50 protein-coding genes (1 of these 50 running past the window's edge) are annotated in these 57671 nt (G+C 62.9%); 38 read left to right on the top strand and 12 right to left on the bottom strand.

What is annotated here, in order from left to right; translation table 11 throughout:
* From eccCa to glmM, 8 genes are all read left to right on the top strand, one after another.
* Positions 1-3387, top strand: the 3' portion of a protein-coding gene (eccCa, locus tag BJD99_RS17430) for a type VII secretion protein EccCa (protein ID WP_084348458.1). Its footprint begins 612 nt before the window's first position; 3387 of the gene's 3999 nt are visible here — the last part of the coding sequence; its start codon lies off the left edge, out of view; it ends in the stop codon at positions 3385-3387.
* On the top strand, positions 3384-4964 hold the full coding sequence (locus tag BJD99_RS17425) for a type VII secretion-associated protein (RefSeq protein WP_143542215.1): 1581 nt from the start codon (positions 3384-3386) through the stop codon (positions 4962-4964). Before eccCa ends, BJD99_RS17425 begins: the two co-directional genes overlap by 4 nt.
* 165 nt (positions 4965-5129) lie before the next feature.
* A complete protein-coding gene (locus tag BJD99_RS17420; RefSeq protein WP_084348456.1) occupies positions 5130-5438 on the top strand; it encodes a WXG100 family type VII secretion target in 309 nt (102 codons plus the stop codon).
* Positions 5439-5529: 91 nt separating this feature from the next.
* Positions 5530-5820, top strand: a complete 291-nt coding sequence (locus BJD99_RS17415) for a WXG100 family type VII secretion target (RefSeq protein ID WP_084348455.1) — start codon at positions 5530-5532, stop codon at positions 5818-5820.
* A gap of 136 nt (positions 5821-5956) precedes the next feature.
* Positions 5957-6304: a TraR/DksA C4-type zinc finger protein gene (locus BJD99_RS17410; RefSeq protein ID WP_256895899.1), complete on the top strand. Its 348-nt coding sequence runs from the start codon at positions 5957-5959 to the stop codon at positions 6302-6304.
* Between the two features lie 164 nt (positions 6305-6468).
* On the top strand, positions 6469-6912 hold the full coding sequence (gene rplM / locus BJD99_RS17405; protein WP_084348504.1) for a 50S ribosomal protein L13: 444 nt from the start codon (positions 6469-6471) through the stop codon (positions 6910-6912).
* Complete coding sequence (gene rpsI, locus BJD99_RS17400) at positions 6909-7445, top strand: 30S ribosomal protein S9 (protein WP_084348454.1); 537 nt, start codon at positions 6909-6911, stop codon at positions 7443-7445. The genes rplM and rpsI overlap by 4 nt, the downstream gene beginning before the upstream one ends.
* A 108-nt stretch (positions 7446-7553) precedes the next feature.
* The gene (glmM, locus tag BJD99_RS17395; protein ID WP_084348503.1) at positions 7554-8891 is read left to right on the top strand and encodes a phosphoglucosamine mutase; all 1338 of its coding nucleotides are present in this window, start codon (positions 7554-7556) and stop codon (positions 8889-8891) included.
* A 37-nt stretch (positions 8892-8928) separates the two neighbouring features.
* On the opposite strand, the gene BJD99_RS17390 is transcribed toward glmM, so the two are convergent.
* On the bottom strand, positions 8929-9969 hold the full coding sequence (locus BJD99_RS17390) for an LLM class F420-dependent oxidoreductase (RefSeq protein WP_084348453.1): 1041 nt from the start codon (positions 9967-9969) through the stop codon (positions 8929-8931).
* A 149-nt stretch (positions 9970-10118) separates the two neighbouring features.
* Here BJD99_RS17390 and BJD99_RS17385 point away from each other — a divergent pair, with 149 nt between their 5' ends.
* The 3 genes from BJD99_RS17385 to BJD99_RS17375 are packed head-to-tail and all read left to right on the top strand — an operon-like array spanning position 10119 to position 12705.
* Positions 10119-10439, top strand: a complete 321-nt coding sequence (locus BJD99_RS17385) for a hypothetical protein (RefSeq protein WP_143542214.1) — start codon at positions 10119-10121, stop codon at positions 10437-10439.
* Positions 10436-12391 carry a hypothetical protein gene (locus BJD99_RS17380; RefSeq protein ID WP_084348451.1) on the top strand — a complete coding sequence of 652 codons (1956 nt, stop codon included), beginning with the start codon at positions 10436-10438 and terminating at the stop codon, positions 12389-12391. Before BJD99_RS17385 ends, BJD99_RS17380 begins: the two co-directional genes overlap by 4 nt.
* 38 nt (positions 12392-12429) lie before the next feature.
* Complete coding sequence (locus BJD99_RS17375; RefSeq protein WP_143542213.1) at positions 12430-12705, top strand: hypothetical protein; 276 nt, start codon at positions 12430-12432, stop codon at positions 12703-12705.
* Between the two features lie 6 nt (positions 12706-12711).
* Here the strand turns inward: BJD99_RS17375 and BJD99_RS17370 are convergent, their stop codons facing one another.
* A complete protein-coding gene (locus BJD99_RS17370; RefSeq protein WP_084348449.1) occupies positions 12712-13566 on the bottom strand; it encodes a dienelactone hydrolase family protein in 855 nt (284 codons plus the stop codon).
* 111 nt (positions 13567-13677) lie between these two features.
* Between BJD99_RS17370 and glmS the strand changes: the two genes are divergently transcribed.
* The 8 genes from glmS (at position 13678) to tsaD (ending at position 22114) form a co-directional block, all read left to right on the top strand.
* Positions 13678-15540, top strand: coding sequence for a glutamine--fructose-6-phosphate transaminase (isomerizing) (gene glmS, locus BJD99_RS17365; protein ID WP_084348448.1), 1863 nt, complete (start codon positions 13678-13680; stop codon positions 15538-15540).
* A gap of 36 nt (positions 15541-15576) precedes the next feature.
* Complete coding sequence (locus BJD99_RS17360) at positions 15577-17010, top strand: NAD(P)H-hydrate dehydratase (protein ID WP_084348447.1); 1434 nt, start codon at positions 15577-15579, stop codon at positions 17008-17010.
* Positions 17011-17152: 142 nt separating this feature from the next.
* Entirely contained in the window at positions 17153-18349 is a 1197-nt protein-coding gene (alr, locus tag BJD99_RS17355; RefSeq protein ID WP_256895904.1) for an alanine racemase, read from the top strand.
* Positions 18346-19386, top strand: coding sequence for an alpha/beta fold hydrolase (locus BJD99_RS17350; protein ID WP_084348445.1), 1041 nt, complete (start codon positions 18346-18348; stop codon positions 19384-19386). Before alr ends, BJD99_RS17350 begins: the two co-directional genes overlap by 4 nt.
* Positions 19379-19891 (top strand): tRNA (adenosine(37)-N6)-threonylcarbamoyltransferase complex ATPase subunit type 1 TsaE, encoded by a 513-nt coding sequence (tsaE, locus tag BJD99_RS17345; protein ID WP_084348444.1) that lies wholly within the window; start codon positions 19379-19381, stop codon positions 19889-19891. The genes BJD99_RS17350 and tsaE overlap by 8 nt, the downstream gene beginning before the upstream one ends.
* A gap of 47 nt (positions 19892-19938) precedes the next feature.
* A complete protein-coding gene (gene tsaB / locus BJD99_RS17340; RefSeq protein WP_084348443.1) occupies positions 19939-20601 on the top strand; it encodes a tRNA (adenosine(37)-N6)-threonylcarbamoyltransferase complex dimerization subunit type 1 TsaB in 663 nt (220 codons plus the stop codon).
* Entirely contained in the window at positions 20598-21074 is a 477-nt protein-coding gene (rimI, locus tag BJD99_RS17335) for a ribosomal protein S18-alanine N-acetyltransferase (RefSeq protein WP_084348442.1), read from the top strand. The genes tsaB and rimI overlap by 4 nt, the downstream gene beginning before the upstream one ends.
* A complete protein-coding gene (tsaD, locus tag BJD99_RS17330) occupies positions 21071-22114 on the top strand; it encodes a tRNA (adenosine(37)-N6)-threonylcarbamoyltransferase complex transferase subunit TsaD (protein ID WP_084348441.1) in 1044 nt (347 codons plus the stop codon). The genes rimI and tsaD overlap by 4 nt, the downstream gene beginning before the upstream one ends.
* On the opposite strand, the gene BJD99_RS17325 is transcribed toward tsaD, so the two are convergent.
* Complete coding sequence (locus BJD99_RS17325) at positions 22111-23853, bottom strand: Hsp70 family protein (protein ID WP_084348440.1); 1743 nt, start codon at positions 23851-23853, stop codon at positions 22111-22113. The genes tsaD and BJD99_RS17325 overlap by 4 nt on opposite strands.
* Before the next feature lie 219 nt (positions 23854-24072).
* Here BJD99_RS17325 and BJD99_RS17320 point away from each other — a divergent pair, with 219 nt between their 5' ends.
* From BJD99_RS17320 to groL, 3 genes are all read left to right on the top strand, one after another.
* Positions 24073-24612, top strand: coding sequence for a potassium channel family protein (locus BJD99_RS17320; protein WP_084348439.1), 540 nt, complete (start codon positions 24073-24075; stop codon positions 24610-24612).
* A gap of 219 nt (positions 24613-24831) precedes the next feature.
* On the top strand, positions 24832-25131 hold the full coding sequence (groES, locus tag BJD99_RS17315) for a co-chaperone GroES (protein WP_008718149.1): 300 nt from the start codon (positions 24832-24834) through the stop codon (positions 25129-25131).
* Positions 25132-25227: 96 nt separating this feature from the next.
* The gene (gene groL / locus BJD99_RS17310; protein ID WP_084348438.1) at positions 25228-26841 is read left to right on the top strand and encodes a chaperonin GroEL; all 1614 of its coding nucleotides are present in this window, start codon (positions 25228-25230) and stop codon (positions 26839-26841) included.
* Between the two features lie 79 nt (positions 26842-26920).
* On the opposite strand, the gene BJD99_RS17305 is transcribed toward groL, so the two are convergent.
* Positions 26921-27214, bottom strand: a complete 294-nt coding sequence (locus BJD99_RS17305) for a WhiB family transcriptional regulator (protein WP_084348437.1) — start codon at positions 27212-27214, stop codon at positions 26921-26923.
* An 816-nt stretch (positions 27215-28030) separates the two neighbouring features.
* On the opposite strand from BJD99_RS17305, the gene BJD99_RS17300 reads away from it, so the two are divergent.
* From BJD99_RS17300 to BJD99_RS17290, 3 genes are all read left to right on the top strand, one after another.
* The gene (locus BJD99_RS17300; RefSeq protein ID WP_084348436.1) at positions 28031-28870 is read left to right on the top strand and encodes a hypothetical protein; all 840 of its coding nucleotides are present in this window, start codon (positions 28031-28033) and stop codon (positions 28868-28870) included.
* Positions 28871-28993: 123 nt separating this feature from the next.
* Positions 28994-29572 (top strand): sigma-70 family RNA polymerase sigma factor, encoded by a 579-nt coding sequence (locus tag BJD99_RS17295; RefSeq protein WP_084348435.1) that lies wholly within the window; start codon positions 28994-28996, stop codon positions 29570-29572.
* Positions 29565-30578 carry an anti-sigma-D factor RsdA gene (locus BJD99_RS17290; RefSeq protein ID WP_084348434.1) on the top strand — a complete coding sequence of 338 codons (1014 nt, stop codon included), beginning with the start codon at positions 29565-29567 and terminating at the stop codon, positions 30576-30578. Before BJD99_RS17295 ends, BJD99_RS17290 begins: the two co-directional genes overlap by 8 nt.
* Before the next feature lie 116 nt (positions 30579-30694).
* On the opposite strand, the gene BJD99_RS17285 is transcribed toward BJD99_RS17290, so the two are convergent.
* On the bottom strand, positions 30695-31099 hold the full coding sequence (locus BJD99_RS17285) for a DUF5319 domain-containing protein (protein WP_084348502.1): 405 nt from the start codon (positions 31097-31099) through the stop codon (positions 30695-30697).
* Positions 31100-31399: 300 nt separating this feature from the next.
* On the opposite strand from BJD99_RS17285, the gene guaB reads away from it, so the two are divergent.
* The 4 genes from guaB (at position 31400) to guaA (ending at position 37762) form a co-directional block, all read left to right on the top strand.
* A complete protein-coding gene (gene guaB / locus BJD99_RS17280; RefSeq protein WP_179142392.1) occupies positions 31400-32923 on the top strand; it encodes an IMP dehydrogenase in 1524 nt (507 codons plus the stop codon).
* 63 nt (positions 32924-32986) lie between these two features.
* On the top strand, positions 32987-34126 hold the full coding sequence (locus tag BJD99_RS17275; protein WP_084348433.1) for a GuaB3 family IMP dehydrogenase-related protein: 1140 nt from the start codon (positions 32987-32989) through the stop codon (positions 34124-34126).
* Positions 34127-34374: 248 nt separating this feature from the next.
* Positions 34375-36105 carry a GMC oxidoreductase gene (locus BJD99_RS17270; RefSeq protein ID WP_084348432.1) on the top strand — a complete coding sequence of 577 codons (1731 nt, stop codon included), beginning with the start codon at positions 34375-34377 and terminating at the stop codon, positions 36103-36105.
* 67 nt (positions 36106-36172) lie between these two features.
* A complete protein-coding gene (gene guaA / locus BJD99_RS17265; RefSeq protein WP_084348431.1) occupies positions 36173-37762 on the top strand; it encodes a glutamine-hydrolyzing GMP synthase in 1590 nt (529 codons plus the stop codon).
* Positions 37763-37770: 8 nt separating this feature from the next.
* On the opposite strand, the gene BJD99_RS17260 is transcribed toward guaA, so the two are convergent.
* Together BJD99_RS17260 and BJD99_RS17255 are read right to left on the bottom strand one after the other, a co-directional pair.
* Entirely contained in the window at positions 37771-38019 is a 249-nt protein-coding gene (locus tag BJD99_RS17260) for a hypothetical protein (RefSeq protein ID WP_084348430.1), read from the bottom strand.
* Positions 38012-39379 (bottom strand): PspC domain-containing protein, encoded by a 1368-nt coding sequence (locus BJD99_RS17255; protein WP_084348500.1) that lies wholly within the window; start codon positions 39377-39379, stop codon positions 38012-38014. The genes BJD99_RS17260 and BJD99_RS17255 overlap by 8 nt, the downstream gene beginning before the upstream one ends.
* Before the next feature lie 98 nt (positions 39380-39477).
* On the opposite strand from BJD99_RS17255, the gene BJD99_RS17250 reads away from it, so the two are divergent.
* From BJD99_RS17250 to BJD99_RS17240, 3 genes are read left to right on the top strand one after another with little or no spacing between them, the layout of a single operon-like run.
* Positions 39478-40194 (top strand): NADPH-dependent F420 reductase, encoded by a 717-nt coding sequence (locus BJD99_RS17250; protein ID WP_084348429.1) that lies wholly within the window; start codon positions 39478-39480, stop codon positions 40192-40194.
* Between the two features lie 18 nt (positions 40195-40212).
* A complete protein-coding gene (locus BJD99_RS17245) occupies positions 40213-41547 on the top strand; it encodes an ATP-binding protein (RefSeq protein ID WP_256895898.1) in 1335 nt (444 codons plus the stop codon).
* Complete coding sequence (locus tag BJD99_RS17240; RefSeq protein WP_084348428.1) at positions 41544-42191, top strand: response regulator transcription factor; 648 nt, start codon at positions 41544-41546, stop codon at positions 42189-42191. Before BJD99_RS17245 ends, BJD99_RS17240 begins: the two co-directional genes overlap by 4 nt.
* 8 nt (positions 42192-42199) lie before the next feature.
* On the opposite strand, the gene BJD99_RS17235 is transcribed toward BJD99_RS17240, so the two are convergent.
* Positions 42200-43417 carry a serine/threonine-protein kinase gene (locus BJD99_RS17235; RefSeq protein WP_256895897.1) on the bottom strand — a complete coding sequence of 406 codons (1218 nt, stop codon included), beginning with the start codon at positions 43415-43417 and terminating at the stop codon, positions 42200-42202.
* Positions 43418-43657: 240 nt separating this feature from the next.
* On the opposite strand from BJD99_RS17235, the gene BJD99_RS17230 reads away from it, so the two are divergent.
* From BJD99_RS17230 to BJD99_RS17215, 4 genes are read left to right on the top strand one after another with little or no spacing between them, the layout of a single operon-like run.
* Complete coding sequence (locus tag BJD99_RS17230) at positions 43658-44515, top strand: hypothetical protein (RefSeq protein ID WP_256895896.1); 858 nt, start codon at positions 43658-43660, stop codon at positions 44513-44515.
* On the top strand, positions 44512-46065 hold the full coding sequence (locus BJD99_RS17225) for a DNA polymerase Y family protein (protein WP_084348426.1): 1554 nt from the start codon (positions 44512-44514) through the stop codon (positions 46063-46065). Before BJD99_RS17230 ends, BJD99_RS17225 begins: the two co-directional genes overlap by 4 nt.
* A gap of 31 nt (positions 46066-46096) precedes the next feature.
* On the top strand, positions 46097-46855 hold the full coding sequence (locus tag BJD99_RS17220) for an alpha/beta fold hydrolase (protein WP_256895895.1): 759 nt from the start codon (positions 46097-46099) through the stop codon (positions 46853-46855).
* Positions 46856-46878: 23 nt separating this feature from the next.
* On the top strand, positions 46879-47400 hold the full coding sequence (locus BJD99_RS17215; RefSeq protein WP_084348424.1) for a hypothetical protein: 522 nt from the start codon (positions 46879-46881) through the stop codon (positions 47398-47400).
* Here the strand turns inward: BJD99_RS17215 and BJD99_RS17210 are convergent.
* Both BJD99_RS17210 and BJD99_RS17205 read right to left on the bottom strand, forming a co-directional pair.
* Positions 47391-49388: an SDR family oxidoreductase gene (locus tag BJD99_RS17210; RefSeq protein WP_084348423.1), complete on the bottom strand. Its 1998-nt coding sequence runs from the start codon at positions 49386-49388 to the stop codon at positions 47391-47393. The genes BJD99_RS17215 and BJD99_RS17210 overlap by 10 nt on opposite strands.
* A 70-nt stretch (positions 49389-49458) precedes the next feature.
* Positions 49459-51588: an MMPL family transporter gene (locus BJD99_RS17205; protein WP_179142391.1), complete on the bottom strand. Its 2130-nt coding sequence runs from the start codon at positions 51586-51588 to the stop codon at positions 49459-49461.
* A 127-nt stretch (positions 51589-51715) separates the two neighbouring features.
* Between BJD99_RS17205 and BJD99_RS17200 the strand changes: the two genes are divergently transcribed.
* Entirely contained in the window at positions 51716-55003 is a 3288-nt protein-coding gene (locus BJD99_RS17200; RefSeq protein WP_084348422.1) for an error-prone DNA polymerase, read from the top strand.
* Between the two features lie 51 nt (positions 55004-55054).
* Positions 55055-55573: a metallophosphoesterase gene (locus tag BJD99_RS17195; RefSeq protein WP_084348421.1), complete on the top strand. Its 519-nt coding sequence runs from the start codon at positions 55055-55057 to the stop codon at positions 55571-55573.
* On the opposite strand, the gene BJD99_RS17190 is transcribed toward BJD99_RS17195, so the two are convergent.
* Entirely contained in the window at positions 55559-56485 is a 927-nt protein-coding gene (locus BJD99_RS17190) for a HAMP domain-containing protein (RefSeq protein ID WP_084348420.1), read from the bottom strand. The genes BJD99_RS17195 and BJD99_RS17190 overlap by 15 nt on opposite strands.
* 115 nt (positions 56486-56600) lie before the next feature.
* The coding region (locus BJD99_RS17185; RefSeq protein WP_179142390.1) for a cbb3-type cytochrome c oxidase subunit I at positions 56601-57671 on the bottom strand (1071 nt) is incomplete at its 5' end.

Raw genomic sequence — 57671 nt, 5'->3', positions numbered from 1 at the left:
CCCACCGCGGTGTCGCTTCGCGGATTCGCTGCAATTTCCGTGTCCGGCGATCGTGATTCCTCGCGGGCCATGGTGCGTTCGATGGTGGCGGCGCTCTGTATGTTCCACGATCCCGACCAGTTGCGGCTCGCAGTGGTCTGCGGGCCCGACACGGTTGCGTTCTGGGACTGGACCAAATGGCTTCCCCACACTCAGCACGAAGTTTCCAGGGACGGTGTCGGCACTGCGCGAATGATCTATGGATCGTTTCTCGAACTCGAATCCTCGCTCGGCGAACACCTCTCACTGAGAAACAGATTCGCCCGTGGTGGCTCGCCGGCCGCGGGAGTCCCGCAACTGGTGATCATCGTCGACGGTGGCTTACTCGACAACAGTGGGACCGATCTTTCGCGAACAGGGCTCGATTCGGTGACGATCGTCGATCTGTCCGACTTCTGCACCGGGCTTGCTGCCAGCCGAGGCATTCGTCTGTTCTCCGAGAACGGTTCGATCGGCGCTGTCAGCGGCTCACGCGTCGAGGTATTCGGCGTCTCGGACGCGATGAGCGTCGCACAGGCGGAAACCGTGGCTCGAAGGCTGTCTCCGTATCGAACCGCAGTCGATGTCGGTATCGACTCCGGGGGAGAGGACGCAGAGTCGATCTCGAGCTGGAACTTTCTTGTCGGAATCGCCGACGTCGGTCTCCTCGACCCGAGTCGCGCGTGGGTAACCCGTCGTGGCCGTGATCGCCTTCGTGTACCCATCGGAATTGCACCCGACGGAAGCTCGGTGGAGATCGACCTGAAGGAGTCGGCCGAGAATGGTATGGGCCCGCACGGATTGTGCATCGGCGCAACCGGTTCGGGAAAGTCGGAGTTTCTCAGAACACTCGTCCTGGGTCTCATTGCCACACACGACCCGGACCAGCTCAATCTGGTACTCGTCGATTTCAAAGGTGGTGCGACGTTCGCCGGGCTCGAAGGAGCGCCACACGTTGCTGCGGTGATCACCAACCTCTCCGAAGACCTGTCGCTGGTCGATCGGATGAAGGACGCCATTGCGGGCGAGATGAATCGCCGTCAGGAGTTACTCCGGGATTCGGGCAACTACGCCAATGTGTCCGACTACGAGAAGGCAAGGGCTGCCGGTGCCGCGCTCGCGCCCTTGCCTGCGTTGTTCATCGTCGTCGACGAGTTCTCGGAGTTGCTGAGCCAACAGCCCGAGTTCGCAGACCTCTTCGTCGCCGTCGGGCGGTTGGGGCGGTCACTGCACATGCACCTCTTACTGGCGAGTCAGCGTCTGGAGGAAGGGAAGCTGCGCGGTTTGGACAGCCACCTGTCGTATCGGATCGGCTTGAAAACCTTCTCCGCCAACGAGTCTCGCTCGGTTCTCGGAGTTCCGGATGCGTATCATCTACCGGCACAACCCGGCGCCGGGTATCTCAAATGCGATTCTGCCGAGATCGTCCGCTTCGCGGCGGCATACGTGTCCGGGCCCTACGTCCGCCCTCGCGATGCAGTACGGGGGAGCAGCCATAGTTCGGCGACCGCTCGACCGCGGATCTTCAGCGCTTATCCGGTGCAGATGGATGTGGTCGAACCGTCAGTCGACGATATCGGCGGCCGGTACGACGAGCACCTACCGGAGGAAGAAGCCAGGCCCGACAGCCGGACGGTGCTCGACGTCGTGGTCGAACGACTGCAGGGCAGCGGTCGTGCGGCACACGAGGTCTGGCTGCCTCCGCTCGATCTGCCGCCCACGCTCGATCGAATGATTCCCGATTCGGTCCTGTCGGCGCCGGTTGCAGCGATCCCATCGCTACGGGCACCGATCGGCATAGTGGACCGCCCATTCGATCAACGGCGCGATCTACTGGTGGTCGACTTGTCAGCGGCCCAAGGCCACCTCGCGATCGTCGGAGGGCCACAGTCCGGGAAGTCGACGGCGCTGCGAACACTGATCATGTCGTTTGCGCTGACCCACACGCCTGCGCAGGTGCAGTTCTACTGCCTCGATTTCGGCGGAGGAACGCTCGGCGGACTCGCCGCTCTTCCCCACGTCGGATCCGTCGCGAGCAGGCTCGACGTCGACCGGGTGCGGCGGACGGTCGCCGAAGTCGCGGCAGTGATCGGACGACGCGAGAGAATATTCCAACAACGGGGTATCGACTCGATCGTCGAATTTCGTCGTCGTCGCGCCGAGCAACTGATCGACGACGAGGATGGTTTCGGAGACGTCTTCCTGGTCGTAGATGGCTGGGGCAGTATTCGATCCGATTTCGAAGCCCTCGAGCCTCAGCTTGCCGCGCTGACAGCGCAGGGGTTGTCGTATGGAGTTCACCTCATCCTCACCGCGTCGCGATGGGCCGAGATTCGTCCTGCAACAAAGGATCTTGTCGGAACGAGGATCGAATTGAAGTTGGGTGACGCGTCCGATTCCGAGTTCGGGAGAGTGAAGGCCGCGCGGGTTCCGGACAGCAGGCCCGGTCGCGGAATCACGAAGGAGGGGTTGCACCTCCTCGTAGGATTGCCGCGTGTCGACGGCGCGCCGTCGACCGTCGATCTCGGTGTCGGAATTCAGCATGCGGTGGCTGCAGTTGCGCAGGCCTATGTCGGTCTTTCGGCGCCACCTGTGCGGATGCTTCCCGAGAGTCTGCCGCGAGGCGAGCTTGTCGATCTGCTTGTCGGCCGCTGGCCACGCTCACGCGGATCGGTGCCGGAATTGCGGGTTCCCATCGGAATCGACGAGGCAGAACTCGATCCGGTGACACTCGATTTCGCCGAGCAGGCGCACTTCCTGGTATTCGGTGACACCGAGTGCGGGAAGACGGCGTTGCTCGAGTCGATCTGCACTTCTCTCGTCGAGGCCAACACGCCGTCGCAGGTAAAGTTGATCCTCGCCGACTACCGTCGCACGATGCTCGGCACCGTCGACACCGACCATCTCGCGGGATATGCAGCCTCGCAAGCTGTTCTGATGACGATGATGACCGAGCTCGCCGCCAAACTCGCCGATCGGATGCCTGGGCCCGACGTCACCCAACAGCAACTTCGTGAGCGCACCTGGTGGAGTGGACCGGAGATATTCGTGATCGTCGACGACTACGACCTGGTGGCCACGTCGACGGGAAACCCGTTGACCGTTCTCGTCGAGTATCTGCCACACGCCCGCGACATCGGATTGCACGTGGTGCTCTCGCGGAGATCGGGCGGGGCATCGCGGGCGTTGTACGACCCCGTCATTTCACGTATGCGTGATCTCGTGTCGCCTGGTCTGGTCATGAGCGGCAGTCGAGACGAGGGAAATCTGATCGGTTCGGTCAAACCGAGCGCCATGCCGCCCGGGCGTGGCACGCTGGTCGACAGGCGAGGCCAGTCGCTTGTTCAGCTAGCGTGGACAGCGCGGTGATCAGCGAAAGCAGCTACGCTGCAGTAAGTTTCGGGGACGGTCCGGTGTCGGTATTGACGGTGTCGAGTCTCGGTTCCGCCGAGTTCGAGTTTCGACCTACGGTAACGATGCGTGACGGAACGCCCGAGTACCTGGTAACCGAACTCGGGCGTGATACCCCACCGGAGGTGGCGCACGCGTACCCCATCAGCTTCGTCGAGGACGCCGAGTGCCTTGTCGATTCGACCGTTCTACCCACGGCAGTGGTGGTGCACGGTGTCCTCGGTGCATCGCTCGCTGCGGCCGGTGCACCACCGATCGTCGACGTCCTCGAAATTGCATGCCCGTCGCACTGGGGGCCCGTCGCTGTGGGCGCCGTTCGCGCTGCCGCCATGCCTTTGGCGCGTGAGGTGATCGTGGTCGATGCTGCAAGCGCGGCAACACACTCCCTCGGTCAGCGAGCGCCTTCGTACGCCATCGTCGTCGAATTGGCCGAACTCAATTCGGTGGTGTGTGCGGTCACCGCCGACGGCCGAGGCGGATACACCAGGACATGCAGATGGGATGTGCAGGGCACGCGCGACGTGGGTGGTGATCGAGGGGCAGAACGTTCGATTAACGACCGGGTCTCGTCATTCGTTGCTACGCAACGCCATCGGGAGGGGGTGGATGTATTCGTACTGGACACTACGGCTGGCGGTGACGCAAAAGTACTCGCCGAATCGCCGTATCGCATCCACCGAATGCGCGGCGTGGACATCGTTCGGTCCATGGCGGCTCGCGCAGGGCTGTCGATTCCAGCGGATGAAGCTGGTTCTTCGGGCAGCTTCGAAGACGAGACGGAGGATCGCTGGGCGAGGACGACGCCCATGCCTGTCCGTGCGGCAGCCTGGCTGGACGAGGTCGATACCGGCGCGGTATCTGGTGCCCATCGTCGTCGGAAGGTGCAGCAGGCGGTCCTGGTGGCGGTCGTGGTCGCGATGAGCTCGGCGGTGTTGGTGGCCCTCGTCTCGATGCGTGGAGAACCGGATCGGCTCGCTGATCCCTCGCGCGCGGATTCGGCATCGGTGATAATCCCGTCCGCGTCGGTGCCTGGTCCTGTCACCTCATCCCCACCGGCGCCGAGCATTGCCGCACCCGCTACCTCGGCCCCGAGAGGAGTCGAAGACGGACCGTCGAGAAAATACACCTACGGCCGCGTCGAGCTTCGGATTCCGGACGGATGGTCGCACCGGGAGGAAGCCGAGCGGTCGATTCTCGTGCCGTCGGATCTGCCCGATCGCAGAATCGTGGTCACTACCACCGTTCTTCGTTCGGGTGCATCGTTCGACGAGGTAGCCGACGATCTGTCTGCGATGGTGGCTGCCCGTGCTTCCGATGGCGTGGTCGGCGATCTTATACGGGCGAGGGACATCGGCGGCCGAGTAGCGTTGTCGTACACGGAATCTCCCGATATCGACTCGACGGTGAACTGGCAGATCTTCGTCGAGGGCGATCTACAGATCAGCATCGGTTGCCAGAGTCGGCGTGGTGAACAGCACCTGCTCGATGCCGAATGCGCCGGGGTCGTCTCCACTGTGACGGTCGCACCCGAGTGAACTGCGAACAATTCGTCCAGAAATTTCCACATCCATGGAACCGAAGGGCATCGCGCGTGCGTCCAATCAGATGTAGGGGAGAATCGCACTTGCGCCGTAGGCGAACCGCTGCCCAGTCCGAGCACTCGACCGAGCACTCGGAACCGAAGACATCGAGGAGTTGACATGGCAGAAGCCAATATCGAAACCATGATCGCCGTGGCCGCAAAGGTCGACGGCCTGCGCGACCAGATCGGAGGGCTGCTGAGGCTGCTTCGCTCGGATGTCGACCTTGCGGCATCGGGAATCTGGAAGGGCAAGGCGTCGACCTCGTTCGGTCAGGTCATGACCAATTGGGATTCGAGCGCATTCAAACTCGAGAATGCGCTCGCGGGCATCAGTCAGTCGATCAAGACCAGTGGTATCGAGTACGACCAGTCCGAGCAGGACAACGTCTCGTCGATCAATGCGGTCGCAGGCACGCTGAACCTGTGATGTTCGAGCGTGCTTCGCGGTTGCGAAGCACTCGAACACATCTCATGAGAGTCCACCACTTGCCCCACCGAACGGAAACGAGGAACTGACTATGGACGGCGAAATCAGATACAACTTCGGCTCGATCACCGATCTGGCCGGCGGTATGACCAACAAATGGCAGTCGCTCAACGACAAACTCGACGAGATCAAGTCGTCGATTCAACCTCTCGTTGCGACGTGGCAGGGTGCCGATGCCGACGCTTACCAGGTCAAGCAAGGGGAATGGAACTCGGCGCAGACCGAGCTCACCACGGTCCTGCAGAGCCTGATCGGCGCGGTCAACTCCGGCAACCAGAAGATGATGGAACAGGAAGCGATGAACCGGTCCCGTTTCTCGTGAGGTAGTCGTGTGGCCATGTGCCCCGGCATTGCGCTCGATGCCGGGGCCGTGCCGTGTCCACAGGACCAGCAACCCGAGTGCTGATCGGCACTCGGCTCGGGTTGCTTCTATGTCGTCGCACCTGTGAGGTGAAAGCGTGGACCCCATCGAAGCGCACAGGCTCATAGCCGATGCGCGGAGTGCAGCGCAGAGTCGGCTGGAGTCCTTGCGTGCACAGTTCGAGGTGATCGTGGCAGGCTCCGAGTGGACCACCGATGACGACGAGCACGACCCGGAAGGATCGACCATCGCCTTCGAGCGAGCAAAGGTGATCGGGCTGGCGCGCGATGCAGAGGACGAAGTTCGTGAGCTCGATGCAGCTCGGGAACGCGTCGCGTCAGCTTCTTACGGAGTGTGCGAGCGGTGCGGGTCAGCTATCGCCGATCCCCGCTTGGAAGCGCTCCCCGCGGCTCGGCGCTGCATAGTCTGCGTGCGACTTCGGTGAAGGCGTTTTGACCTGCTGCAGGTCCAACCGGTATTGTCCCACGATGGCGTGGATGAGATCGTCGCGCTCTTTGTGCGGCGATCACTTGCTCTCGGGTCTCAACTGGCCGCCGAGGGGATACACACGTCTTGGCCAGCAGCGACATCATGAAGACAGGAATTTTTGTGTCTACATACAGCCCGAAGGCCGGGGACACCACCCGGACTTGGCATGTGATCGACGCTACGGACGTTGTACTCGGTCGGCTCGCCGTCCAGGCAGCAAACTTGCTCCGTGGCAAGCACAAGCCCACCTATGCAGCCAACGTCGACGGTGGCGACTTCGTCGTCATCATCAACGCAGAGAAGGTTGCCATCAGCGGTAACAAGCGCGATGGCAAGTTCCTCTACCACCACTCCGGCCACCCGGGCGGTTTGAAGTCGCGCACGGTCGGTGAGGTTCTCGACAGGACCCCTGATCGCCTCGTGGAAAAAGCCGTCATCGGCATGATCCCCAAGAACAAGCTCGGCAGTGCCATCGCGGGCAAGCTGAAGGTCTACGCGGGACCGAACCACCCGCACACAGCTCAGCAGCCCGTTCCGTTCGAGATCAAGCAGGTGTCCCAGTGACGGCGCCGGAGGGAAATGACGTGACGTCGCAGGAGAACACCGAAGAGGTCGTCGAGATCGCCGCGGACGAGTTCGTGGCCGTCGAAGAGCCTGAGGTTGTCGACGAGATCGAAGCCGCTGCTGCAGCGCCTGCACCGATCCTGTTCGATCGCCCGATCCAGACAGTCGGTCGCCGTAAGGAAGCCGTCGCTCGCGTGCGGTTCTCCTCGGGCAGCGGTGGGTTCAAGCTCAACGGCCGTAGCCTCGAAGACTACTTCCCGAACAAGGTGCACCAGCAGCTGATCAAGGCTCCGTTGGTCCTCGTCGATCGGGCAGAGTCCTTCGATATCGTCGCCCTGCTTCACGGTGGCGGCCCGTCCGGACAGGCAGGCGCCTTGCGTCTGGCTATCGCGCGCGCCCTCATCGAGCTCACCCCGGAAGACCGTCCGCCGCTCAAGGCTGCCGGCTTCCTCACGCGTGATGCGCGTTCGGTGGAGCGCAAGAAGTACGGTCTGAAGAAGGCACGTAAGGCGTCGCAGTACTCCAAGCGCTGACGTTCTTTCCAGTTCTACCCGCGAGGGCAGGCGTCCAGAATTCTCGGATGCCTGCCCTCGCGGCGTTTGAAGATCAATTTTTTTCTGGCGAAGGGGGACGAACTCCAGATGACTCGACTGTTCGGTACCGATGGTGTGCGGGGGCTGGCCAACGGCTTGTTGACTCCGGAGTTGGCGGTGAAGGTGGCCAGGGCTGCCGCAACCGTATTGACGCAGGCTTCACCGACAGAACGCCCCGTCGCGGTGGTGGGTCGCGATCCGCGAGCGAGTGGCGAGATGCTCGCAGCTGCGGTGACCGCAGGCCTGACCGCGTCGGGAGTCGACGTGCTCGACGTCGGGGTCCTCCCGACACCCGCCGTTGCATATCTGACATCGGCGCGCGGTGCGCAACTGGGTGTCATGATCTCCGCGTCTCATAATCCGATGCCGGACAACGGAATCAAGATTTTCGCGGCAGGGGGTCACAAGCTCGACGATGACGTCGAAGATCGAATCGAGACCCTCGTAGCCGGAGGCGGTGCCATGCCGGCACCTACTGGTTCGGGTATCGGCCGCGTCCGAGTGATGACGGGTGCTGCCGAGGAATATGCGGCGCATCTCGGCTCGGCGCTGTCGATTCGGCTCGACGGCGTCACCGTTGTCGTCGATTGTGCGAACGGTGCTGCGTCCGCCGTCGCACCCTCGGTGTACAGGGCAGCGGGAGCGAGGGTGATCGCGATCAACGCGGACCCGGACGGCCTCGATATCAACGACGGCTGCGGATCCACGCATATGGAAGATTTGCAGACGGCCGTGGTGTCCCATGGAGCGGACCTGGGCATCGCTCACGACGGCGACGCCGACCGATGCCTCGCCGTCGACGCCTCCGGACGCATTGTCGATGGCGACGCAATCATGGCGATACTGGCTATCGGAATGAAGGAATCCGGCGAGCTCACCGAAAATACGCTGGTCGCCACCGTCATGAGCAATCTCGGTTTGCACATCGCGATGCGCGCCGCTGATATCGACATGCGCACCACAGCAGTCGGAGACCGGTATGTTCTCGAGGATCTGAGGGCTGGGGGCTACGCCTTGGGGGGCGAGCAAAGTGGCCACGTTGTCATTCCCGGGTTCGGGACCACCGGTGATGGAACCCTCACCGCGCTGCGAATTATGGGCAGAATGGCCGAGACCGGTCGTTCTTTGGCCGATCTGGCCTCGGCAATGACCACACTTCCGCAGGTGCTCATCAATGTGAAGGTGTCGGACAAGGCAGCTGTGGCGACGGCGCCTTCGGTGCTCGAAGGTGTGGCCGAGGTAGAGCGGATGTTGGGGGATACTGGTCGAGTGTTGTTGCGGCCCAGCGGCACCGAGCAGTTGGTGCGGGTGATGGTGGAGGCGGCCGAGCCGGACCTCGCCCGTCGACTCGCCGAGGAATTGGCGAATCGGGTCGGGCAGGTCTGACTCGGGCCGTCCCCGAGCTCAGTGTTACTCGATCGACTCAGTCCGTCAGAGCGCGAAGCGCCGTCAACTGCGCGACACGTCCTGCGGTGTTTTCAGCCAGGGGTTGGACGTTCAGCGTGGTGACACCGGCCTCGGCGAATGCCGCGACGCGTTCCTTCACGTAGCTTTCCGGCCCGATCAGGTTGATGGCGCGCACGAGCTCGTCGGGCACTGCAGCCGTTGCTTCTTCCTTCTTGCCTGCTAGATACAGGTCCTGAATCTTCTCGGCCTCGGCTTCGTAGCCGTACCGTCGAGCGAGGTCGTTGTAGAAGTTCTTTCCCTTGGCACCCATTCCGCCGATGTAGAGGGCGAGGTGGGGCTTGACCCACGGAAGGTACTTCTCAGCGTCCTCGCCGATGGCGAGAGTGGGGCTTGCGAAGACCTCCAGGTCGCCCAGAGGCGGGTCGCGCTTGGCCTTGCCTGCGCTCAGCGCGTCTCCCCACACCTGGTCCGCTTTCTCCGGGAAGTAGAAGATCGGCTGCCAGCCCTCGGCTATTTCTGCGGTGAGCTCGACGTTCTTGGGTCCGAGTGCAGCGATGACTACCGGGATCTTCTCGCGCACAGGATGGTTGATCAATTTGAGCGGCTTGCCCAGGCCGGTGCCCTGGTCTGCGGGCAAGGGGATCTGGTAGTGCTTGCCCTGGTGGACGACCTTTTCGCGACGCCACACCTGACGGCAGATCTCGATGACCTCGCGGGTCCGGGCGATGGGCGCGTCGTACTTGACGCCGTGGAAACCCTCGACGACCTGCGGGCCGGACGCACCGAGGCCGAGAACGAAGCGACCGTCGGAGACGTAGTCGAGGCCGGCTGCAGTCATCGCGGTCAACGATGGTGTGCGGGTGTAGATCTGGAAGATTCCCGACGCGATCTTGATCGTCGACGTCTTCGCGGCCAGAAAGCCGAGCTGGCTGACGGCGTCGAACGAGTATGCCTCGGGAACGAAGATGATATCGAGGCCCGACTTCTCGAGTTCTTCTACCTCGGCCACGGTTTCTTTGAATCCGCCTGAGTAGTTGAGCGTGGTTCCGATATGCATGAGACTCCTCGCAGGTGTGAGCGTGTTATCTGTAACCCGAGCTGTATAGCTGGGACGTTACCGGTACCGGAGGGAACCGATCCCATGCGGGCTGCGTCGAACATGACAGGGGTATTTCGCCCGACGGACGTGGAAGCGTGGTGTGCGAGATGTGTGACGAGTTGGATATCGATGCGGAGGCAGTCGGTGCTGTAGCCGGAGCTTTCGGCGACTCCGCCCAGGCAATCGTGTCGGCTGCCGAGATTGCGAGCGGGCTCACTTTCGGTCCGGCGGTCGCCGGCCGGAACTACGGCGACCTCGGTGTGCGCATTGCAGCGGCCGGCGGTCTTGTGGGGTCATCGCTACGACGCTGGAGTGAGGCGTCCGAGGACAACGCCGACCGGCTCCATACCATCGTCGACGGATATCGATTTGTCGACGATGAGCTGTCGACTTCCCTGCACGATCCCCGAATCGAATCGACCCGATGACATCACCGACGATGCCGGGCGTGGAGTCTGTGATCTCGGTCGAGAGCCTTCTCGACGGCGGCACCCGTGGCTTGCTGTATTTCGAACGTCACCTCCCGACGCTGCATCGCATCGATGGTTCTCTGGAGTGGACGTACGCCGAAATGTGCGCACGCTACGACGAGCAACGCGGGTTGAATATCGCGGCTTTGACTGCCGATGCCGACGCCTTGGGCAGAGTGCTCGAGGTTGCACGCTCGCAGATCGAGGAACAGCGGCGTCTGTGCGCGGTACTGGCCCGTTCGTGGTCGGGCCCGGCAGGTGAGGCGGCGATGTCGGACATGGAATCGGACCTGCAGCGCGCGCTGTCGCGTGTGGACTCGATCGATCAGCTCTACCAATCCATGCACACCGCGGCAGATGTCATCGGCGAAATCGTGCGGGACAAGGCCGCCGTCGTGGCATCGATCGACTTCTCTCGAGTCGGCGGCAAACCGATCGAGTCGATCGATGCCATCGCGTACTTCGCAGGCCTGGACCCTGATTCCGTCCAAAGTATCGGACCGGTCGCGAATGCCTTTCTGGTTGCGGTCGAGGCTGCACTGCCGGAGGTCGCGGAGGTGGTCGACACGCGAACACCCCTCGACAGTGTCGGACTGAGCAAGGTTCGGAGAGTCTGCGATGCGTGGCTGAACGATATTTTTCGGCCCGCGGTCATCGAGACCTGCCTCGCCTTCGTGGAAATCTGCGCGGCTACGGACACCGGTGTACGAGACCTTCTGGCAGTCGTGGCAAAGACAGCCGAGGCCATCGAAGATTCCGAATTTCCGTCCACCGATATCGACGACTCGGCTGTGGATAGACCCGACACGCGGTGTCGAACTGCGCCCGGCGGTCTACCGAATTCTGTCCCGGGCACGGTGCCTCAGTCGACACGGCCGCTGCCCGTACAGCCACTGCCCGTACAGCCGCTGTCGGAACTGCCGCGGTCCGCAATACCGAATCAGGCTGTGCCGACAACAGCCCCCGCGACCAGCAGCATGCCGGTGCCGCAGCCGCAGCGGAGCCCGGACATCGACACCGGAAGTCGCACTGGCCCCTCCGGTTCAGCTGGCTCACCCGACTCGGCGGCAGCAATCGAGTCGGCGGTGCAACGTGCAATGGAACCGCTCACTGCCGATATTCGATCGGCCATAGATCGCATTCTCGATTCCGAATCCGGTGAGACACCGACCCCGCCGAACGATGAAGAGGAGGAGTTCAGCTCGAATGACTCTGTACGAGAACGAAATTCACCAGCTTCCGTGGAGTCGCCGAACGCTGATGGGGAACCAGTGAACGCTGATACTCCTCCGCTGACTGCTGGTCCGGTGGAACCGGACTCGGGTGGAGTGTCACCAGAACGAGGGCACCTCGAGGCCGAACTGGATGGGCACAACGCGAAGATCGCGGTGGCACAGAATGGAACGGTGTCGTTGGAACTCGGCAGCCCGGACGGCAGCGTACGTCGATTCGAACTTCGGATGGGTCCGCTCGGGCTACCCGTGATCGTCGAGTCCCTCGACCCTCCGCCCGTCGCTTCCGGCTCGGCTCCTGAACAGCGAGATCCCGAACGACCTGCCGGTGAATCGAACGTAGAGCAGCCGGAGGTGGAACCGAAGGAAGGGCCCGAGCCGGAGCCGGAGCCTGCACCCGTCGCGGCGGACCTCGGTGCGTCCGAAGACTCAGTAACGCAAGGCTCCGTAACCGACGATTCCGTCCCCGAAGACTCAGAACCTGAAGATTTCGAACCTGGGGTGTGCACGCCGGACGAGGGGAGCGCAGAGGGCGAAGCCGCCCCGATGGAGCCCCCGATACGAACTCCGTCGCCACCTTCACCGGCAGAGGGTCCGCCACCTTCAGCGGCGGAGCAGGACGCAGAGGGGCCATCGTTGGACTCGGGTGCACACCTTGCCGAAGCCGGGCCGCTGTGACCGGCGGTGGGGGCACGTGGAGGAGTGAAATCCAGCGCGTGCGCGCCGAGCACCGTGCCGCACTGGATCGGGTGTCGGATCGACTCGACACGATTGCGCACACTACGTCCGGCGTCGGGCCGTCACCGGCCGCAATCGACGACCACGGCCCGCGTCCCGAGCCGAGTGGAGTTTCGAACAAGAACGTCGAGGAAGATCGATCCGTGAACGCGTACCGGTCGTATCTGTTGCCGGCGAACCTGGATACGCGGGTGCAGGCAGCAGCGCAGGCAACCTGGGCCGAGGACGACCCGCCTTCGAGCTGGCTGAGGTGAAGAGGGTCAGCGACCGATCACTGCACGCACTGCCGAGATTGCGCTCGGCTTCGGCTGCTCCGCGATCGGTGCGTGAGGATCGATTACTCGCGTGTTCTTCAATTCCGCTGCACCGGCGAGTTCTTCGTACTTCTTGTCGCCGGAGAGGTGGAACAACAAGAATGCAGTCAGTAGCGCGCGGACGACCTCGACTGTCGACCTCTCGGTACCGCCGAAGCCGAGGGGGCTGAGCAGCCGTCTTCCTTCGACCATGCCGTCGGACGACGCTTTGTCGATGCGTCGAAATGTGGAGGGTCCTCGCCATGCGCCGGCGAGCGCGAGTGTGTTGTCGTTCAGCGAATCGGTCATGGCTGCATCTCCCAGCACCAACCCGGGCACCGACAAGGATTGCGCTGCGTCTTCCGCGCTCGGCACCGTCGGTGCCGGAAAGAGCGCGGCTACGGCTTTGATGTCCGAGCGTGATGCGGCTGCGAGAACTGCAACGCTCGCTCCCATGCCGTGGCCGGCGACGGCGAGTTTGTCGGGGTGCACACTGATGTTTCCGGTTCCCAACCGCACTCCGGTCATGATGTCGAGCACTGTGCCGAGGTCGGCGGCGAGACCGCGGTGTGACGGAAACGGCCCGCGTTCGGTGTCGGGCGCCGCGGCGACTATGCCCCATGATGCCAGGTGCTTCAGGGTGTTCGTGTAATGGTCGCTGCGCAACAGCCAGCCGTGCCCGAAAGCGACTCCGGGCAGGTTGTAGCCCTCCGCAGGGGTGTAGACGACGCCGGGTTGGCCGGCGAGGGCGAGGTCGCCGCGGAGCACTTCGTGCGGACCGCGCTTGCTGAGTTCTGCTGCGAGCTTCTTGGGTGTCGCCACGGGTGTAGACGCTATCGGATCGGGTGTGATCGGCGGGGGTAAGGGGCCGAGTAGGGGTTCTCGCGTTCTCCCGCGAGGATCTCCGTCTGTCTCCGAGTACCCTCAAGCACCATGTGCGGAATCGTGGGATACGTCGGCCACCGCCAAGCTCTGGGTGTAGTGGTCGAGGCGCTTCGGCGTATGGAATACAGGGGATACGACTCAGCGGGGATTGCGATACTCGACGGTGCCGGGAACACCGCCGTCGAACGCAAGGCGGGTCGGCTGGCGAATCTGGAGGCCGAACTGGAAGAAGTCGGCACCGAGAGGTTCGTCGGGTCGACGGGCATGGGTCACACCCGGTGGGCAACTCACGGGCGTCCGACCGATCGAAATGCACATCCGCACCGCGACGTGTCGGGGGCGGTCGCGGTCGTGCACAACGGGATCATCGAAAACTTCGGACCACTCCGCGCCGAACTCGAAGCCCGGGGCATCGAGTTTTCCAGTGACACCGATACCGAGGTGGCAGTCCACCTCGTTTCGTGTGCGTACGAGGAGGGACCGACGAAGGGCGATTTCGTCGCCAGCGCGAAAGCGGTGTTGCGCAGACTCGAGGGCGCGTTCACGCTCGTGTTCACCCATTCCGATCACGCCGACACCATTGTCGCCGCGCGTCGGTCGACGCCGCTGGTCGTCGGAGTAGGTGTCGGCGAGATGTTCGTGGGTTCGGATGTGGCTGCATTCATCGAGCACACGCGCGAGGCTGTCGAACTCGGCCAGGATCAGGTAGTCGTCATCACTGCCGGTGGATACGAGATCACCGACTTCGACGGCAACGTAGCGTCGGGACGCCCTTTCCATATCGATTGGGATCTGGCTGCCGCCGAAAAAGGCGGCTACGACTACTTCATGCTCAAGGAGATCCAGGAGCAGCCCGCTGCCATCGCGGACACCTTGCTCGGGCACTTCGAGAATCAGCGGATCGTCTTGGACGAGCAGCGGTTGTCGGATCAGGAGCTACGCGAGGTCGACAAGATCTTCGTCGTAGCGTGCGGAAGTTCCTATCATTCCGGGTTGCTTGCGAAGTACGCCATCGAGCACTGGACGCGACTTCCGGTCGAGGTCGAACTTGCCAGCGAGTTTCGTTACCGAGATCCGGTTCTCGATCGATCCACTCTCGTGGTCGCGATTTCGCAGTCCGGCGAAACCGCGGACACGCTCGAGGCCGTACGCCATGCGAAAGATCAGGGTGCGCGAGTTCTCGCCGTGTGCAACACCAACGGCTCCCAGATTCCGCGCGAGGCCGACGCAGTCCTGTACACGCGAACGGGTCCAGAGATCGGCGTCGCGTCGACCAAGGCTTTCCTCGCTCAGATCACTGCCAACTACCTCGTCGGGCTTGCTCTTGCGCAGGCTCGCGGAACGAAGTACCCCGACGAGGTCGCACGGGAGTTCGCAGACCTCGAAACGATGCCCGAACTCGTGCAGAAAGTACTCGATTCGGTGGAACCGGTGCGTGAACTTGCACGAGAATTGGCTATGTCGCCGACGATTCTGTTCCTCGGTCGCCACGTCGGATACCCGGTGGCACTCGAAGGCGCCCTCAAGCTCAAGGAACTGGCGTACATGCACGCCGAGGGCTTCGCTGCAGGTGAACTCAAACATGGCCCCATTGCGCTGATCGAGGACGGGTTGCCCGTGATCGTGGTCATGCCCTCGCCGAAGGGGCGCGCGGTCCTTCACTCGAAGATGCTCAGCAACATTCGTGAGATCCAGGCGCGTGGTGCTCGAACAGTAGTGATCGCGGAGGAGGGTGACGACACTGTCCGTCCCTTTGCCGACCATCTGATCGAGATCCCGGTGGCTCCGACTCTTCTGCAGCCACTGCTGTCGACTGTGCCGTTGCAGGTCTTTGCCGCCGAAGTGGCCCAGACCAGGGGATACGATGTCGACAAGCCGAGGAACCTGGCGAAGTCCGTCACTGTCGAGTAGCAGCAACGTAGGTGAACGTCCGACGGGAGACTGTTTATGCGGCACTACTTCACGCCTGATCAGGTTCGCGACGCGGAGCGACCGCTCCTCGAGGCGTTGCCGCCGGGGGTTCTGATGCGCCGTGCAGCCTACGGTCTGGCAACGGTAGTGGCGCGCGAGTTGGTGGGCCGGACAGGCGGGGTCGTCGGTCGACGGGTGAGCATTCTCGTCGGGTCCGGTGACAACGGCGGCGACGGACTGTGGGCCGGCGCCATCCTGCGTACCCGGGGGGTAGCTGTCAGTGCGGTCCTGCTGAAACCGGACCGCACGCACCCGGAAGGCCTTGCGGCATTTCGACGCGCCGGCGGCAAGGTCGTGGACGCACCGGATAATCCCGACCTGGTCATCGATGCCATCGTCGGCATCTCCGGCACGGGGCCGCTTCGACCCGATGCGGCCGCCATCGTTTCCGCGCTCGACGCTCCGATCGTTTCCGCAGACATTCCCAGCGGTGTCGATCCGACGACGGGCGGTGTGGACGGTCCAGCCGTTCGAGCTGCGGTGACCGTGACCTTCGGTGCGCGCAAACCCGTGCATGTGCTTGCGGTGCCGCATTGCGGCAGAGTCGAACTCGTGGAGATCGGGTTGACCTTGCCCGATCCGTACATTCGTGCGTTCGAGCCTGCCGACGTCGGCGCCCTCTGGCCGATTCCTACAGCCGAGGACGACAAGTATTCGCAGGGTGTCGTAGGGATCGCCGCGGGCAGTAAGCGATATCCGGGGGCTGCATTGTTGTGCACCGGAGCGGCGGTGGCCGCGACGTCGGGCATGGTGCGGTACGTGGGGAGCGCGGAAGCTGAGGTTGTATCCCACTATCCCGAGGTCATCGTCTCGGCCGATCCGTCGAGTGCTGGACGAGTGCAGGCATGGGTCGTAGGTCCAGGGTTCGACACCGGGGAAAGATCGAGGGAGTGGTTGTCCGACATCCTCGCCTCCGATCTGCCCGTGGTAGTCGACGCAGATGCCCTGACCGTTCTGGCGTCGGAACCAGAGCTGGTTCGGTCGCGCTCGGCACCGACTTTGCTCACACCGCACGCCGGTGAATTCGAGCGGTTGACCGGCCGGGTGCCCGGCGCCGACAAGGTGTCCGCGGTACGTGATCTGGCGTCGAGTTGGGGCGTGACCGTACTACTCAAGGGCCGAGCGACGGTGGTCGGCGACCCGGATGGCCGGGTCCTCGTCAACGATGCGGGCGGATCCGCGGCGTCGACGGCAGGATCGGGAGATGTTCTGTCCGGAGTGCTGGGGGCGCTGCTGGCCACCGGCCTCGATGCGTCCGTTGCTGCAGCGTGTGGGGCCCGGGCGCACTCGTTGGCGGCCGCGACGGCCGCGCATGGGTCCAGGGGCGAGTTCGCGGCACCGATTTCGGCCGGACCTCTCCTGTCCGCGCTCCCCGAGGCCATCAGGATTCTGCGTTCCGTCACAGTGTGAGGTGTCGGTCAGACGTTCAAGGTGTTTTCGGTCACGATCGTCGGGAAGTCGAACGAGGACCTCGGTGCACCGAGTAGGGAGCGATGTGTTGCGAGTGGCATCATCGAACGTTGTGGACAGTGAACTCGGACCGGTAGTCGATGTGGCAGCAGTCAGCGCAGAGGACCCCAACTCCGGTACCGGTGCGACTGCCACCATCGATCTCGACGCGATCGCTCACAACGTCGCTGTTCTCCGTGAATACGCTGGTGACGCCTCGATGATGGCCGTCGTGAAGGCGGATGGCTACAACCACGGTGCGCTGGCGGTTGCAACAGTGGCCCTGAACTCGGGAGTCGAAGAGCTCGGTGTTACGACACTCGACGAAGCGCTCACCCTACGCAGGGCCGGCATCACTGCCCCGATTCTTGCCTGGCTGCACCGACACGGCACCGACTTCGCTCCGGCGATCTCGGCTGGGGTCGGAATCGGTGTGTCCTCGGCCGCCCAACTGTCGGCAGTAGTAGCCGATGCTCGCTTAGCGAACGTCCCCGCAGTCGTGACGTTGAAGCTCGACACCGGCTTGAACCGAAACGGCATTCCCGTCGAACAGTGGGACGAGGTGATCGAGGCACTGGGTAGGGCCGTCGCCGAGGAGTCCGTCCACTTACGCGGAATCTTCTCTCATCTGGCGTGCGCGGACAGTCCGCAGCATCCTGCCAACGATCGCCAAGCGGAGAACTTGCGTACCGCTCTGGCGCGCGTGCGTGCAGCCGGTCTGCAGCCCGAGCGGGTACATCTGTCCAATTCGGCGGCCACTGTTACTCGTCCCGATCTCCGTTTCGACATGGTCCGGCCTGGTATTGCGATGTACGGCTTGTCGCCGATACCGGAACTCGGTGATTTCGGCCTGCGGCCCGCAATGACGGTGTCGGCGCCGGTCGCGTTGGTGAAGAAGGTCCGGGCCGGTGACGGAGTGTCCTACGGGCACACCTGGACCGCTGAGAAGGACACCACGGTTGCGCTCATCCCGATGGGATACGCCGACGGGGTCGTACGTAACCTGAGCGGGCGTTTCGACGTGCAGATCGGTTCGCGACTGTTTCCCTCGGTAGGGCGGGTATGCATGGACCAATGTGTGGTGGATCTCGGGCCGAGCGGGGCAGGTGTCACCGAAGGCGATTCGGCGATCCTGTTCGGATCGGGTGACGGCGGGGGGCCGCGTGCACAGGACTGGGCGGATCGGTTGGGCACCATCCACTACGAGATAGTCACCGGAATTCGCGGCCGTGTACGCAGGTCGTACCGGGGTCTCGGTGCGGTACTGCCGGCGAAGACATTGGGTGAGGTAGCCAGATGAATCTGCTCGGACATCTAGGCATAGTCAACAGCGTCGGGATAGCCCTGCGCGAAACGATGCTGCGTTCGAACAAGGATCCTCTTGCCGGTGAGAACCTCGAGCTGATGGACGCCGATCGCGGATCCATCGTCATCGCCGACGATGGAGTTCCACTCGCGGTTCGCGAAGTCGGGCCCACCGACGCACCCATCACCGCGGTGTTCGTACACGGGTACTGCCTCCGTATGTCCTCGTGGCACTTTCAGCGCCAGGCGTTGGAGCAAGAGTGGGGCTCGTCCGTCCGAATGGTCTTCTACGATCAGCGCGGCCATGGCAAGTCCGGCGAACCGACGCCCGAAAGCTGCACCATCGAGCAGCTCGGATCCGATCTCGACGCAGTCATTCGTGCAGTCGCACCGCGCGGCCATCTCGTCCTCATCGGCCACTCGATGGGTGGAATGACGATTCTGTCCTTGACGCGTCAGCGTCCGGATCTGATCAAGGACAGGGTGGTCGGCGTTGCCTTGCTATCGACGACGGCCGCCGGGCTGGCCGAAACCGGCTTGGGTAAAAGCCTGAACAACCCCGTCATCGACGCGTTTCGCCTTGCAGTCCGCACCTCGCCAGGCGTGGTCCAGCTCGGACGCGGAACTGTGCGAGCGCTGATCTCGCCGGTGCTTCGTGCGGCGTCGTACGGAACGCGGGTGAGTCCGCGCTTGGTTGCTTTCTCACAATCGATGATCGACGACACCTCGGTAGTCACGATCGTCAACTTTCTGAAAACCCTCGAGCTGCACAACGAGAAGGATGCGCTGTCGCACCTCACGCGCATTCCGGTGACCGTCATGTGTGGCGACGAAGACTGGATAATCCCGCTCGCGAGCACGTTGGCGATGGCTGAAGCACTGCCCGAAGCAGAGGTGGTTCGGGTGCCTCAAGCCGGTCATCTCGTGCAGCTCGAGTTTCCGGACAAAGTCAACGCCGCCCTCGTGCGCCTGCTCACCCGTGCGACCGCTGTGCGGGCACGTCGACGAAGCGGATGGCGGGGCATTGGCTGAGTCCACGTCGCCGTCCACGTTGCATTTCGATGGGCGCTCACTGATCTTGCCGACGGCCGCCGACACGGAGGACTTCGGATACCGGCTGGCCCAAACCCTTGTCGCCGGCGACCTCGTGATCCTCGATGGACCGCTGGGTGCGGGGAAGACCGCCATGACGCGTGGCATTGCGTCCGGGCTCGGGGTGCAGGGCAGGGTCAGCTCGCCGACGTTCGTCATTGCCCGCGAACACCGGGCCGGGATTCGGCCGAACGGTGCTGCGCCCGTGTCCTTGATTCACGTGGACGCGTACCGGCTGGGAATGACAGGGCAGTCTGCTCTCGACGAACTGGATGCGCTGGACCTCGACACCGATCTGGAAGCTGCTGTGGTCGTCGTCGAATGGGGAGAGGGACTGGTCGAGAAGCTCACCGATTCTCACGTGTCGGTCCGCATTCGACGCGACCTCGACACCGATGACAGGTCCGTCGAAGTGAACCGAGTCCAACATTCGGTGCAGGACTGACGGTGCCGCGGCAGGCCCGCAGTGACATGCGGGTACTCTGAGAAACCGTGCTCGTTCTCGCTGTCGATACCTCCACGCCCGCAGTCACCGCCGGTGTGGTTCGCGTCACCGACGGGCAGCCGCATACCCTGTCCCAGCAAATCGTGGTCGACCCTCGACTTCACGCCGAAGTCCTCACGCCCAACATTCTCCGATGTCTGGCCGACGCCTCACTGACACCACAGGATCTGCAGGCCGTAGTCGTCGGTGTCGGTCCCGGCCCGTTCACCGGTCTTCGCGTCGGAATGGCAACGGCCTCCGCATTTGCCGACGCACTGGGCATCCCGATCCACGGTGTCTGCAGTCTCGACGCGATTGCCGCCGAACTTCCCGACGAGCTCGATCTGGTGGTCGTCACCGATGCCAGGCGCCGCGAGGTGTATTGGGCGCGGTACCGACATGCGGTCCGCTGTGCAGGCCCGGAAGTCGTTGCTCCTGCTCTGCTCGATGTTGCCGGGGCGAGCGCGGCTGCTGGGTCTCCGGCTCATGTCGCGCTGTTCGAAGTTCCTGTCCGAGAAGTGGAGTCGCCGTCGCCGCAGGGGTTGGTACTGGCGGCTCTCGAGCGCCTGGCATCCGGATCCGCGCCGGCACCGATCGTGCCGCTCTACCTTCGCCGGCCGGACGCGAAAACTCTCGAGGAGCGCGCGGCAGCGAAGGCGGTGACACCTTGACCGTAATTCTGTCGCCACTGCTCAGAGCCGATGCAGAGCGTTGCGCCGAACTCGAGAGCGTGTTGTTTCCCGGGGACGGCCCATGGACCGCGCAGGCTTTTCTGTCGGAACTTGCTGCGCCGCACAATCATTACGTTGCCGCGCGCGAGGGTGGCACGCTGGTGGGTTACGCCGGGGTCGCCTTGCTGGGCAAGGGGGAGTCGGCGGAGTCGGAAGTACACACCATCGGAGTCGATCCTCTCGCGCACCGCCGCGGCATCGGTGGGGCATTGTTGGCCGATTTGCTCGCGGTAGCCGACAGCCACGGTGGACCGGTGTTCCTCGAAGTGCGTACCGACAACGAACCGGCTATCGAGCTCTACACCCGTACCGGGTTCGTGGTGGTCGGGACTCGGCGGAAGTACTACCAGCCGAGCGGTGCGGACGCGTACACGATGCGGCGCGAAGTCGGGAATGGAGGCACGCTCTCGTGATCGTGTTGGGTATCGAAAGTTCTTGTGACGAAACAGGTGTGGGTGTCGTCCGGTGGCGTGATTCCGGTGTGTGCGAACTGCTCGCCGACGAGGTCGCGTCCAGTGTCGACGAGCACGCACGATACGGCGGTGTTGTCCCAGAGGTAGCGTCACGCGCGCATCTCGAGGCGATGGTTCCGACGATGCGGCGTGCGCTCGCGACTGCCGACATCGATCGGCCCGACGCAGTGGCCGTGACGATCGGCCCCGGATTGGCGGGCGCCCTGCTCGTCGGCGTCGCCGCAGCCAAAGCGTATGCGGCCGCATGGGGTGTGCCGTTCTACGCCGTCAACCACTTGGGTGGCCATGTGGCGGTCGATACCCTCGAGCATGGGCCGATGCCGCCGTGCGTCGCGTTACTGGTCTCCGGCGGGCATACGCACTTGCTGCACGTGGACGACCTCGGTGCTCCGATCGTAGAGTTGGGCACCACTGTCGACGACGCAGCGGGCGAAGCGTTCGACAAGGTTGCCAGGTTGCTCGGTTTGGGTTACCCGGGCGGCCCAGCGCTCGATGATGCTGCACGAGAAGGTGATCCGCACGCTATTGCGTTTCCTCGAGGCATGACGGGACCACGCGACGCGCGGTACGACTTCTCGTTCTCCGGGGTGAAAACGGCGGTTGCCAGATTCGTCGAGGCACGTCGGCGCGCAGGAGACAGCATTCCCGTCGCCGACATCGCTGCGTCTTTTCAGGAGTCCGTGGCCGATGTGCTGACCATGAAGGCGGTGCGCGCAGCTCAGGATGTCGATGTGAACACACTCGTGTTGGGGGGCGGAGCCACCGCAAACTCGAGAATCCGCTCGTTGGTCGAAACTAGGTGCAGCGCAGCGGGATTGACCTTGAGAATTCCGAAGCCTCGGTTGTGCACCGACAATGGAGTCATGATCGCCACGCTGGGCGCGCACCTGATAGCGGGTGGGGCCGAGGCATCCGACCTGCGAGCGGCGACCGACCCGGGGCTCCCGGTGTCCACCAGCCTGATATCGGGCCGCGCCTAGTTGGTCGTGACCGGCTGATTCGCCGTCACTGGACCCGGGGCCGGTTGCGCCGGTGGTTCTGTCACGCTGTCTGCGGGTTCCTCCGAGGGCGAAGCCGGGTTCGCTGGAACAGCAGCGGGCGGCGACCACACGGTCGGTGGGGGCGTCAGCTCCGGTGACGGCGGAGGAGCGGGTGTCCCGCCGGCGTCCGCCGTGCGGACAACGTCCGGTGTGCCAGGCGGGAGGACCGCAACGGATTCGCTCGACGTCACCGAGGGTCGTCCCGTCGGGGTCGTTTCGGACGGAGTGGCCTCAGGACGCGTTGACTCGGGAGGAGGCGACTCAGGCAGTGTCGATTCCGGAATGCTCGGAGTCGGCGAGGGCGGCAGGGTAGTGGTGCTGTCGGGAAACGGAACGATCTCGTCCCAATTCGGCAGAGCAGGAAACGGAATCAACGGAAGATCCGGCGCCGGGTGCAGCGTCGGCGTGGGAGTCGATGCCGCCGGCCAACTGGTGGGCGTCGGCGCTATGTCGGTGACGTTGCCACGCTCGTATGTGGTCGATGCCGAAGTCGGGGCCGAAGTCGGGTTCCCTGTCGAGACGTCGGTGGAGGTTGTCGTGGCCCGCGGATCGGCCGCGTTGGTGGTGATGTCTGCGATCGAGGTGTTGCTCTGATCGCTGTGCTGCTCGGATGGAACTTCGGTGCCTGCGGGGGAGTAGCCGGTGTCATCGGAGGGGGTCAAGGCCTGAATTCCGTAGACGAGGACGATTCCGGCGACCAGGAGCGCTCCGACCAACGCCCCGGAGTAGCGGCCGACCGATCGAGCGGGCGATCCGGCAGTGGCGCCGACCGTGGGATAAAGCCCCTGAGCAGCGGTCAGGGCCACGTGAGCGGCACCTGTAGCAAGGGCGGCATCGGGTTCGTCGACGGTAAGAACCGGAAGCCCGAGTTCGGACTCGAAGACGGTCCGCGCCAGCGGTATGTGTGCGCCGCCGCCGATGAGTACCACCGCTTCGGGTGCACGGCCCGTCCGATCGGCCGCCTGCGTGACACGGCGCACCACCTTTGTCACCGACGGGCGGATCAGCGCGTCGAATTCCGTCCGAGCCACTGTGGTCGTCACCCCGTCGTGGCTGATGGATGCCGAATCGTATGTCGACAGGTGTTCTTTCACCGTGCGGTACCGCGCAGAATCGTTGCTGCGGGCGACCTCTCGCGCTCTAGCTTCGCGTTCGGATTTACCGTGTACAAAATCTTTGACGAGACTGTTGACCGCGTCACCACCGAAGTCGGCGTTGTGTTCGTAGGCATGGACGACACCGGATTGGGCGTCGATGATCGTCACGGTCGAGCCCGAGGCGCCCAGGTCGACAACCGAGACGGTGCCATAGCGCGCAATGAGCCCGGACTCGACAAGGAACGCGTGGGAAGCCGCAGACTCGGGAACCAACGAGAGCGCACGGTGTGAATTGCTGCATGCCGAACGAATCGATGAAGACTGCTCTGGAGTGCGATACGACACCGCGATGGAGTCCGGCTCGCGCCGTCCAGTCGAATGTGTGCCTTGCCCGGCGGGTGCAGGAGCCAGGGTCGTCATCAACTCTATTGCCGATGTAACCAGCTGACCGATGTCGGTGTTGGCTTCACTGTCGGCGGACACGGTGCGGTATTCGACGGTGTGCGAACCATCCTCGTCCACCACGACCAGGGCAGCGCACACGACCTCGGTTCCGGTAGAAACCCCTATTCCAACCTTCATCGCGCACCTCCCACCCTGTTCGAAATCGACTACATGTCCGGACGCTGTTGCGGCTCCGTGTCATGGCAGCCCGGTGCTGCGTCAGAAGTCCACTATCGGAACTATATCGTCTCGTTATCCGAACGTTACAGAATTTTTCGGAAGAACGTGAACTTCCGCGCCGCGATACCGCTATGACAAGGAGGTCTGCGTTTCTGTCAATTCTCTCGAGGGGCGAATGTGGCTGGTTCTACGCCCTATTCTCGGCTGGGCGAGAAGGAACGTCGGGTACTTCTGTGCCGCGCACTGTTTCGACCCATCGTCACCGCAGTCCTTTTGACTGCCTTCTACTTCGTCGCCCCGATGAACGACGTCGCCGACGTCGGTTCCCTCACCATCCTGGCCGTCGTGCTGATCGGGGTGGGCGTCGTATTCGCCTGGCAGGTCATGAAGGTATTGAAGGCCGACTATCCGACAATTCAAGCGATCGAAGCAACTGCGGCGATCGTCCCGGTATATCTGATCGGCTTCTCTACCGTTTACTACTTGATGGCCGAAGCGGCGTCCGACAATTTCACCGAGCCGGTGTCCCGGATGGGCAGCCTCTATTTCACTCTGTCCGTGTTTTCCACCGTGGGGTTCGGTGATATTGCCGCATCCACCGATTCTGCGCGCGCCGTCGTTTCGCTACAGATCGTGGGGAATTTGGTGATCATCGCGCTCGGTGGCCGACTCCTCTTGGCCGCGATCAGGCGAGGGCAAGCGCGAAACGCCGGTTGATCGGTGTGCGCGGCTGGGGCGAGTCTTAGACGTCGGACAGCCCAGACCTTGAGTGCTGGCACTCGCGTGTATAGAGTGCTAGTTGGCACTGAGTGAGTTTCCGGCACCCGCGACGACGGGAACGAGCGCAGAGCTACGAACGTAGAAGATGCACGACCCAACACAGCTGTCCGGGGATCCGACCCCGGACGCGTACCCCATAACAATGGAGGGCTCAACGTGGCGAGCGTGAAAATCAAGCCGCTCGAGGACAAGATCCTCGTCCAGGCCAATGAGGCCGAGACGACGACCGCCTCCGGTCTGGTCATCCCCGACACAGCCAAGGAGAAGCCTCAGGAAGGCACCGTCGTCGCAGTCGGCGAAGGCCGTGTCACCGAAAAGGGCAACCGGATCCCGGTCGACGTCAAAGAAGGCGACACCGTCATCTACAGCAAGTACGGCGGCACCGAGATCAAGTACGCCGGCGAGGAGTACCTGATTCTGTCGGCACGCGACGTGCTGGCTGTCATCGCCAAGTAAGTCATATACGCACCCCGCCCCGGAACCCGATTCACTTCGGTCCCGGGGCGGAGTGCGTTCGATCGAGTCCCGACTCGAAGGAGAAACACCGAAAACATGGCAAAGCAAATCCGATTCAACGAGGAAGCTCGCCGCGCCCTCGAGCGTGGAGTCGACAAACTCGCCGACGCGGTCAAGGTGACGCTCGGACCCCGTGGACGGCACGTTGTGCTGGCCAAGGCTTTCGGTGGCCCAACGGTCACCAATGACGGCGTCTCGATCGCCCGTGAGATCGACCTCGAGGACCCGTTCGAGAACCTGGGTGCCCAGCTCGTCAAGAGCGTCGCGACCAAGACCAACGACGTCGCAGGCGACGGAACCACGACCGCCACCGTGCTTGCACAGGCACTCGTTCGCGGCGGGCTCAAGAACATCGCCGCCGGCGCGAACCCGATTGCACTCGGATCGGGAATCGCCAAGGCTGCCGACAAGGTTGCCGAGGCGCTCCGCGCTGCCGCGACTCCGGTCGAGGGCAAAGAGGCCATCGCCCAGGTTGCAACAGTGTCCTCACGCGATCCCGAGATCGGCGAACTGGTCGGCGAGGCACTCACCCGTGTCGGCTCCGACGGCGTGGTGACGGTGGAAGAGTCCTCGACTCTGAGCACCGAACTGACGGTCACCGAAGGTGTCCAGTTCGACAAGGGCTACCTGTCGCCGTACTTCGTGACCGACCTCGACGTACAGCAGGCTGTTCTCGAGGACGCGTACATTCTGCTCTTCCGCGAGAAGATCACCTCCCTTCCCGACTTCCTTCCGTTGCTGGAGAAGGTCGCCGAGAGTGGCAAGCCACTATTGATCATCGCCGAGGACATCGAGGGCGAAGTTCTCTCGACACTCGTGGTGAACTCCATCCGCAAGACCATCAAGGCCGTTGCCGTCAAGGCACCGTTCTTCGGTGATCGTCGCAAGGCGTTCCTCGACGACTTGGCAGTGGTGACGGCAGCGCAGGTCATCACAGCCGACGTCGGCCTCAGTCTCAAGGAGGCAGGACTCGAGCTTCTCGGTCAGGCGCGTCGCGTCGTCGTCACCAAGGACGACACCACGATCGTCGACGGAGCAGGCACTCAGGTCGACATCGATGCGCGTGTCGGACAGTTGCGTCGCGAGATCGAGAACACCGACTCGGACTGGGATCGGGAGAAGCTCGAGGAGCGCCTCGCGAAGCTGTCCGGTGGCATTGCGGTCATCAAGGTGGGCGCAGCAACCGAGACCGAGCTCAAGGAACGCAAGTTCCGCGTCGACGACGCGGTCAATGCAGCCAAGGCTGCGGTCGAAGAAGGCATCGTTCCCGGTGGAGGATCGGCACTGACGCAGGCTGCTCTTTCGCTCGTGGACAATCTCGGGCTGACGGGCGACGAGGCTACCGGTGTCGCAGTCATGCGCACGGCCCTGAATGCGCCGCTGTTCTGGATTGCAGCCAACGCTGGTGTCGACGGTTCCGTCGTGATCAGCAAGGTCGCCGAGCTCCCCAAGGGTCACGGCTTCAACGCCGCGACTCTGACCTACGGAGATCTACTCGCCGACGGCGTGGTGGACCCGGTCAAGGTGACGCGCTCGGCCGTCGTCAATGCGGCCTCGGTCGCACGGATGATTCTGACGACCGAAAGCGCGATCGTCGAGAAGCCGGTCGACTACGAGGAGCCCGCAGGCGGGCACGGGCACAACCACTGATCGACACGCTGTACGAATAAACGCGATGGACCCCCTCCGAAACGGAGGGGGTCCATCGCGTTTATCGCGAGTTCTTCGACTACACCGCGATTCGACGGCGGTGGTGGCGGACGTGGATGTCCCGCTCGTTCTCCGACATTCCGCCCCAGATTCCGTATGGTTCGGAAACGCTGAGCGCATGTGTACGACACTGTGCGAGTACAGGGCAACTGCGGCACATTTCTTTGGCGCGCATCTCTCGCTGAGCGCGAGCGCGTCCTCGCTCCCCGTCCGGGTGGAAGAACATCGACGAGTCGACTCCACGGCACAGGCCGTGCATCTGCCAGTCCCAGATGTCGGCATTGGGCCCAGGGAGGTGGTTCGGCTGTGGCATGACTACTCCTAGGGTGGCAGGCTCGCGTCGTTGTGAAGTCGGCGAGTGGGGGAAGAGCGGCAAGCGGGGCTGGCGTCGGTGTAGACATGAACTTTCTTTACAAGGCCCGCGAGTAGAACTGAGCATGATTGAAGTTCGGGTCGGTACGCGTTCACCGACCTTGTCGGAACATCCACAACGTTATGTGAGTCGAGGAAAACGAGTCAATAGTTTCTCATCGTGTCCATGTGCGTAGGCAATCACGAAACTTTTACTTGTTGGTTATTTACTTCGGAACAATCTCGTGCATGGCGGTACGGTCGAAGAAGTGGCCGTGGCCGCAGCGCCGACAGGGGAGTGTCCACACCCTCGCCGTGCGATGGAAGGTCATGCACACTGGTGAACCACCACGGGACCAGCAGAGGGAACTGACCTGCTAATTCCGGCATCCTTGCTGGTAGAGCGGCTGAGGTTGCGCTAGGTGAACGTGAGGGGCTCTCACGAATCCGCGCCTGTGGACGATTCGGGGGACGGTCGAGTTCGAAACGTAGGTAGCGAATGAGTTGGTCTCGTACATATCCACCACGTTCGCTTCGGCACTAGGTGCTTGCCTGTGGCACACCGAAACGGTTTAACCTTCCGTTCACAAACGGTTGGCATTACTCATACATTCGTCGACGGAAGAAATGTTAATTCTGTGAAACAAGTCGCGGAATAGTTCGAATTCGGTTTGCGAAACAAGGAAATGGTCGAGCTATCCCGAAAAATGACGCATTCACTCTGCTCGGTGGGATCCAACCTTCGGCCCATGTTGTTTCCCGAAGGTACTCTTGCTCGGTGCACCTGGCCGATACAGAACGTGTCCCGACGGCGGTCGATGTCCTGCAGTCGGCCGCGTTCGGAGCGAATCCCGGTCTGTGGCCGCTCCCGTCGGCGCACGACCCGACTTCGACGTGGCTTCGAGCGATTGCGCTGGGGGGACAGGGGAGGTATGCGCTGGGTCGCGCCGAACTGGACACGCTCGAGAACGCACTCCCGGCGGGGCACACGGTGCTCTCGCTTGCCGGATCGACACGCGCGTCGTGGTCGAGACAGATCGGTGATCACCGAACTGCAGAGCGATTCGACGGACTCGCCATTGCTCTGGTGGGCGTGACCGGCGGAGTCGAATGCCCCTTGCTGGTCGAGGCGCGATGTGATGCGCTCACCGGGCTGGCCGCCGACGCCCTGGGTTCGGGGCGATTCGCCTTGTCCTCGGCATTTCTCGACAGATGTGGTAGGACGCTCGCGCAGTACCCGAGCTGGGATCTGTGGCGACCGCAGCTGAGACTTCGGTGGGTCATGGCGGAGCTGGCGATGTTCTCGGGCGACGGACCCGCGGCGGTGCGACACGCGCTCGATGCACGCGAACGCGCGACCGATATCGTTTCGTTACGGCACCGAGTGAAGACCGATCTGATCGTCGCTGCCGCATACAGTTCGGTGGGGGACCTCGACGGTGCTCGCGCGCTCGCCTATTCGGTGCTCGATGCCTGCTCGGAGCTAGGACTTCTCCCTTTGCGTTGGGCGAGTGCCATGCTGGCGCACGGCATCGGCGAAGGGGGCGCAGCAGAGAAGGTCGTCGCCGAGAGTGCTGCACTTCTCGGCCGACGCGGTGGTGACGTTATCGCTGTGTGACAACGCGGACCGAGCGGTTCGATTATGAACGGGGAGGGTCGCTATCCTTACTAGGTTCCACCTGCGGGTGGGAGCGCCAGTCGATCCGGGCGGCGTCACTGTAACGCGGGGAATCCTTGAGCGATGAACAACACGGGTGAGGAGTTGGACTCCTTCGTCGTTGCTGCTGCGCAGGGCGAAAGAGCTGCGCTCTCCCGGGTATTGGAAATCATTCGTCCACTGGTCGTGCGGTATTGCCGCGCTCGAGTGGGGTCCGCCGAGCGTGGTCAACTTTCGGCAGACGATGTTGCGCAGGAGGTCTGCTTGGCAGTCATGACCGCCTTGCCTCGCTATCAGGATCAGGGCAGGCCCTTCATGGCCTTCGTCTACGGCATTGCCGCTCACAAGGTTGCAGATGCACACCGAAGCGCATCACGTAACAAATCGGACCCAGCCGCCGAAGTACCAGATGTCGTCTCCACCGAACACGGACCCGAGCAGCGAGCTTTGGAATCCGAGTCGAGCCGACAGATGACTGCACTGCTGGGAACCCTCCCGGCGAAGCATCGCGAGATTCTCGTGCTTCGCCTTGTCGTCGGATTGTCGGCAGAGGAAACTGCGGCAGCAGTCGGGAGTACTGCAGGCGCTGTCCGCGTGGCTCAACATCGAGCCCTCGCGAAGTTGAAGAACGAAGTTGTGAAAGCGGGTGAAATGTATGGCTAGGAACAACGGCCGTGATGGCATTCCCCGTATCGGTCGACCCGACGGGTCGTCGTCCCCATCGCCCGGAAATGACCCATACACCGATGCGAGTCCCGTCGACATCGCTGCAGTGCGTCGTGACGACCAGTTCATCGAGGCTCTGAGAAATGACGGTCCGGTCTCGACGGACAATGCAGACGAGTACCGCCTCGCGTTGCTTTTGGCCGGTTGGAGAGCCGAGGTCATCTCGCCTGCGCTGCCCAGCGGCCCAAGTGTCGACGACGTCGTTGTCGCCGTCGAACAGGAGATCGCTGCCGCGGATCTGTCTCGGAGAAACTCCCGTCGGGGTCGGTCCAGTTTTCTACGTCCGATCGCGGGTGCTGCCGCAGCAATCGCCGTCGTGATGGGCGGGTTGGTCGTTTTCTCGTACAACTCCGCGCCGGGTGATCCGCTGTGGAGCGTCAAGTCGGTAGTGTTCGCTCAGCAGGCGGATTCGACAGTTGCGCAGATCGATACGACATCCAAGTTGGAGCAGGCAGAGCAGTTGATTGCCGCCGGTGATGTCCAGGGCGCGCGCACCTTGCTCGACGGTGCGACTTCGACGACGGATTCGGTCACCGACCGAGCCCAGAGATCAGATCTCGAGATGTGGCTGCATCGTCTGATGGATCAACTGCAAGCATTGATCCCGACGCTCCCCACTCTCCCGCCGTTTGCGCCACCCGCGACCGATTCGATCGTTCCGCTGCCGGAGAACGTTCCTTCCGACATCCCTCCGATGCAGGTGCCGACGCAGGAGTTGCCGCTTCCTCCGGTGCTGACGTCACCGGTCGACGTCCCCCCACCGCCCCCACCGGTTTCTACTCCGACAGGACCGCCGACAACTTCGGCGCCGCCGTTCACCGAAACCGCACCACCTTCGCCGACGATCGTGAAGGAACCGAGTCCCACCACGGCAGCTGCCAGTGGGTCGAACGGCGGGGGAGGCACCTCGCAGCAGCGCGTCGAGACACTCGACGGCAGCTAGGTCCAAGCGCAGACACCTCAGCACAGACGACGGACACGACAAGACAGGCCCGACACGAAGTTCTCGTGTCGGGCCTGTCTTGGTAGTTGTGGAAGTCGATCAGATTTCGGTGTAGGTCAGCTGTCGAACCCATCGCTGTGCAGAGCATCGTTCATCGAGGCATCTGCGAAGCCGCGGCAGTAGTCCCACGTCACATACGCGTCCGGTACCGGGTCGTATGCGGGCTCGTGGGGGCGAACCGTACCGTCGACCAGCAGTTGGAGCAGGTTCGCTCGAAGCATGTCCCAGTCGTGGTAGTGGTCTTGCTGGCAGTCTTCGCAGCACACGACGAGGCCGCGAATACCGCGGTGGCCGAGCAGCGCTTCGTAGACGGCCAGATCAGCCAGATCCTCCTCGACGGCTAGCCGCTCCTGAGGATCCAACGGCTGTCCCGGCTCGATAGCGTCGAGGGCGGCCGATGGGTCGGCGGGGTCACCGGCGAACGGATCCGGAGGTAAACCTGGAGGCAATTGATCGCGCACGCCTCCACGGTACGCAGGACTGGTGGGTATGCGCCAGCCGTTGACACTCGAGTTGCCGACAAACATGCTCGATTCGACTGCTTTTGCCGATTCCGGCGAGCCTCACAGTGCGTTCGGGGCGGCTTCACAGTGCGCGTTCACGCTGGCTGCAGGGAGCCGATACCATGGAACAAGGCGCCGCGGCCGAGCGCGCGCACGCATCATGTACTCCATCCGTTCTTTTTCCACACGCGTATCGCATATCGCGTCTCCCCGACGCGGCCCGATGCGCACCCAGGCTCTAGGGAGGGCCAGATCCACATGAGTAGTCCAGGAGCCCATGTCCGTACCGGTGGCGACGATCCCAACAAGGTCGCCATGCTCGGTCTCACCTTCGACGACGTCCTACTGCTACCCGCCGCGTCGGATCTGATTCCGAGCGCAGTGGATACGTCGAGCCAGATAACCCGTGACATCAGACTTCGAGTTCCCCTCGTCAGCTCGGCGATGGATACGGTCACCGAGGCGCGCATGGCAATCGCGATGGCGCGCGCAGGTGGCATGGGAGTGCTGCACCGCAACTTGTCCCTGCTGGACCAAGCCGCACAGGTGGAGACCGTCAAGCGGTCGGAGGCAGGCATGGTCACCGATCCGGTGACATGCAAGCCCACCGACACTCTCGCCGAAGTAGACGCGATGTGTGCGCGGTTCCGCATCTCCGGCCTGCCGGTAACCGACGAAACCGGTGCGCTGGTCGGCATCATCACCAACCGCGACATGCGTTTCGAGGTCGACCAGAATCGCCGAGTCGACGAGGTCATGACCAAAGCGCCACTCATCACCGCCCGCGAGGGCGTGACGGCGGACGCAGCCCTCGGGCTCCTTCGGCGTCACAAGATCGAGAAGCTGCCGATCGTCGACGGCCAGGGTGCGCTCACCGGCTTGATCACGGTCAAGGATTTCGTCAAGACGGAACAGCATCCGTTCGCTACCAAGGATCGTGACGGTCGATTGCTCGTCGGTGCCGCGGTGGGCGTCGGTCAGGATGCATGGGCACGCTCGATGGCGCTCTCCGATGCGGGTGTGGACGTACTGATAGTCGACACCGCACACGGACACAACTCTCAGGTACTCGAGATGGTCAGCAAGCTCAAAGCCGAGGTCGGCGAGCGCGTTCAGATCGTCGGCGGCAACATTGCCACTCGCGCGGGCGCACTTGCCTTGGTCGAAGCCGGTGCGGATGCGGTGAAGGTCGGGGTCGGACCCGGGTCGATCTGCACCACTCGCGTCGTTGCGGGCGTGGGCGCACCTCAGATCACGGCGATCCTCGAAGCCGTCGCAGTCTGCAAACCGCACGGCGTTCCTGTTATCGCCGATGGCGGGCTTCAGTTTTCCGGCGACATCGCCAAGGCCCTTGCGGCAGGCGCGTCGACCGCGATGCTCGGATCGCTTCTGGCGGGCACCGCCGAGTCTCCAGGTGAACTGATTCTGGTCAACGGCAAGCAGTTCAAGAGCTACCGTGGAATGGGTTCGCTCGGGGCAATGCAGGGCCGCGGTGCTGCCAAGTCGTTCTCCAAGGATCGCTACTTCCAGGACGATGTGCTCGCCGAGGACAAGCTGGTTCCGGAGGGTATCGAGGGACGCGTGCCGTTCCGAGGGCCGTTGTCTCAGGTAATTCATCAGCTCACCGGTGGTTTGCGTGCAGCCATGGGTTACACCGGGTCCAACTCCATCGAGGAATTGCAGAACGCGCAGTTCGTGCAGATCACCGCTGCGGGCCTGAAGGAAAGCCACCCGCACGACATCACGATGACTGCGGAAGCTCCCAACTACACCACTCGGTGATGCGCCGCGCCGATCCGGCGTGCTGAAGCATTCACCTGTAACTCACCAGAAAGGGGCGCACCCGTGCGCGACCTCGTTGAAATCGGCATGGGCAGAGAAGCCCGGCGTACCTACCAGCTCGAGGACGTCGACATCGTGCCGTCCCGGCGTACACGGTCGTCGAAGGAGGTCTCGACGGCCTGGCAGCTCGACGCATACCGCTTCGACATTCCGGTGTTGGCTCACCCCACCGACGCTTTGGTGTCACCCGAATTCGCGATCGAACTCGGTAAACAGGGTGGGCTCGGTGTCATCAACGGCGAAGGTCTGTGGGCGCGGCATTCCGACGTACAAGCGAAGATCGACGAGCTGGTTGCTATCGCCGGAAGCGATTTCGACGCCGATGCGCCGGTAGCGTTTCTGCAGAAGCTGCATGCGGCTCCACTGCAGCCGGAACTACTCGCAGCTGCCATCGCGCAGGTTCGTGCCTCGGGGGTGACGGTGGCAGTTCGGGTGAGTCCCCAGCGCGCGAGAAGCTTGACTCCTGCATTGGTTGCTGCCGGCATCGATCTTCTGGTGATTCAGGGCACGATCATCTCTGCCGAGCATGTCGCGCGCAGTGACGACGAACCATTGAACCTCAAGACGTTCATCGCAGATCTCGACGTTCCCGTGATCGCGGGTGGCGTCAGTGATCATCGCACTGCGCTGCATCTGATGCGGACCGGTGCGGCAGGCGTCATCGTCGGGTACGGCTCGGTGGAGGGTGGCACGACGACGGGTGAGGTCCTGGGCATCGGAGTGCCGATGGCGACTGCGATCGCAGACGCCGCTGCTGCACGGCGGGATTATCTCGACGAAACCGGTGGACGCTATGTCCACGTGATCGCCGACGGCGGCATCACCACTTCGGGTGGGTTGGCGAAGGCCATCGCGTGTGGTGCGGACGCTGCGGTGCTCGGGGCTCCACTCGCTGCCGCAGCGGAGGCTCCCGGTAGGGGTTGGTACTGGCCGTCGGCGGCTGCGCATCCGTCCATGCCTCGCGGTGCGCTGTTGCCGGTTGCGGCAGGGGAGCGCCCGAGCCTCGATCAGGTGCTTCACGGGCCCTCGAGTGAGCCGTACGGTTCGATCAATCTTGTTGGTGGACTGCGTCGTTCGATGGCAAAGTCGGGCTATTCCGATTTGAAGGAGTTTCAGAAGGTGGGCCTGAACGTCAGAGGCTGAGCTTCGTCTCTACCGAAAGGCGCGCACCCTGGTCGTCGGGGTGCGCGCCTTTTTTGTGCATTCTCGGGGTGGTTCGGCCCCGAAGATGGTGCTAACTGCAGTTACAGCTAAGGTGTCGAGTGTCAACTGTCACAGCCTTGTGGTCAGGTCGCGCTTTCTGTCACCTATCATGTGGTCTCGATCACATCCAGGTGTGGCGGGTCGGCAGGCGAGGCTGGTTGCGGTACGTACGAGGTGGAGGTCGAAAGATGCGAAAGACCGATTACGATGTTGTGATCGTCGGATCCGGTTTCGGTGGCAGCGTCACCGCGTTGCGGCTCGTGGAGAAGGGCTACAGCGTAGGGATTCTCGAAGCCGGTCGCCGGTACGAGGACAAGGACTTCGCGAAAACCAGCTGGGACCTCAAGCGCTTTCTGTGGGCACCCAAGCTCGGGTGCTACGGCATTCAGCGAGTTCACTTGCTGCGTGACTGCCTGATCCTCGCGGGCGCGGGTGTCGGGGGTGGTTCGCTCAACTACGCCAACACGCTCTACCAGCCGCCGGAGTCGTTCTTCAATGACAAGCAGTGGGCTCACATCACCGACTGGAACAGTGAGCTCATCCCGTTCTACGACCAGGCCACTCGCATGCTCGGGGTCGTCCGCAACCCACACATGACTCCTGCGGACGAAGTCATGAAGTCCGTCGCCGAGGACATGGGCGTAGGCGAGACCTTCATTCAGACTCCGGTCGGTGTGTTCTTCGGAGACGAGGCGGGCAAGAAGGTCGCCGATCCCTACTTCGGTGGCGTGGGGCCCGAGCGCACCGGCTGCATCGAGTGCGGGGAGTGCATGACCGGGTGCAGACACGGGGCAAAGAACACACTCCTGAAGAACTACCTCGCGCTCGCGGAACGTGCCGGAGCCGACATCATCCCCATGACAACCGTGAGTGGTCTTCGGTCGCTTCCGGACGGCACGTGGGACGTCGCCACCGAGCGGACCGGGGCGTGGGTACGCAAGGCCGCCAAGACGTACACCGCCGCCCACGTCGTAATGGCCGCAGGGACCTGGGGTACCCAGAATCTGTTGCATCGAATGAAGGACGACGGTGCTTTGCCATTGCTGTCGAGCACGCTTGGTGAGCTGACACGTACCAACTCCGAATCCATCGTCGGCGCAGCCAAGTTGAAGGTCGATCCGACAATGGATCTGACACGCGGCGTGGCCATCACGTCGTCGTTCCACCCGTCGCCGAACACGCACATCGAGCCCGTGCGTTATGGCAAGGGTTCCAACGCGATGGGCTTGCTGCAGACCCTGATGACCGACGGGGGAGGACGTATCCCGCGGTGGCTGAAATTCCTATTCACTGCGATCGCACATCCCCTCGATTTCGTGCGAATCGTCAGCGTCAAGAACTGGAGCGAGCGCACCATCATCGCGTTGGTGATGCAGAACCTCGACAACTCGATCACCACGTTCACCAAGCGTGGTCTGTTCGGACGCAAGGTTTCGAGCAGACAGGGCCACGGCGAGCCGAATCCGACGTGGATACCCGAGGGCAACGATGCGACGCGTCGGGTAGCGAAGAAGATCGGCGGCGTGGCAGGCGGAACGTGGGGCGAGCTGTTCAACATCCCACTCACCGCCCACTTCCTCGGCGGCTGCGCGATCGCCTCGGATGCCGAGCACGGAGTCATCGACCCGTACCAGCGTGTGTACGGCTACCCGACGATGAGCGTCGTCGACGGCTCGGCCGTCTCGGCCAATCTCGGAGTCAACCCGTCACTCACCATCACCGCGCAAGCGGAGCGGTCCGCTGCGTTGTGGCCGAACAAGGGCGAGCAGGATCTACGTCCACGTCAGGGGGAGCCGTACCGACGGCTCGACCCCATCTCGCCTGTCAGCCCGGTTGTCCCCGTGTCGGCGCCAGCGGCGTTGCGCCTGCCGATCGTGGAGATTCGATCATCGAAGACTGCCATGTCGGAAGGTGCGTGATCCTTCGCCGGCTCGTCCAGGCCGAGTGCTGCGTCGCTATCCCGGGTGTGCCCACTAAGCTGATCGGGTGACCGCCACGCCGCAGCCTGATCCAGCCCAGCCCCGCCCCGTACTCGTCGTCGACTTCGGTGCTCAATACGCGCAGCTCATCGCGCGTCGAGTCCGTGAGGCGCACGTGTACTCGGAAGTGATCTCACATACGGCAACCGTGGAAGAGATCGCCGCCAGGAATCCGATTGCCCTGGTGCTGTCCGGTGGCCCGTCGAGCGTGTACGCAGAAGATGCACCGGCGCTCGACGCCAAGGTCTTCGATCTCGACGTGCCCGTCTTCGGTATCTGCTACGGATTCCAGGCCATGGCGCAAGCTCTCGGCGGCACGGTTTCGCACACCGGGACCAGGGAGTACGGACGCACTCAACTCTCCGTCGACGGCGGAGTCCTCCACGACGGCCTGCCTGCGACGCAGCCGGTCTGGATGAGCCACGGTGACGCGGTCACCGAGGCGCCCGACGGATTCACTGTCACCGCAACCAGTGCCGGTGCGCCCGTAGCTGCGTTCGAAAACACGCAGAGGCGTCTTGCCGGGGTGCAGTATCACCCCGAGGTGATGCACTCGCCGCACGGCCAGCAGGTCCTTCGTCGATTCCTCTACGAGACAGCGGGAATCAAGCCGGATTGGACGGCAGCCAATATCGCCGACGCGCTCGTCGAACGAGTCCAGGAGCAGGTCGGTGACAGTGGTCGCGCTATCTGTGGATTGTCGGGAGGCGTCGACTCTGCAGTGGCAGCAGCGCTGGTGCAGCGCGCAATCGGCGATCGACTGACCTGTGTGTTCGTCGATCACGGTCTGCTGCGCGAAGGCGAGCGCGAGCAGGTTCAGCAAGACTTCGTTGCTGCCACCGGCGCCAAGCTCGTCACCGTCGATGCCGTGGATACGTTCCTGGGTGCGCTCGAGGGCGTGTCCGACCCGGAGGAAAAGCGCAAGATCATCGGCCGGGAGTTCATTCGCAGCTTCGAAGGCGCAGTGTCCGAGGTCCTCGGGGAGAACGCCGAGCAGGGGAGCGGCGTCGACTTTCTCGTGCAGGGAACCTTGTACCCCGACGTCGTCGAGTCCGGTGGCGGTTCTGGAACCGCGAACATCAAGAGCCATCACAATGTCGGCGGTTTGCCCGACGATCTGCAGTTCACCCTTGTCGAACCGCTTCGCGCGCTGTTCAAGGACGAGGTCAGAGCCGTGGGGCGTGAGTTGGGCCTGCCGGAGGATCTCGTCGCACGCCAGCCGTTCCCCGGCCCGGGACTGGCCATCCGCATCGTCGGCGAAATCACCCGTGACCGCCTCGCCACGCTCCGCCACGCCGATTCCATCGTGCGTGAGGAACTGACGATGGCAGATCTCGACAGCCAGATATGGCAGTGCCCGGTCGTGCTGCTCGCGGATGTGCGCAGCGTCGGCGTTCAAGGGGATGGTCGCACCTACGGTCATCCGATCGTTCTTCGGCCGGTGTCCAGCGAAGACGCAATGACTGCCGACTGGACGCGGTTGCCGTACGAGGTTCTGGAAACGATCTCGACCCGGGTGACCAACGAGGTACCGGAGGTCAACCGAGTCGTTCTCGATGTGACGAGCAAGCCGCCGGGCACCATCGAGTGGGAGTGAGAATGGTGCTACTGCTTACCTTTTCGTCCAGGGGCAAGTAGTAGTACCGTCCCTACCACGATCGCCGCCACCACGAATACCCAGCGGAACTGCACGGTGCCGAGCGTGACGAGCGCGCTCGGGCCGATCAGTGCGCAGACGCTGACGATTGCTGCCGCGAGTCCGACGAGGAAAAGCAGAGCGGACGGCCGTGTTCGAGCGCGATTCTCCAGAGTGGTGTCGTCGTCGCTGTCGCCGTACTGCCAGGACTCAGCCACGGAGTACCTCCAGATTGCCGGCCCGCGCTGATCCTTCTATGGTCAGGATCGACGTGTTGTCGGGCGAATTGCCTTGCTGCACACCGGTGGGGCCGCACTTCGTGCTGGACGCCACGGACGTGCAGTCGGTTCGGATGTTCATCCCGTCGGGGACGAAGATTTTCGCGTTTCCTGCCGTGACGTCGACAGAGATCGTTCGGTCCTCGGTGAGGTCCAGACCTCGCAGATCGAGTTGGAGATCGCCACCCTGCACTGTGTATTCGGATTGCAGATCTGCCATCGTCGTCGGTCGATACTCCTGTTGACCCGCGTACTGGCTGTCGAAGGAGATGGGTCCGATTATCGACGCGAACACCACGAATGCCACCAACGGGCCGGTCACGACTAGTAGTCCGTAACCCTTTCGCAGGAACGCGCCCAGAATCAAGCCGGTCGCGACCACCGCGAGGGCGACTGCGCCGACCCGCGCCGGGGTGAGCCACATCGATTCACTGCTTGCGGCAATGGCTCCGGTAAGAGCCGCAGCCAGCAACGCGAGTCCGATGAAGCTCGATGTCCACCGAGAGTGCTTCTTCTTCTCGATCATCTCCGGCGTACGTGGTGCTGAGGGTTCGGGTAGGTCCCAGGCGAACGGAGCGACTCCGAGTGGATCCCAAGAGGGTGGTGACGGTGGCTCGGAAAGACCCTGCGGGGGAGTGGATTTGGTGAGATCGACGCCCGTCGCCGGCGGTGGAGTAGGGACATAACTCTTGGGGAGCGTCGTGTAAGGGGTGTATCCGCCTCGACCGGCGTCGTACTGCGGAGGACGATGCTGCGCTGCTCCCCAGGAGTTGGGCTGGGAAGAGGCGTTGTACGGCGTGTCGAAGGAGATCGGAAAGCTCGACTGTGCGTAGGACGAGGCTCCGCCTAGGGGATAAGCGGTGGAGCCGTCCGGGAGAAACTCCGGCGGCTCGGGACGACGCTGGTGCAGAAGCCACAGGCCGCCGAGGAGAGCGAGCGTACTGACCAGACCTGAACCGTCGAGACCGAATCCGGCGGGACCGATCGTCGTGACGGCGATGACCAGCGCAACTACCAGAACGATCGTTTTCGTACTGGTGCCCCTGCCGACCAGTGATTGTGCCGCAGAGGCGGAATCACCCGGTTTGCTCAACAGCAACCATGCGGCGAGATACAGAACGATTCCGGCGCCGCCGAAGATCGTCCCGACGACGAGCGCGACTCGAACGAGAACAGGGTCGACGCCGTAGCGGTATCCGATGCCGGCCGCGACACCCGCGATGTGGCCTCGCTGCGGCAATCGGTAGGGGCGGGTGCGCCACATCTGTTGGAGCTGCTCGGAGACGGTTGCGTTGCTCATGTAGACCATCGTGGCGGGTTGCTGTGTCGAGCACATCAGGGATAGCCCTGATATTCACGCCGGGGTAGGAATGAATCGGCCTTCGATGGAGGTTGTGCTTGACAGAAAGTCATTCGCATAACGAAGGAGTTCCCGAAGTGAAGATCGGAATCATCGGCGCAGGATCCATCGGTGGCACATTGACACGGCGGCTCAGCGCGCTCGGGCACGAGGTTCGGGTATCGAACTCGAGGTCTCCTGAGACTTTGTCCGAGCTGGCAGCCGAGACCGGCGCACAAGCAGTGTGGAGTTCGGAAGCGGCTCTCGATGCCGATCTGGTGATCGTGAGCATCCCACAGAAAAACGTTCCCGACCTGGCCGCCGGCATCGTCGACGCCGCCAAAGATGGTGCCCCGATCATCGAGACCAACAACTACTACCCTCAGCAACGTGACGGCCTTATCGCCGACATCGAGAACGGCAAGCCGGAAAGCGTCTGGGTAGCAGAGCATCTCGGCTCCCGCGGTGCCGATGTCGTCAAGGTGTTCAACGGAATCTACTGGAAGCACCTCCTGGAGAAGGGGCAGCCGAAGAGTGCAGCAGGTCGGATCGCGCTCCCTATCGCCGGTGCCGACGGACCCGGCAAGGATGTGGTGTTCGACGTCGTCGAGCAGTTGGGCTTCGACCCCGTCGACGGCGGCGCGCTAGCGGATTCGTGGCGTCAGCATCCAGGTACTCCCGTGTATGGAAAGGACTTCGATACAGACGGCGTGAAGGCAGCGCTGGCGGAGGCAACAACCGAGCGGGCACCGGAATGGAGCGCTGCTACTGCCTAGAGATCAGGGGAGACCCTGATGCGCGGGATGGTCGATTCGTGCCAGGATCGAATCGTGCACCCTGTCGACCCGCCCGCTTCCGTCGGAAGCTACGAGCCCGCCAAGTTCCATCGGCGTGGCGGTGGACGCATTGTGGGCGGAGTCGCAGGTGGTGTGGCAGACCATCTCGGGGTGGACGTGTTCAAAGTCCGCGTTGCATTTGCATTGCTGGCGATCATGGCGGGGGCGGGAATCCTCGCGTACGGCCTCCTGTGGATTTTCAGCCCGGTCGGAACGGACGTGGATCGTCCGAGTAGCGACGAACGACAGCGAGCTTTCGGACTAGCCGCCATTGGGCTCGGGTTGGCCGCCGGATTGGCGTGGCTGCTCGACGGAACTGCTGCGGCGGTCCTCGCCCCGATAGTGGTCGTCGTCGTCGGCGCGGCGTTGGTCTGGCGCGAATTCGATTCCGAGGGACCGCGTTCTATTCTCGGTATGCCGAAGAAGCCGACGGTACTCAGTTGGGCACGTGTGGTCGGCGGTGCAACGCTGATCGTCCTCGGACTCGGTGTCGTCGTATTGGCTCGCGTCGACCTGGCCTCGGTGCGTTCGTCGTTGCTGGCAGTGATCGTCACTCTGGTCGGTGCCGCGCTGCTGACGGTTCCGGTCTGGCTGCGGATGTGGCGGGCGCTGAACGCCGAAAGGTCTGCTCGCATTCGCAACGACGAACGCGAGGAAATCGCCTCTCACCTGCACGACTCGGTGTTGCAGACACTGGCGCTGATACAGAAACAGTCGGATCATCCGCAGGAAGTCATGCGATTGGCACGCGGGCAGGAGCGCGAACTGCGCAAGTGGTTGTTCGAAGATCGCGACGCCGACCACACGAGCCTCGCCGAGGCATTGAAGACGATCTCGGGTGAGGTCGAGGACCAGTACGGTGTCACGGTGCGTCCCATTACGGTCGGCGATGTGCAGCTGGCGCTCGAAGATTCCGATTCCGGTTTGCCCCGAGAGCATTTCACTGCGCTGCTCGGCGCGACTCGCGAGGCGCTGGTCAATGCGGCGAAGCATTCGGGCGAAGTCAACATCGATTTGTTCGCCGAGACCGAGCCCGAGCGGGTTACCGTGTTCGTTCGTGATCGCGGCAGCGGATTCGACGAGAACCTCGTAACGATGGACCGTCAGGGACTGGCCAAATCGATTCGGGGAAGAATCGAGCGACGCGGCGGTGAAGTCTCGATACGCTCGAATGTGGGGAAGGGAACCGAAGTCCGCATTCTCATGCCCCGCGAGCACTCATCGACAAACTCTTCGAAGAACGGCCGGACCGAGCCGATACGCCAACCGACACCGCAGGAGCAGCCCAGGTGACCGACACCTTTCGTGTCTTTCTCGTCGACGATCATGCAGTGTTTCGTTCCGGAGTTCGCACCGAGCTGGGTCGGGAAAGTGACATCGAGGTCGTCGGTGAAGCGGGCGGGGTGGCCGACGCGGTCGCCGGTATCGAGTCGACGAAGCCCGATGTCGTGCTGCTCGACGTCCACATGCCGGATGGCGGCGGCGTCGCCGTTCTCGGACGCATCACCGCTGGTCCCGTCTGTCTGGCGTTGTCGGTCTCCGACGCGGCCGAAGACGTGATCGCCGTCATCCGTGCAGGTGCGCGGGGGTACGTCACGAAAACGATCTCGGGGTCCGAACTCGCCGACGGCGTACGACGCGTTGCCGGTGGAGATGCCGTGTTCTCCCCGCGTCTTGCAGGCTTCGTGCTCGACTCGTTCACTGGGAAGTCGAATGCCCCGGAACCGCCACTCGATCCCGAACTCGATTCACTCACCCCTCGTGAGCTCGAGGTTCTGCGTCTGCTGGCGCGTGGTTATACCTACCGTGAGATCGCCGAGGACCTGTTCATCTCGGTGAAGACCGTCGAGACCCATGCCTCGAACGTGCTGCGTAAGACCCAGCAGTCCAATCGCAACGCGTTGACCAGGTGGGCTCACAAGCGACGTATCGATTGATCATTTTTTCAGAGTAGGGCGATGATCAGTATGATCACGAGTCCCACGGTGACGATCAACGCAGCAAGGACGGCCTCGGGCGGGACGTCGATCCGGTCGTCGACTATGTCGTCGATGCGATCGAGTACCACCTCGAGTGGGTTCTTCTTCCGCGGCGGATCGAATGGTGGTGGAGCGTACGGCGTCGGTGTCTGAGCATCGGTTTGATCGCTGAAACGAACGGCAGGCAGGCCGGCGATCGTGTTTCCGAATTCTCGCGAAGGGCGCCGCGATTCCGATACCGGGGTGGAGCGATGAGCCCAGGCCGGAACGACCCCGCCGGCCGAGGTCACCGGGACTCCACGTAGCCCGGCGATGTTTGCCCGGCCGCTGATCGCATGTCGGATGATCTCGTCGCGTGCCTGAGCCATGGTCGGTCTGCGAGCAGGATCGGGTTCGAGCATGTGCAGTAGTGGCTCGGTCAGGTCACCGCATCGAGTGGGTGGAATTATCTGTCCCTTGGCCACACGATGCAGCAGTGCAATGGAGTCCTGGTCGATGTCGAACGGCGGCTTGCCTTCGATCGCGGTATAGAGCGTCGCCCCGAGAGAGAAGACGTCACTTGCTTCGGTGGGATCCTGTCCCCGGGCCACTTCTGGAGCGAAATAGGCCGGAGTTCCGGTGATGACACTCGAATCCGACTCTTCGACATCACCTTTGGCGCGCGAGATACCGAAGTCGCTGATCTTGACGACACCGAGGGTGCGTCCGCGGTCGGCGATCAGGATGTTGCCCGGCTTGATGTCGCGATGGACGATACCGGCCTCATGCGCTTCGGTGAGTGCGTCGGCGACCTGAGCGCCGATCTGCGCAACTTCGTACGGTGGCAGTGTTTCGGCGGTGTTGAGTGCCTGCGCGAGGCTCCTCGACGGCATGTATTCCATCACGAGCCAGGGCTCGCCATCTTCGATCGCGACGTCGTGCATGGAGATGGCGTGCAAGCTCGACAGTCGCGCTGCGATTCTGCCTTCACGCATGGCTCGATTGCGCACTTCGCGTGCGGCGCGCTCGCTGAGGCGAGCAGTGGACGTGACCTGTTTGACGGCCACTTTCCGGTCGAGCAGCGTGTCCTGAGCGAGCCAGACCGCGCCCATTCCGCCCCCACCCAGCTTGTACGCGAGTCGGTACCTGCCTGCGAGTAGGAAGTCGGGTCCGACGACCCTGACGGTGCGCTGCTTCTCGGTCACGATCACAGGTTAGTTGACTATCGACGTCCGTGCCGACAGCGCTGTCGGTAGTCCGTTGGCGACCCTCCACCTGGGCTTTCGTTTCCGTCTTGACGTGGATCGCCGCAGCGGCTTTACTGGATAGGAATTCGAAAATGTGTTCGAAGGGTAAGACTTCCCCGCTGCCCCGAGAGCTGGTTCGAGTGTACTTTTTTCGCCAATTTTCGGGGAGTGCGCATGACTTTTTCTGCCGGTGCTTCCATGAGTACTACTGACTCCTCATTCGAGGTGTCACAGTCCGAAGCGTCCTTGTCGGAGATGACGTTGTCCGAACGCGTCGAGCATCTGAGGCGACGCATGGCATCGGTTCCGGCACGTGGTGAGACCCGCTCCGTCCGGCAGCCCATCGAACCCGTCATCCGGCCCCGTGTCGAGCCGGCATCATCTGTCCCGCGGGCGGTTGATCCTGTGCGAAGCAAAGCGGTACTGGCGGTCCCTCCCGCACTGGCCGCCATGCTCCCGTACGGAGGCTTGGCTCGCGGGTCCGTCGCAGCGGTATCGGGTGCAGGTTCGCTGCTGCTCGGCTTGGTGGCTGCGGTCACCGCGTCGGGTGGGCATGTCGCAGTGGTGGGGCAACCGCGGTTCGGTTTGCTCGCCGCTGTCGAGATGGGCGCAGAACTACGGAGATTGGCCGTCGTACCCGATCCGGGGGAGGACCCGGTCGAGGTAGCGGCAATTCTGTTGGACGGGCTCGATCTCGTCGTGCTCGGTCTCGGCGGTCGTTCGGTGCCTCCCTCGCGTGCGCGTGCAGTTGTCGCACGGGCGCGCAGCAAAGGGGCGGCGCTTCTGGTTACCGACGGCCACTGGGACGGCGTGGAGTTACGTCTGGATGCGGAGGTACGCAGCTACAACGGATTCGGCACCGGAGTTCGCTCGGGGCGTGGGCGTTTACGGAATCTGCAGTTGGAGGTACGTGCGCAGGGCAAAGCGATGCGGCCGCGTAGTACGTGTTTCGATCTTCGTCTCGAGCGCGGCCGTATCGAATGGTCGGTCGCAGCGCAGGTCGACAGTACGACAGGCAACGTAAGTGCCGAGACGGATCTTGCGGTTCTGGCATGAGCCGCGTCGTAGCGCTGTGGTGTCCGGATTGGCCTGCTGTCGCAGCTGCGGCGGTGGCCGATCTGCCGGCGACTCATCCTGTGGTGGTCACCTCGGCCAATCGGGTGATTGCATGCTCGGCACCGGCACGAGCGGCAGGGGTCCGCCGAGGCTTACGTCGTCGTGAAGCGCAGGCGCGATGTCCGGATGTGTATGTGGCGACGGCAGATTCGGATAGGGATGGGCGCTTGTTCGAACCGGTCGCAGCGGCCATCGATGCTGTCGCGCCAGGTGTGGAGGTGTTGCGTCCGGGGTTGTTGATACTGAGTGCGCGTGGGGTGAGTCGATACTTCGGATCGGAGCACAAGGCTGCCGAAAGATTGATCGATCAGGCTTCGGGTGCGGGGGTGGAATGCCAGATCGGAATCGCCGACGAGTTGACGACGGCCGTCATTGCAGCTCGTCATGCGGCAGTCGTCCCGCGGGGCGGTGCTGCGAATTTTCTCTCTCCACTCCCGGTTGCCGAGCTGGCAGCGGAGCCGAGTCTTGCCGCCGCGGACCGTGGAGAGCTGATAGACCTGTTGCGTCGCTTGGGTTTACGAACTATCGGCGATTTCGCGGCGCTCATGCCAGGGGAGGTGGCATCCCGGTTCGGGTCCGATGCGGTTCTCGCTCACCGCAGTGCGCGAGGTGAGCCGGAGCGTCCACCGTCGGCGCGTGCGCTGCCACCCGATCTGAACGTGGAACACCGCTGCGACCCGCCCATCGATCGCGTCGACGCCGCTGCGTTCGCCGGCCGAGGTATGGCCGAGAAGCTGCACCGCACGCTTGCCGCGGCGGCCGTGGCATGCACCCGCCTCCTCGTTCATGCTTCCACCGGAAACGGTGAGAATCTCTCACGTATCTGGCGGTGCGCCGAGCCGCTGACTCCGGAGGGAACAGCAGATCGGGTGCGGTGGCAATTGGACGGGTGGCTCACCGGGCGCAGCGAGAGTCGGCCCACGGCAGGAATCATTCTTCTGAGGCTCGAACCGGTAGAGGTCGTTGCGGCAGGTGAGCTGCAGTTGGGCTTGTGGGGAAGTGTCGGTGACGAGGACGAGCGTGCTCGGCGGGCGCTGGTACGAGTGCAAGGTCTCCTCGGTGGTGATGCGGTCAAGGTCGGGGTACTCAGCGGCGGACGTGGGCCGGTGGAGCAAGTGACGCTTCGTTCGCTCGGTGATGAGCTGGTCCCTCTGCTGGACCCCGCTGCCCCGTGGCCGGGCAGGTTGCCACATCCGGCTCCTGCGGCAGTGATGCAGACACGCCCGGAGGTCGCTCTGGAAAACGACGGCGGCAACGGTGTACACGTCACCGATCGAGGTGGTTTCGACACGGCACCCGTGGGGCTTCGGTGGGGTAGCAAGAAGTGGACCCTGCACGGGTGGGCCGGCCCGTGGTCCCTCGACGAGCGTTGGTGGGATCCGGTCGTGGGTGCGCGAGGTGCGCGTGTGCAGGTGCTTCTCGAGGAGAACCGCGCTCTGCTGTTGGTGTACGAGAACGATGTTTGGCGAGTCGAAGGCATCTACGAATGAGGTAGAAGTGAGCGCGGCTACTCTCGGGACTGTGAGTATCGACGTGGAATTACTCGATGTGGCCGGCGTCGACATCGCCTACCGAGATTTCGGTGGAGCCGATCCTGTTCCTACCGTGTTGGTGCACGGCATGGGCGGTGACAGCAGCACCTGGGACCGTTTCGCCGGCGCACTCACCGACGTGGGTCGTCGGGTAGTCACGGTCGATCTGCGCGGACACGGACGCAGTGCACACGCCGACGACTACTCGTTCGACGCTTTCGGAGGCGACGTGGCGGCGGTGCTCGACCATCTCGGGCTGTCGCAGGTAGATCTGGTCGGGCATTCGTTGGGCGCATATGCAGTGTCGGTGGTGGCGCAGCAGCGCCCCACATCGGTTCGGTCCCTCGTAGTCGAGGAGATGCCTATTCCGATTCGGCAGGGAGATGCGCCACCGTCGCTCACCGGCCGTCTGCCCACCATCACCGAACTCTGGCACGCAGGCTCGAGCATCATCAGGCATCCACGCGCTGTCTTCGCATTCGATCGGTCGATGACCAAACCTGCTCTTGCTCAGTTTCGCCGACCCAATGCTCAGTGGTGGTCTCGGCTGCCGGACATCACTGCCTCGACCCTCGTGCTCCGCGGTGGCCTGGGCGGGATGGTCGATCCGGAAAGGCTCGCCATGCTCTCCGGTGAGATCCGCTCGTGTCGGGTTGTGGCATTCGATACCGGTCACAGCATCCATCGTGACGACTACCAGTCATTCGAAAGCGTCGTGCTCCCATTCCTGATGCGTGATCGAATCTGATTCCCAAGCTCTAGTATTTGCAGATGGCACTTTCGGCGCAGGATCGTCCACTCATCGCTTGGACGATGATGTTCGCTGTCTCTCAAGCCAATATCGTGCGTCTGTTGGGGCCGGCAGGCCCTCGGGTTCTACAGATTCAGACATCGTGGTCGGCACTCCGATACCGGCAGATTCTCGACAGCATGGATGCAGCCGCCACCGCTCGATTTCGGAGTCACTACTACCCCGATTTCGTTCATCCGGTGATCTACGCGATGGCTTTGCGTGCCGGGGCTTCGCGTCTGGGCGAACTCACCGAGCTGGCACCGGCCACGGCGAAGGTGCTGGCCGTAGCTCCGATTCTGTCCGCGGCGGGTGACTACGTCGAGAACATCGCGGGTCTGTATCTGCTCGATCACCGCGAACAGATCACCGATTCGGTGGTTCGCGCCACGACGGCGGTCAGCGTTACCAAGTGGGTGCTCGCACTGGGAACTCTCGCGTACCTCGTCGGGGGGTTCGGTCGAGCAATCGCAGGTGTGGGTAGAGCCAGGCGTCACCAGTAGACGCCCGGCACCAACCGGCCGATTCGACGCGCCAACTTGGCAACTCGTGCTCCCGGACGCGACGGGTCGTGTGGTGGCGCCGCCGGTGGAACGAGTGCGGGCTGTGTAGGTGCAACCTCGCCCTTGGACGCAGCGGACTCCGGGAAGCGACGGTAGAACTGATGCATCGTGCGGTCCTTGATATTCGGCGTGAAGATGCTGCCGACCTGACCGAGAGTGCCCAGTGGGGTGTCGATGCGCTTCGGCCTCCGGATGAGCGCCCGAATCACCATCGCCCCGGCCTTCTCCGGTGACACCACCGGGCCGGCATTGCTGGGGCCTGTCGGGGTGATCATCGGGGTGGCCACCAGCGGCATGTGGATCGTGGTGAATGTTATTCCGTCGGAAAGAGTCTCGGCTGCGGCGACGTCGGCGAAACCGTCGAGTGCGGCCTTGCTGGCTACATAGCCGGAGAATCGGGGAGCGTGAGCGAGCACTGCTTCGCTGCTGACGTTGACGATGTGACCGAAGCGACGTTCACGCATGTGCGGAAGCAGTGCCAGGACGAGGCGAACAGCACCGAAGTAGTTGACGGCCATGGTGCGCTCGAAGTCGTGCAGTCGATCGGTGGAGCGGTACAACGATCGACGGATGGACCGGCCGGCGTTGTTGACCAGCATGTCCACGTGATCATGTTCGCTCAGAATAGTTTTCACGGTCTGCTCGACCGACTCGGTGTCCGTGATGTCGCAGGTGTACCCGAAGGCATCACCACCGTGTGCGCGGATGTTCGCCACGACGGAGTCGAGTTGTTCGGTACCGCGGGCAAGCAGAATGACGGTGGCACCTTTGCGTGCTGCAGCTTCGGCACTCGCTTTTCCGATGCCGGAGGATCCGCCGGTGATGATGACGTGTCGTCCGAAGAGAGGGCCGCGAGGATCGTCGCGCCGTGCGCGGTTCGGGTCCAGGTGCGCGCGCCAGTGCTGCCACAGGCGGTCTGCGTAGGTCGCCAGCGGTGGTGGGGTGATTCCGCTGCCCGACAGTGCTTTCCGGGTCGCTGCCGAGTCGAAGGTCGTCGGCAAGGTGAGATGTTCGAGCACTACCGGCGGTATGCCGAATCTGCCCAGGAGAGTGTTGCGGCCGGTGCGGACGATGTCGGTCTTCGGTGCTACGACGGCGGCAGCAACGGCGCCGGGAATGTCGATGACCTTCGCTTTCGAACCTGCGGCCTCGGAGAATGCGCGATACACCTCGTGCATCGACTGTGCTTGCGTGTTGACCAGGTGGAACACTCGCTGATCGTCCTCGCCTCGGTGGATCAACTCCACAATCGCAGCGGCGACGTAGTCCACCGGCACCAGATTGGTGGCCCCGATCTTCGGAACCGTGATGGGAAGCGCAGTAGGCAGTGTGGCCAACGCGGCGAAGAGGGGGAAGAAGAAGTATGGGCCGTCGATCTTGTCGATCGCCCCGGTTTCGGAGTGCCCCAGCACTACCGAGGGTCGATAGACGCGCCAGTCGACCGAGGATTCGCGCACGATCTTCTCGGATTGGAACTTGGTGCGGTGGTACGGGGTTGGGAAGCCCTGTCCTTTGTCGAAGTCGTCTTCGGTGAATGTGCCCGCGTAATCTCCGGCAACGGCGATCGAGGAGATGTGGTGCAACCGGGCACCGGTCCGCTCGGCAAGTGCCACCACTGCACGGGTGCCCTCGACGTTGGTCGATGCTTGTTCGTCACCGGCGGTCATGTCGTAGATGGCGCCCAGGTGAACGATATGGTCGATGCCATCCGGGACAGTGCGCAATCCGAGATCGGGTTCGGTGAGATCGCCGATCAACGGATGAATCCGGGTCTTGTCGGCGAGCATGTCGACCTGGCGTTCGAGCTTCCCGATCGACTTCTGGCGAACCAACACGTGAATCTCGGCCGCTGGGTCGCGCTCGAGCAGTAGTGGGATCAGATTCTGCCCGAGGAAACCCGTACCGCCGGTGACAATGTAGTTCGACATGGACGACAACTTACTCTGAAGTAAGTTGTTGGGCCAGGTCGGTAGAGCCCACCAGGGTGACCGGCGGCGCTCAGTGACCGATACCTACCTTCTCGTGCACCTTCTTCATCCACGCTGGAGCCCACCAGTTCGCCTCACCCATCAATTTCACCAGCGATGGGACGAGCAGCATGCGGATGATCGTGGCATCGACGATGAGCGCGAGAATCATGCCGAATCCCAGGAACCGCATGATCGACAATTCGGAAATGGTGAACGCGCCGGTGACGATGATGAGTATGAGCGCGGCCGCTGTCACGATTCTTCCGGTGCGCTGGGCGCCGATGACGACCGCTTCCTCCGTCGAAGCCCCGCCTGCGCGCGCCTCGACCATGCGCGACATCAAGAACACTTCGTAGTCGGTCGACAGGCCGAAGACCACGGCGAGGATGAGGACCACGAAGGTCGCCTCCAGCGGCGCGGGCGTCACCCCTAGGAGATCGGCGCCATGTCCTTCCTGGAACACCCAGGTGAGCACTCCGAATGTCGCCCCCAGGCTGAGTCCCGCCATGAGGACGGCCTTGATCGGCAACACGATCGATCCGAATGCGAGGAAGAGCAGGATGAGCGTCGAGACGACCATGATCGCAATCATGACCGGAAGCCACGCGGCGATCGCCGCATTGCCGTCGTCGACGAGTGCCCGTGCGCCACCGACGAGCAGTTCGGTGCCCTCCGGTGGCGTCATCGCGCGCAGCCCCGCCACTGCAGCACCGGCTGCATCGGCTTCGGTGCGACCGTCGCTCGGTTCACTGAAGATTGCTTCCAGCGCGACGACATCGTCTGTGGATCCGATGAACGAGACCCGAGCGATGCCGTCGACGGATTCAGCTCGACGGGTGATGTCGGCTATCGGTGAGCCCTGGGGTTTGGCTCCATCGAGGCCCCGGAGTACGACCGTTGCGCTCTCACCCGAGGATTGGAACTCGGTGCCGAGGGTCTCGACGGCGACGCGAGCGGGATCGTCCTTGGGGAGCGCGGTGTAGTCGACCTCGCCGAGTGCGACCTTCAGTATCGGCGCCGACAGTACGAGAAGTCCGGCGATGATCACTGCCGCTACGATGCCTGGCTTGCGCATCACTCGGGTCACGACGCCGCCCCAGAATTTCTGGGCGCGCGCCTCACCTCGATCCGATGCGGTTTTGCTCCACGTCAGAGAATTGATGCGTGGTCCGAGAATCGCCAGCAACGCGGGCACTGCAGTCAACGACAGGATCGCGGCGCTCGCTACAGCGGCCATGGCCCCGAAACCGAGCGACTTGATAACCGGTTGTGGGAAGACGAGCATGCCGGCAAAGGCGCAGATCAGCAGCAAGCCCGAGAAGACGATCGTTCGGCCTGCCGTCAGAACTGTTCGAATCGCTGCATCGGTCGGGGTCGCACCGTCGCGCATTTCTTCTCGATATCGACTGACGATGAACAGCCCGTAGTCGATGGCGAGACCGAGGCCCAGAAGTGACGCGACGTTGATGGAGAACGAGCTGACTTCCGTGACCGAGGTGAGGGCACGCAGGATTGCCAACGCGCTCAGGACGCTCAGGATGCCGACGAAGACCGGGACAGCGGCCGCGACGACGCCTCCGAAGATCACGATCAGCAGAACGAGCGTGATGGGGATGGCGATGGCTTCCGAGCGAACCAGATCTTCCTGGAGCGTCTGGCTGAAGGAAACTCCGACCACGGAACCACCGGCGAACTGGGAGGTGACGCCCGGTACCTCGAGCTGCGGTGGGATCTCTCCGAACGTGGCGAAGGTGATGCCGGAGTCGGGGCCGAGGGTGACCGTCGCGAGTGCCTTGGTTCCATCTTTCGAGACCAGAAATTGCTTCGTCCCGGTATCGGCTGTCCAGTAGGAGGTGACGTTCGCGACTGCGTACTTTTTCTGGAAGCCGTCGAGTACCGAGGTGACGTCCGGGGCGATGTCGTCGATGGTCTTGCCTTCGGGCGCGGTGTAGATGGCGACGATATCGGGGGTTTGCTGCCCCAATCCTGCGACGAGTTCCGATACCTCCGCAGCTTCACTACCTGGGTCGATGAAACCGCCCTCGCTGAGCTTGCCGAAGACGCCGAGTCCCCATATGCCGCTCAGGGCTACGACCACCACAGCGATGGAGAGCACCCAACGCTTGTGGGAGACGACGAACGAGGCCCAACGATTCACATTCTTCTCCGGCTCTTTCGGCTGCTGTATGTCACGGCGAGCCTAACTGCCTCTCGAGACAGATTGATTTGTGTCGTAGCCAAAGGGTCTAATGGAACATATGTTCGAATGAAAGTGAGGTGTCAGTATGGGATGGAACGACGGTCCGCCGACGTGGTCGGAAATGGAACGGGTGTTGTCCGGCCGCCCCTCGCATCCGAAGGTCGTGGACATCGTCGGGGACGGTGGTGACAGTCCAGCGTGGTCGCGCAAGCGTGCGGCGTACGAGAAGACGATATCGAAACCTGCGGCGACGACCACGGCATACGCGGAGCTACACGCACATTCGGCTTTCAGCTTTCTGGACGGTGCCAGCCAACCGGAGGAGATGGTCGAAGAAGCAGTACGGCTCGGGCTCGAAGCCGTCGCCATCACCGACCACGATGGCTTCTACGGTGTCGTGCGCTTCGCCGAGGCAGCAAAGGAGCTGGGGATCAAGACCATTTTCGGCGCCGAGTTGTCGTTGGACACGACGACGTCGAGGACAGGTGAGTTGGATCCGGAGGGTACTCATCTGCTGGTTCTCGCACGTGGGCAAGAGGGATACCGACGGCTGTCGCGTGAAATTGCCGCAGCTCACCTTGCCGGGGGAGTCAAAGGAAAGCCCCGTTACGATTTCGACGCCCTGTCCGAGGCTGCGGGTGGGCATTGGCAGATTCTCACCGGATGTCGAAAAGGGCATGTTCGACGGGCGTTGGACGCCGGTGGCGTCGAGGCAGCCGGTGCGGCTCTGGCGGATCTGATCGAGAGATTCGGTGCCGACCGAGTCACCGTGGAACTGACTCATCACGGCATACCGGAAGACGACGAGCGCAACGATGCGCTCGCCGAATTGGCGCGGAGATTCGCTCTTCCGATCGTTGCTACGACTGCGGCGCACTATGCGACTCCGCGGAGCGGGCGTTTGGCCATGGCGATGGCAGCGGTACGTGCACGCAGCAGTCTGGACGACGCCGCGGGGTGGTTGGCGCCCACGGGAGGTACGTATCTGCGATCCGGTGCCGAGATGGCTCGGTTGTTCGAGCATCATCCCGGTGCGGTTCGTGGTGCCGCCGAACTGGGTCGAGAGTGTGCTTTCGATCTGCATCTGATCGCCCCACAACTACCGCCGTTCGACGTGCCTGCCGGCCACACCGAAGCCAGCTATCTACGTGCCCTTACCCTCGACGGTGCTGCTCGCAGATACGGCACACCCAGTACCCACCCGGCCGCCTACGCGCAGCTCGATTACGAACTCGACATCATCGAGCGGTTGAATTTTCCGGGGTACTTCCTCGTCGTGCACGACATCGTGGACTTCTGTAAGACACACGACATTCTCTGTCAGGGAAGAGGTTCGGCAGCGAACTCGGCTGTCTGTTACGCCATCGGAATCACGAACGTCGATCCGGTGGCGAACAAACTTCTTTTCGAGCGTTTCCTTGCTCCGGAACGAGACGGCCCTCCGGATATCGATGTCGACATCGAGTCCGACCGGCGCGAGGAAGCCATTCAGCACGTGTACGAGAAGTACGGGCGTGCGTACGCGGCGCAGGTGGCGAACGTGATCACGTACCGAGGTAAGTCCTCGGTACGTGACATGGCACGTGCTCTCGGGTTCTCGCAGGGTCAGCAGGATGCCTGGAGCAAACAGGTCACCCGGTGGTCTGGCGTCGGAGATCAGGCAGACAGTGGCATTCCGAAGTCTGTTCTAGAGCTTGCCCAGCAGATCGAGGGCTTCCCAAGGCATCTGGGTATCCACTCGGGCGGAATGGTGATCTGCGATCGCCCTATTGCCGATGTCTGTCCTGTCGAGTGGGCGACGATGGCCAATCGTAGTGTATTGCAGTGGGACAAAGATGATTGTGCTGCAGTAGGTTTGGTGAAATTCGATATGCTCGGTCTCGGTATGTTGTCAGCGTTGCACTACATGATCGATCTTCTCGTCGAGCACAAAGGGCAACGCATCGACCTCGCCGATATCGATTTGAGTGAGAAAGCCGTCTACGACATGCTGCAGCGGGCCGATTCGATCGGTGTGTTCCAAGTGGAGTCGCGGGCCCAGATGGCGACGTTGCCGCGGTTGAAGCCGAGTGAGTTCTACGACCTGGTCGTAGAGGTCGCACTCATTCGGCCGGGTCCGATCCAGGGTGGATCCGTTCATCCGTACATCAAGCGCCGCAACGGACTCGAACCCGTCACATTCGATCACCCGTCGTTGAAGAAGGCTCTCGACCGCACCCTCGGAGTGCCACTCTTTCAAGAGCAATTGATGCAGATGGCCATCGATGTGGCTGGATTCAGCGCTGCCGACGCCGATCAACTTCGTCGTGCGATGGGGTCGAAGCGTTCGCCGGAGAAGATGAACCTGTTACGTGATCGCTTCTACGAGGGAATGCGAGACTTGCACGGCATCACCGGTGACGCGGCCGATCGAATCTACGAGAAGCTTTCTGCATTCGCCAATTTCGGTTTCCCCGAAAGCCATTCACAGAGCTTCGCCTCGCTGGTCTTCTATTCGTCGTGGTTCAAGCTTCATCATCCCGCCGCGTTCTGCGCAGGTCTGTTGCGTGCGCAACCGATGGGGTTCTACTCCCCGCAGTCTCTGGTGGCGGACGCTCGACGGCATGGAGTGCGTGTGCACGGCCCGGACGTCAATGCCAGCTCGTGGTACGCGGATCTCACTGCCGAGGGTCTCGAGATTCGGATGGGACTCGCTGACGTGAAGTACATCGGGCAGGATCTTGCCGAACGCATCGTCGACGCACGCACAGCAGCCGGTCCGTTCGTATCGTTCCTCGATCTCACGGGACGAGTAGAGCTGTCCACTACGCAAGCCGAATCGCTTGCTACCGCAGGCGCATTGGGATGTTTCGGGATCACCCGCCGGGAAGCGCTCTGGGCGGCAGGCGCAGCAGCAGGGGAGAGGCCGCATCTCCTTCCCGGGCTCGGGGCATCCACTCGTGCGCCGGTATTGCCTGGGATGAGCGATCTCGATATGGCCTCGGCGGACGTCTGGGCCACTGGAGTCTCACCCGATGCGTACCCGACTCAGTTCTTTCGTGAGCAGCTCGACGCACTGGGGGTAGTCCCGGCGAATCGTCTACTGCAGGTTCCCGACGGGGACCGGGTCCTGGTCGGTGGCGCCGTGACGCATCGGCAGCGACCGGCTACGGCTGCAGGGGTCACGTTCGTCAATCTCGAAGACGAAACGGGGATGGTCAACGTGGTGTGCTCGGTGGGATTGTGGGCCAAGTACCGCAAGCTGGCGCTGACGGCTCCGGCATTGCTCATCCGCGGGAAGGTCCAGAACGCAGAAGGCGCAGCGACGGTGGTGGCCGATCATCTGCAACTCATGGACCTACGGGTGATGTCGAAATCTCGGGACTTTCGTTAGAGACCGGGCAGGATAATCTGACGCGATGACCGCACCTGCATTCGGTGAGATGTGAAACTGCTTCTTCTCGCAGACACCCATGTCCCCACTCGGGCTCGGGTGTTGCCCGAGCAAGTGTGGACGGCCATCGACGACGCCGATGTGGTGATTCACGCCGGCGACTGGGTCGATGCGGGTGTGTTCGAGCAGATTTCTGCCAGGTCGAAAAGGTTGATCGCGTGCTGGGGCAACAACGATGGTGACGACCTCCGTGCCCGGATGCCCGAATGCGCACGAGTCACATTGGACGGGGTTCGGATTGCCGTCGTTCATGAGACGGGCAGCTCAGCCGGACGCGAACAGCGGATGGCAGAGAAGTACCCGAGCATCGATGTTCTGGTGTTCGGACACAGTCACATTCCGTGGGACACCGTGACGGACACCGGTGTGCGGCTGCTCAACCCTGGCTCACCGACCGACAGACGCAGGCAGCCGTTCTGCACCTATATGACAGCCGAGATCAGCGACGGGATTCTGCACGACGTCGAACTGCATCGGCTCGAGCCTCGCGTACGATCACGCGCTCGCTGACTCGGGGACGTCGCGCGCCTGGTCTACCAGGTCGTGTACCAATCGGATGATGACATCCATGTCCGACATGACTCCGGCACGAAGCTCGTCCTGCTCGGCAGGGGATAGCGCCGGTCCATCGTGTCCGTCGAGAGCCATCAGGACATCGATCTTTCCCCGAAGCGTATGCAGCGGGCCCATCAGTTCCTCTGCCGCGTCGGTGATCAGACGGTTTTGACGCGCGCCGGATTGGGCAAGGGCAGCAAGCATGTCATTGAAGCTCGTCGCCAGTGACGCAAGTTCGTCGTCTCCGGTGACGGCGATCGGTTGCAAATCACCGGTGCGCGCTACCCGTTCGGTGGCATTGCGCAATCGTTTGACCGGACGCAGTCCGGTCCGAGCTACTGCTGTTCCGGCGATCCCGGCCAAAACGATGAGAAGAGTTCCGATCGCGACGAGCGCAAGCGTCAACTTGCCGAGCAACGGCGCGTTGGACTGCAACGACTCGGCCACCATGACCGTTTCGCCCGATACGGTCCGTTTGGCCGACAGCATGTACCCGCGCACCTCGCGGAGCGATTGATCGGTCGAACCGGTTGCGACCGCCTGTTCGGTGGCATCGAGAGTGCCGTCTGGGTTGGTGAACGGTCGAGATTCTGCGGTGAAGGTTACGAGTTCGCCGTCCGAGGTCACCAACGCAACTTTGATCGCGGGCCCGTCGGTCGTGCCGACTCCGAACCCGAAGAAGGTCGAAGGAACTCCGGACGTGGCACTTGCAATGAGCGCGTCGGCATTTCGAGACACTCGATCGGCTACCTGGGAACGCAATGCTTGTTCGGTGACCAGGTAGATGGCCAGTGCGCTCACGGCAACCGCAAGAGCTGCCAGACTGATGATGAGGACCCGGATCCGGCTGTGGAGCGAGAAGTTCAATTGCCGACCCCGAGGACCCGTCGCCGCGTAGGCGATGCCGCAGGCAGTGAAGACGACATCGCTGAAGTATTACTTCCGGTGCTGAGAACTGTCTGAGAGCAACTCGCCGCAGAGGTCAGTCCCCAGAATGCTCGTCTTCTCCCGTTGCGATAGGTGCGCGGCGGGCCTTTTCGAGAACTTCGGTGGTCTGTCCGCCATGACTGCCCGGGCCGACATGAGCCTCGGCACGCATGCGCTCCACCATGTGTGGGTAGTGGAGTTCGAACGCCGGACGCTCGGAACGGATTCGCGGAAGTTCTGTGAAGTTGTGCCGCGGCGGTGGGCATGATGTGGCCCATTCCAGCGAGTTGCCGTAGCCCCAAGGATCGTCCACGGTGACCACCTCGCCGTAGCGATAGGACTTGAAGACGTTCCATACGAACGGCAGTGTCGAAGCACCGAGCACGAACGCACCGATGGTGGAGATGATGTTCAGCGTGGTGAATCCATCGGAGGCCAGGTAGTCGGCGTAGCGACGCGGCATGCCCTCGTTACCGAGCCAGTGCTGGACCAGGAAAGTGCCATGGAAGCCGAGGAACGTGAGCCAGAAGTGCCACTTGCCCAGCGTCTCGTCCATCATCCGGCCGGTCATCTTCGGGAACCAGAAGTAGATGCCCGAGAACGTTGCGAACACCACCGTGCCGAAGACCACGTAGTGGAAGTGCGCCACCAGGAAATAGGTGTCGGTGACGTGGAAGTCGATCGGCGGGCTGGCGAGCAGGACACCGGAGAGACCGCCGAAGAGGAACGTGATCAAGAAGCCGAATGCGAACAGCATCGGGGTTTCCAGTGTCACCTGACCTCGCCACAAAGTGCCGATCCAGTTGAAGATCTTCACACCGGTCGGAATCGCGATCAAGAACGTCATGAACGAGAAGAACGGCAACAGCACCGCACCCGTGGCGTACATGTGGTGGGCCCACACCGCGATCGAGAGAGCAGCGATGGCAATCGTTGCGTAGATCAAGGTGGTGTATCCGAACATCGGCTTACGCGAGAAGACCGGGAACACCTCGGACACGATCCCGAAGAACGGCAACGCGATGATGTACACCTCGGGGTGGCCGAAGAACCAGAACAAGTGCTGCCACAACAACACTCCACCGGTCGCCGGGTCGAACAGATGCGCACCGAGATGTCGATCGGC

This window comes from Rhodococcus sp. 1163, from assembly GCF_002091985.1.
In the GTDB taxonomy this organism is placed as follows: domain Bacteria; phylum Actinomycetota; class Actinomycetes; order Mycobacteriales; family Mycobacteriaceae; genus Rhodococcoides.
This window is presented reverse-complemented; position numbering and strand designations above follow the sequence as displayed.

What these genes read in the sequence shown, in the direction of transcription:
- glmM (WP_084348503.1), top strand. Translation starts at nt 7,554, where the DNA reads ATGACTCGACTGTTCGGTACCGATGGTGTGCGGGGGCTGGCCAACGGC.
- BJD99_RS17385 (WP_143542214.1), top strand. Translation starts at nt 10,119, where the DNA reads ATGTGTGACGAGTTGGATATCGATGCGGAGGCAGTCGGTGCTGTAGCC.
- BJD99_RS17270 (WP_084348432.1), top strand. Translation starts at nt 34,375, where the DNA reads ATGCGAAAGACCGATTACGATGTTGTGATCGTCGGATCCGGTTTCGGT.
- BJD99_RS17225 (WP_084348426.1), top strand. Translation starts at nt 44,512, where the DNA reads ATGAGCCGCGTCGTAGCGCTGTGGTGTCCGGATTGGCCTGCTGTCGCA.
- BJD99_RS17290 (WP_084348434.1), top strand. Translation starts at nt 29,565, where the DNA reads ATGGCTAGGAACAACGGCCGTGATGGCATTCCCCGTATCGGTCGACCC.
- BJD99_RS17390 (WP_084348453.1), bottom strand. Translation starts at nt 9,969, where the DNA reads ATGCATATCGGAACCACGCTCAACTACTCAGGCGGATTCAAAGAAACC.
- BJD99_RS17350 (WP_084348445.1), top strand. Translation starts at nt 18,346, where the DNA reads ATGAATCTGCTCGGACATCTAGGCATAGTCAACAGCGTCGGGATAGCC.
- glmS (WP_084348448.1), top strand. Translation starts at nt 13,678, where the DNA reads ATGTGCGGAATCGTGGGATACGTCGGCCACCGCCAAGCTCTGGGTGTA.
- BJD99_RS17380 (WP_084348451.1), top strand. Translation starts at nt 10,436, where the DNA reads ATGACATCACCGACGATGCCGGGCGTGGAGTCTGTGATCTCGGTCGAG.
- BJD99_RS17255 (WP_084348500.1), bottom strand. Translation starts at nt 39,379, where the DNA reads ATGAGCAACGCAACCGTCTCCGAGCAGCTCCAACAGATGTGGCGCACC.
- BJD99_RS17305 (WP_084348437.1), bottom strand. Translation starts at nt 27,214, where the DNA reads ATGCCACAGCCGAACCACCTCCCTGGGCCCAATGCCGACATCTGGGAC.
- BJD99_RS17230 (WP_256895896.1), top strand. Translation starts at nt 43,658, where the DNA reads ATGAGTACTACTGACTCCTCATTCGAGGTGTCACAGTCCGAAGCGTCC.
- groL (WP_084348438.1), top strand. Translation starts at nt 25,228, where the DNA reads ATGGCAAAGCAAATCCGATTCAACGAGGAAGCTCGCCGCGCCCTCGAG.
- BJD99_RS17200 (WP_084348422.1), top strand. Translation starts at nt 51,716, where the DNA reads ATGGGATGGAACGACGGTCCGCCGACGTGGTCGGAAATGGAACGGGTG.
- BJD99_RS17325 (WP_084348440.1), bottom strand. Translation starts at nt 23,853, where the DNA reads ATGAAGGTTGGAATAGGGGTTTCTACCGGAACCGAGGTCGTGTGCGCT.
- BJD99_RS17210 (WP_084348423.1), bottom strand. Translation starts at nt 49,388, where the DNA reads ATGTCGAACTACATTGTCACCGGCGGTACGGGTTTCCTCGGGCAGAAT.
- BJD99_RS17295 (WP_084348435.1), top strand. Translation starts at nt 28,994, where the DNA reads ATGAACAACACGGGTGAGGAGTTGGACTCCTTCGTCGTTGCTGCTGCG.
- BJD99_RS17360 (WP_084348447.1), top strand. Translation starts at nt 15,577, where the DNA reads ATGCGGCACTACTTCACGCCTGATCAGGTTCGCGACGCGGAGCGACCG.
- BJD99_RS17245 (WP_256895898.1), top strand. Translation starts at nt 40,213, where the DNA reads ATGCGCGGGATGGTCGATTCGTGCCAGGATCGAATCGTGCACCCTGTC.
- BJD99_RS17420 (WP_084348456.1), top strand. Translation starts at nt 5,130, where the DNA reads ATGGCAGAAGCCAATATCGAAACCATGATCGCCGTGGCCGCAAAGGTC.
- BJD99_RS17215 (WP_084348424.1), top strand. Translation starts at nt 46,879, where the DNA reads ATGGCACTTTCGGCGCAGGATCGTCCACTCATCGCTTGGACGATGATG.
- BJD99_RS17415 (WP_084348455.1), top strand. Translation starts at nt 5,530, where the DNA reads ATGGACGGCGAAATCAGATACAACTTCGGCTCGATCACCGATCTGGCC.
- guaB (WP_179142392.1), top strand. Translation starts at nt 31,400, where the DNA reads ATGAGTAGTCCAGGAGCCCATGTCCGTACCGGTGGCGACGATCCCAAC.